This window comes from Streptomyces sp. NPDC051921 (genome assembly GCF_040680975.1).
Taxonomy (GTDB): Bacteria; Actinomycetota; Actinomycetes; order Streptomycetales; family Streptomycetaceae; genus Streptomyces.
Genome location: NZ_JBFAXU010000020.1, coordinates 57672 through 112730 on the forward strand (window position 1 = coordinate 57672; position 55059 = coordinate 112730).

The 55059-nt window shown below is 73.9% G+C and carries 52 protein-coding genes and 1 pseudogene (2 of these 53 running past the window's edge); 21 read left to right on the plus strand and 32 right to left on the minus strand.

The annotated features are described in order from the left end of the window. From AB0M16_RS25160 to AB0M16_RS25175, 4 genes are all read left to right on the plus strand, one after another. Nucleotides 1–430, plus strand: partial view of a DUF1343 domain-containing protein gene (locus AB0M16_RS25160; protein WP_365346576.1) — the final stretch only. The gene continues 824 nt to the left of window position 1, outside the view; only the last 430 of its 1254 coding nucleotides appear in the window; its start codon lies beyond the left edge, outside the window; the stop codon is at nt 428–430. A gap of 449 nt (nt 431–879) precedes the next feature. Further along, on the plus strand, nt 880–2079 hold the full coding sequence (locus tag AB0M16_RS25165; protein ID WP_365346578.1) for a serine-threonine protein kinase: 1200 nt from the start codon (nt 880–882) through the stop codon (nt 2077–2079). Nucleotides 2080–2192: 113 nt separating this feature from the next. Then, nucleotides 2193–2804 (plus strand): hypothetical protein, encoded by a 612-nt coding sequence (locus AB0M16_RS25170; RefSeq protein WP_365346580.1) that lies wholly within the window; start codon nt 2193–2195, stop codon nt 2802–2804. Next, complete coding sequence (locus AB0M16_RS25175; RefSeq protein ID WP_365346582.1) at nt 2804–3517, plus strand: 3-keto-5-aminohexanoate cleavage protein; 714 nt, start codon at nt 2804–2806, stop codon at nt 3515–3517. Before AB0M16_RS25170 ends, AB0M16_RS25175 begins: the two co-directional genes overlap by 1 nt. Here AB0M16_RS25175 and AB0M16_RS25180 read toward each other — a convergent pair. Further along, nucleotides 3463–4200 (minus strand): hypothetical protein, encoded by a 738-nt coding sequence (locus tag AB0M16_RS25180; RefSeq protein ID WP_365346583.1) that lies wholly within the window; start codon nt 4198–4200, stop codon nt 3463–3465. The genes AB0M16_RS25175 and AB0M16_RS25180 overlap by 55 nt on opposite strands. A 153-nt stretch (nt 4201–4353) precedes the next feature. Between AB0M16_RS25180 and AB0M16_RS25185 the strand changes: the two genes are divergently transcribed. Continuing rightward, on the plus strand, nt 4354–5427 hold the full coding sequence (locus tag AB0M16_RS25185; RefSeq protein ID WP_365346585.1) for an RNA ligase (ATP): 1074 nt from the start codon (nt 4354–4356) through the stop codon (nt 5425–5427). Between the two features lie 217 nt (nt 5428–5644). Here AB0M16_RS25185 and soxR read toward each other — a convergent pair whose 3' ends face one another. Continuing rightward, nucleotides 5645–6109, minus strand: coding sequence for a redox-sensitive transcriptional activator SoxR (gene soxR / locus AB0M16_RS25190; protein WP_365346587.1), 465 nt, complete (start codon nt 6107–6109; stop codon nt 5645–5647). A 220-nt stretch (nt 6110–6329) separates the two neighbouring features. On the opposite strand from soxR, the gene AB0M16_RS25195 reads away from it, so the two are divergent. Then, nucleotides 6330–6791: a MaoC family dehydratase gene (locus AB0M16_RS25195; protein ID WP_365346785.1), complete on the plus strand. Its 462-nt coding sequence runs from the start codon at nt 6330–6332 to the stop codon at nt 6789–6791. Here AB0M16_RS25195 and AB0M16_RS25200 read toward each other — a convergent pair. From AB0M16_RS25200 to AB0M16_RS25210, 3 genes are all read right to left on the minus strand, one after another. Next, nucleotides 6782–7408 carry a TetR/AcrR family transcriptional regulator gene (locus AB0M16_RS25200; RefSeq protein ID WP_365346589.1) on the minus strand — a complete coding sequence of 209 codons (627 nt, stop codon included), beginning with the start codon at nt 7406–7408 and terminating at the stop codon, nt 6782–6784. The genes AB0M16_RS25195 and AB0M16_RS25200 overlap by 10 nt on opposite strands. A 144-nt stretch (nt 7409–7552) precedes the next feature. Next, nucleotides 7553–7840, minus strand: a complete 288-nt coding sequence (locus AB0M16_RS25205; protein ID WP_365346591.1) for a YiaA/YiaB family inner membrane protein — start codon at nt 7838–7840, stop codon at nt 7553–7555. A gap of 70 nt (nt 7841–7910) precedes the next feature. Beyond that, the gene (locus AB0M16_RS25210; protein WP_365346593.1) at nt 7911–9062 is read right to left on the minus strand and encodes an acyl-CoA dehydrogenase family protein; all 1152 of its coding nucleotides are present in this window, start codon (nt 9060–9062) and stop codon (nt 7911–7913) included. A 70-nt stretch (nt 9063–9132) separates the two neighbouring features. Between AB0M16_RS25210 and AB0M16_RS25215 the strand changes: the two genes are divergently transcribed. The 3 genes from AB0M16_RS25215 to AB0M16_RS25225 all read left to right on the plus strand — a co-directional run bounded on the left by AB0M16_RS25215 (nt 9133) and on the right by AB0M16_RS25225 (nt 11887). Then, complete coding sequence (locus tag AB0M16_RS25215) at nt 9133–9831, plus strand: TetR/AcrR family transcriptional regulator C-terminal domain-containing protein (RefSeq protein WP_365346595.1); 699 nt, start codon at nt 9133–9135, stop codon at nt 9829–9831. 302 nt (nt 9832–10133) lie between these two features. After that, a complete protein-coding gene (locus tag AB0M16_RS25220) occupies nt 10134–10829 on the plus strand; it encodes a winged helix-turn-helix domain-containing protein (protein WP_365346597.1) in 696 nt (231 codons plus the stop codon). A 65-nt stretch (nt 10830–10894) separates the two neighbouring features. Further along, entirely contained in the window at nt 10895–11887 is a 993-nt protein-coding gene (locus AB0M16_RS25225; RefSeq protein WP_365346599.1) for a DMT family transporter, read from the plus strand. 34 nt (nt 11888–11921) lie between these two features. Here the strand turns inward: AB0M16_RS25225 and AB0M16_RS25230 are convergent, their stop codons facing one another. The 13 genes from AB0M16_RS25230 to AB0M16_RS25290 form a co-directional block, all read right to left on the minus strand. Further along, the gene (locus tag AB0M16_RS25230; RefSeq protein ID WP_365346601.1) at nt 11922–13001 is read right to left on the minus strand and encodes a Zn-dependent alcohol dehydrogenase; all 1080 of its coding nucleotides are present in this window, start codon (nt 12999–13001) and stop codon (nt 11922–11924) included. Nucleotides 13002–13021: 20 nt separating this feature from the next. Further along, nucleotides 13022–14413, minus strand: a complete 1392-nt coding sequence (locus tag AB0M16_RS25235; protein WP_365346603.1) for an aldehyde dehydrogenase family protein — start codon at nt 14411–14413, stop codon at nt 13022–13024. 564 nt (nt 14414–14977) lie between these two features. Beyond that, nucleotides 14978–15460: a hypothetical protein gene (locus AB0M16_RS25240; protein WP_365346605.1), complete on the minus strand. Its 483-nt coding sequence runs from the start codon at nt 15458–15460 to the stop codon at nt 14978–14980. Between the two features lie 293 nt (nt 15461–15753). Further along, entirely contained in the window at nt 15754–16413 is a 660-nt protein-coding gene (locus AB0M16_RS25245; protein ID WP_365346607.1) for a class F sortase, read from the minus strand. 157 nt (nt 16414–16570) lie between these two features. Then, on the minus strand, nt 16571–17269 hold the full coding sequence (locus AB0M16_RS25250; RefSeq protein ID WP_365346609.1) for a hypothetical protein: 699 nt from the start codon (nt 17267–17269) through the stop codon (nt 16571–16573). Between the two features lie 163 nt (nt 17270–17432). Next, nucleotides 17433–18920 (minus strand): citrate:proton symporter, encoded by a 1488-nt coding sequence (locus AB0M16_RS25255; RefSeq protein WP_365346611.1) that lies wholly within the window; start codon nt 18918–18920, stop codon nt 17433–17435. 121 nt (nt 18921–19041) lie between these two features. Beyond that, on the minus strand, nt 19042–21417 hold the full coding sequence (locus AB0M16_RS25260; RefSeq protein ID WP_365346613.1) for a molybdopterin-dependent oxidoreductase: 2376 nt from the start codon (nt 21415–21417) through the stop codon (nt 19042–19044). A 131-nt stretch (nt 21418–21548) separates the two neighbouring features. Continuing rightward, the gene (locus tag AB0M16_RS25265; RefSeq protein ID WP_365346615.1) at nt 21549–22019 is read right to left on the minus strand and encodes a GNAT family N-acetyltransferase; all 471 of its coding nucleotides are present in this window, start codon (nt 22017–22019) and stop codon (nt 21549–21551) included. 135 nt (nt 22020–22154) lie between these two features. Next, a complete protein-coding gene (locus AB0M16_RS25270; protein WP_365346617.1) occupies nt 22155–23411 on the minus strand; it encodes an aminotransferase class V-fold PLP-dependent enzyme in 1257 nt (418 codons plus the stop codon). A gap of 165 nt (nt 23412–23576) precedes the next feature. Beyond that, entirely contained in the window at nt 23577–24311 is a 735-nt protein-coding gene (locus tag AB0M16_RS25275) for a TetR family transcriptional regulator (RefSeq protein ID WP_365346787.1), read from the minus strand. 19 nt (nt 24312–24330) lie between these two features. Continuing rightward, nucleotides 24331–25623: a hypothetical protein gene (locus AB0M16_RS25280; protein WP_365346619.1), complete on the minus strand. Its 1293-nt coding sequence runs from the start codon at nt 25621–25623 to the stop codon at nt 24331–24333. Continuing rightward, nucleotides 25620–26456 carry a hypothetical protein gene (locus AB0M16_RS25285; protein ID WP_365346789.1) on the minus strand — a complete coding sequence of 279 codons (837 nt, stop codon included), beginning with the start codon at nt 26454–26456 and terminating at the stop codon, nt 25620–25622. The genes AB0M16_RS25280 and AB0M16_RS25285 overlap by 4 nt, the downstream gene beginning before the upstream one ends. Nucleotides 26457–26566: 110 nt before the next feature. Next, the gene (locus AB0M16_RS25290) at nt 26567–28678 is read right to left on the minus strand and encodes a right-handed parallel beta-helix repeat-containing protein (protein WP_365346621.1); all 2112 of its coding nucleotides are present in this window, start codon (nt 28676–28678) and stop codon (nt 26567–26569) included. A 183-nt stretch (nt 28679–28861) separates the two neighbouring features. Between AB0M16_RS25290 and hmgA the strand changes: the two genes are divergently transcribed. The 3 genes from hmgA to AB0M16_RS25305 all read left to right on the plus strand — a co-directional run bounded on the left by hmgA (nt 28862) and on the right by AB0M16_RS25305 (nt 32336). Next, nucleotides 28862–30187, plus strand: a complete 1326-nt coding sequence (gene hmgA, locus AB0M16_RS25295) for a homogentisate 1,2-dioxygenase (RefSeq protein ID WP_365346623.1) — start codon at nt 28862–28864, stop codon at nt 30185–30187. A 50-nt stretch (nt 30188–30237) separates the two neighbouring features. After that, nucleotides 30238–30987 carry a GntR family transcriptional regulator gene (locus tag AB0M16_RS25300; protein WP_365346625.1) on the plus strand — a complete coding sequence of 250 codons (750 nt, stop codon included), beginning with the start codon at nt 30238–30240 and terminating at the stop codon, nt 30985–30987. Between the two features lie 128 nt (nt 30988–31115). Continuing rightward, nucleotides 31116–32336: a type ISP restriction/modification enzyme gene (locus AB0M16_RS25305; RefSeq protein WP_365346627.1), complete on the plus strand. Its 1221-nt coding sequence runs from the start codon at nt 31116–31118 to the stop codon at nt 32334–32336. A 24-nt stretch (nt 32337–32360) separates the two neighbouring features. Here AB0M16_RS25305 and AB0M16_RS25310 read toward each other — a convergent pair whose 3' ends face one another. Further along, nucleotides 32361–33080 carry a TetR/AcrR family transcriptional regulator gene (locus tag AB0M16_RS25310; protein ID WP_365346629.1) on the minus strand — a complete coding sequence of 240 codons (720 nt, stop codon included), beginning with the start codon at nt 33078–33080 and terminating at the stop codon, nt 32361–32363. Between the two features lie 85 nt (nt 33081–33165). On the opposite strand from AB0M16_RS25310, the gene AB0M16_RS25315 reads away from it, so the two are divergent. Both AB0M16_RS25315 and AB0M16_RS25320 read left to right on the plus strand, forming a co-directional pair. After that, the gene (locus AB0M16_RS25315) at nt 33166–34122 is read left to right on the plus strand and encodes an ATP-binding cassette domain-containing protein (RefSeq protein ID WP_365346631.1); all 957 of its coding nucleotides are present in this window, start codon (nt 33166–33168) and stop codon (nt 34120–34122) included. After that, on the plus strand, nt 34119–34895 hold the full coding sequence (locus AB0M16_RS25320; protein ID WP_365346633.1) for an ABC transporter permease: 777 nt from the start codon (nt 34119–34121) through the stop codon (nt 34893–34895). Before AB0M16_RS25315 ends, AB0M16_RS25320 begins: the two co-directional genes overlap by 4 nt. Nucleotides 34896–35047: 152 nt before the next feature. Here the strand turns inward: AB0M16_RS25320 and AB0M16_RS25325 are convergent, their stop codons facing one another. Beyond that, nucleotides 35048–35320 (minus strand): hypothetical protein, encoded by a 273-nt coding sequence (locus AB0M16_RS25325; protein ID WP_365346635.1) that lies wholly within the window; start codon nt 35318–35320, stop codon nt 35048–35050. A gap of 275 nt (nt 35321–35595) precedes the next feature. Here AB0M16_RS25325 and AB0M16_RS25330 point away from each other — a divergent pair, with 275 nt between their 5' ends. Then, a complete protein-coding gene (locus AB0M16_RS25330) occupies nt 35596–37182 on the plus strand; it encodes a serine/threonine-protein kinase (RefSeq protein WP_365346637.1) in 1587 nt (528 codons plus the stop codon). Here AB0M16_RS25330 and AB0M16_RS25335 read toward each other — a convergent pair. Continuing rightward, nucleotides 37166–37972: an SGNH/GDSL hydrolase family protein gene (locus AB0M16_RS25335; RefSeq protein WP_365346639.1), complete on the minus strand. Its 807-nt coding sequence runs from the start codon at nt 37970–37972 to the stop codon at nt 37166–37168. The genes AB0M16_RS25330 and AB0M16_RS25335 overlap by 17 nt on opposite strands. 189 nt (nt 37973–38161) lie before the next feature. Here AB0M16_RS25335 and AB0M16_RS25340 point away from each other — a divergent pair, with 189 nt between their 5' ends. After that, the gene (locus tag AB0M16_RS25340) at nt 38162–39280 is read left to right on the plus strand and encodes a DUF5925 domain-containing protein (RefSeq protein WP_365346641.1); all 1119 of its coding nucleotides are present in this window, start codon (nt 38162–38164) and stop codon (nt 39278–39280) included. A gap of 72 nt (nt 39281–39352) precedes the next feature. On the opposite strand, the gene AB0M16_RS25345 is transcribed toward AB0M16_RS25340, so the two are convergent. Beyond that, the gene (locus AB0M16_RS25345; protein ID WP_365346643.1) at nt 39353–39727 is read right to left on the minus strand and encodes a GntR family transcriptional regulator; all 375 of its coding nucleotides are present in this window, start codon (nt 39725–39727) and stop codon (nt 39353–39355) included. A gap of 74 nt (nt 39728–39801) precedes the next feature. Between AB0M16_RS25345 and AB0M16_RS25350 the strand changes: the two genes are divergently transcribed. Both AB0M16_RS25350 and AB0M16_RS25355 read left to right on the plus strand, forming a co-directional pair. After that, the gene (locus AB0M16_RS25350; RefSeq protein WP_365346645.1) at nt 39802–40731 is read left to right on the plus strand and encodes a GNAT family N-acetyltransferase; all 930 of its coding nucleotides are present in this window, start codon (nt 39802–39804) and stop codon (nt 40729–40731) included. Then, nucleotides 40712–41203 (plus strand): annotated as a pseudogene (locus AB0M16_RS25355) (DUF402 domain-containing protein); the annotation flags it as partial. The gene AB0M16_RS25350 and the pseudogene AB0M16_RS25355, both read left to right, overlap by 20 nt. A gap of 39 nt (nt 41204–41242) precedes the next feature. Here the strand turns inward: AB0M16_RS25355 and AB0M16_RS25360 are convergent. From AB0M16_RS25360 to AB0M16_RS25380, 5 genes are all read right to left on the minus strand, one after another. Further along, nucleotides 41243–41665 (minus strand): DUF6299 family protein, encoded by a 423-nt coding sequence (locus tag AB0M16_RS25360; protein ID WP_365346647.1) that lies wholly within the window; start codon nt 41663–41665, stop codon nt 41243–41245. A gap of 78 nt (nt 41666–41743) precedes the next feature. Next, a complete protein-coding gene (locus AB0M16_RS25365; RefSeq protein WP_365346648.1) occupies nt 41744–42205 on the minus strand; it encodes a GNAT family N-acetyltransferase in 462 nt (153 codons plus the stop codon). Then, nucleotides 42202–43698 (minus strand): tripartite tricarboxylate transporter permease, encoded by a 1497-nt coding sequence (locus AB0M16_RS25370; RefSeq protein ID WP_365346650.1) that lies wholly within the window; start codon nt 43696–43698, stop codon nt 42202–42204. Before AB0M16_RS25370 ends, AB0M16_RS25365 begins: the two co-directional genes overlap by 4 nt. 3 nt (nt 43699–43701) lie before the next feature. Next, the gene (locus AB0M16_RS25375; RefSeq protein ID WP_365346652.1) at nt 43702–44241 is read right to left on the minus strand and encodes a tripartite tricarboxylate transporter TctB family protein; all 540 of its coding nucleotides are present in this window, start codon (nt 44239–44241) and stop codon (nt 43702–43704) included. Next, nucleotides 44238–45221 carry a tripartite tricarboxylate transporter substrate binding protein gene (locus AB0M16_RS25380; protein WP_365346654.1) on the minus strand — a complete coding sequence of 328 codons (984 nt, stop codon included), beginning with the start codon at nt 45219–45221 and terminating at the stop codon, nt 44238–44240. The genes AB0M16_RS25375 and AB0M16_RS25380 overlap by 4 nt, the downstream gene beginning before the upstream one ends. Nucleotides 45222–45352: 131 nt before the next feature. Here AB0M16_RS25380 and AB0M16_RS25385 point away from each other — a divergent pair, with 131 nt between their 5' ends. Further along, nucleotides 45353–46030, plus strand: a complete 678-nt coding sequence (locus tag AB0M16_RS25385) for a response regulator (protein WP_365346656.1) — start codon at nt 45353–45355, stop codon at nt 46028–46030. On the opposite strand, the gene AB0M16_RS25390 is transcribed toward AB0M16_RS25385, so the two are convergent. Next, on the minus strand, nt 46012–46578 hold the full coding sequence (locus tag AB0M16_RS25390) for a hypothetical protein (RefSeq protein WP_365346658.1): 567 nt from the start codon (nt 46576–46578) through the stop codon (nt 46012–46014). The two genes, AB0M16_RS25385 and AB0M16_RS25390, sit on opposite strands and share 19 nt — an antisense overlap. Nucleotides 46579–46756: 178 nt before the next feature. On the opposite strand from AB0M16_RS25390, the gene AB0M16_RS25395 reads away from it, so the two are divergent. Then, complete coding sequence (locus AB0M16_RS25395; RefSeq protein WP_365346660.1) at nt 46757–47722, plus strand: lytic polysaccharide monooxygenase; 966 nt, start codon at nt 46757–46759, stop codon at nt 47720–47722. Nucleotides 47723–47736: 14 nt separating this feature from the next. On the opposite strand, the gene AB0M16_RS25400 is transcribed toward AB0M16_RS25395, so the two are convergent. The 3 genes from AB0M16_RS25400 to AB0M16_RS25410 form a co-directional block, all read right to left on the minus strand. Further along, the gene (locus AB0M16_RS25400; protein WP_365346662.1) at nt 47737–48609 is read right to left on the minus strand and encodes an alpha/beta fold hydrolase; all 873 of its coding nucleotides are present in this window, start codon (nt 48607–48609) and stop codon (nt 47737–47739) included. 168 nt (nt 48610–48777) lie between these two features. Next, on the minus strand, nt 48778–49737 hold the full coding sequence (locus AB0M16_RS25405) for a hypothetical protein (protein WP_365346664.1): 960 nt from the start codon (nt 49735–49737) through the stop codon (nt 48778–48780). Continuing rightward, the gene (locus tag AB0M16_RS25410; RefSeq protein WP_365346666.1) at nt 49734–53300 is read right to left on the minus strand and encodes a DNA polymerase III subunit alpha; all 3567 of its coding nucleotides are present in this window, start codon (nt 53298–53300) and stop codon (nt 49734–49736) included. Before AB0M16_RS25410 ends, AB0M16_RS25405 begins: the two co-directional genes overlap by 4 nt. A gap of 155 nt (nt 53301–53455) precedes the next feature. Here AB0M16_RS25410 and AB0M16_RS25415 point away from each other — a divergent pair, with 155 nt between their 5' ends. Beyond that, nucleotides 53456–54496 (plus strand): DUF3533 domain-containing protein, encoded by a 1041-nt coding sequence (locus AB0M16_RS25415; RefSeq protein ID WP_365346668.1) that lies wholly within the window; start codon nt 53456–53458, stop codon nt 54494–54496. Between the two features lie 90 nt (nt 54497–54586). On the opposite strand, the gene AB0M16_RS25420 is transcribed toward AB0M16_RS25415, so the two are convergent. Next, on the minus strand, nt 54587–55059 hold the 3' portion of the coding sequence (locus AB0M16_RS25420; RefSeq protein WP_365346791.1) for a S1 family peptidase. It continues 388 nt past the right edge of the window; 473 of the gene's 861 nt are visible here — the last part of the coding sequence; the start codon falls outside the window, past its right edge; the stop codon is at nt 54587–54589.

Genomic DNA, 55059 nt, shown 5'->3' on the forward strand with positions numbered 1-55059 from the left:
GGGCACCAACCTCTCCGAGGGACGCGGCACCACCCGCCCCTTCGAACTGCTCGGCGCGGAGGGGATCGACGGCCGGTGGGCGGAGGCCGCGAACGCGCTGGACCTGCCGGGCGTCCGCTTCCGGGAGGCGTACTTCACGCCGGCCTTCTCCAAGTTCCAGGGGAAGACCGTGGGCGGGGTGCAGCTGATGGTCCACGACCGCGAGGTCTTCGACCCGGTGCGCACCGGGATCGCGCTCCTGGTCACCGCCCGGCGCGCGTGGAGCGGCTTCGCGTGGCGGACGGACCGGTGGATCGACAAGCTGACCGGCTCGGACCGGGTGCGCACGATGATCGACGCGGGGGCGCCGGCGGACGAGGTGGCGGGCGCCTGGGAGGGTGACCTGACGGCGTTCCGCGCGGTGCGGCGGGAGTACCTGATGTACCACTGAGGGGGCCGGCCCCCGTGTGGACCCCGGGCGGGCGGGATGTCCCCGCCCGCCCCGGGCACGGACGCTGGGATCACGAACGTTTTCCTACGACGACGCCGTCGCTCCCCCGCCGCCCTCCTCGCCGCGCTGTGCGTGGGCCTCGTGGCTCCCGCCGGCGTGGCGGGCGAGGCGGCGAAACCCGGTCCGGCCCGCGATCCCGCCCGTGAACTCGCTCTCACCGCGCGGCCGTTCACCGAAGGCCCGACGCCGGAGCGCATCGCGGGCCGGCCGATCCGGTCGCGGTAAAGCATGGCCTGCGCCGGGCTCGGCACCTCCTACGACGCGGTGGTGCACTTCCCCGTGGTCTCGGCGGCGCGGCTGCGCGGCTGACGACTGGCCGTACCTCCGCGCGGGAAGAACGTCCGGTGACGCCCGGGCAGCGGCGCACCTCGACGCGGAGGGACGGGGCCATGACGGTGACGAGTGTCGAGCCGTACTGCGAGGTCGTGTTCGACAAGGACGGCGACGGCCCGGCCGGCCAGGCGGACGCCCTGGCGGCCCTGGCCCGGCGGGGATGCACGGACCTGGTGCTCTTCACCCACGGCTGGAACAACTCGCCGTCGGTCGCCTCCGGCCTGTTCGACCGCTTCTTCCAGCCCTTCCCCGGGCTGACCGGCCCGGGCGTGCGGCTCGGCTACGCCGGTCTGGTGTGGCCCTCGATGATGTTCTCCGACGAGCCGGTCCCCGACTTCCGGACGCTGGCCGCGGTCGTGCCGGAACGGGCGGCGACGATCGGGCGTCTGGCGGAGCTGGTCGCGGAGGAGCCGGAGGAGGAGGCCGGGCTCGCCGAGTTCGCCTCGCTGCTGCGGGAGTTGACGGAGATGGACCAGGAAGGCCTGGTGGCCGCCGAGGCACCCGGGTTCCTGGTCGAGGACCCGCTGACGGTGTACGGGGCGTTCGCCGACGCGCAGGAGGGCGCCGGGGGCGCGTCGGACGCGGAGTCGCTGTTCGGCGGGGGCGACCGGATGAAGCGCCTGTGGAAGGGCGCGCGGGAGGCGCTGCGGCAGGCCACGTACTACACGATGAAGCGCCGGGCCGGGGCGGTCGGCGAGCGCGGCCTGGGCCCCCTGCTCGGCGACCTCTCCCGCACGGCACCGGCGATGCGCGTGCATCTCGTCGGGCACAGCTTCGGCGGCCGGCTCGTCGCCCACGCCCTGCGCGGACTGCCCGCCGGGGCCCGCAACGTGAAGTCGGTCACCCTCTTCCAAGGGGCGTTCTCCCACTACGCCTTCGCCGCCCGCCTGCCGCACGACCAGGGCCACGGCGGCTCGCTCCGGGACCTCCAGGCCCGGGTCGACGGCCCCCTGGTGGCCTGTCACTCGCACCACGACACGGCGCTGCGCGTCTTCTACCCGCTGGCCTCGCGCCTGTCCCGGGACGACCGGTCCCTCCTCGGTCAGGAGGACCGCCGCTGGTGGGCGATCGGCTACGACGGCATACAGGCCGTCCCCGGCACGACCGCCCGCACCCTGGCAGCGGCCCTGCGCGACGGCGTCCCGCCGTCGGGATGCGTGAGCGTGGACGCGGCCCAGGTGGTGTCCGAGCACAGCGACATATGCCACGAGGAGCTCGCCCTCCTGGTGGCCCGCGCGGGCCGCTTCGGCCGGTGAACCCGAGCCCCCCGGACACCGCTGATGGCTTCCATCGCCCATTCGATGGAACACGGCGGGCGGCTCGTTCGTCCATCTCATATCGCCGGTGCTAGCGACGGAGGTGGCAGACGATGGCCGGGTTCCGGAGTCTTGCGAGACAGGTCCGCGATCCTGGGAGCGACACGGCGCTGCGGCGCTACTCGCTGCGCAAGTGCCTGGAACGGTTCGCGCCGTACGGGCATCGCGCGACCTGGGATCATCTGTGCCGAAGGCACGGGTTCGGGCCGGAGGACCGTGAGGCCGATCCGGGGCGTCTGGTGGCGGCGCTCGACGAGCTGGAGGCGGCGCGGGCGGTGTGGCTCGCGTACGAGAGCGAGTTCGCCGAGCGGCGACGGCGCGAGAAACAGGACGGTCTGCGCCGGCCGGGCGCCCTCGACGAGTGGCACCGCAGAATCTGGGGCGGCAACGGGGTGGCCCGCTGCGACGACCCCGCCCACCACCCGACGGCGCCGCTGCCCGAGGTCGTGGGCCGGCTGGTGGACGCGCTGCGCAGCGGCCCGGGCGAGCAGTGCCCGGCGTGCGCGGGGCCGCGCATCGAGTGGCGGGCCGAGCTGCGGGACGAGCCGTGGTTCGGGCCGGTGTGCGCGGACTGCGGGGTGCTGATACCCCGGGCCGTGCTGACGCCCCGGGCGCTCGCCCGGACACGCGGCGAGGACGCACCGCGGCTGGCGTCGGTGGCCTGATGCTCCAGGTCTGTCTCAACGGGGGCCGTGGCCCCGGGGACGCGGCGGCGGTGCCGATGTCCCCGGTCGCGATGGCCGAGGCGGCCTCGGCGGCCGTGGCCGCCGGTGCGGACGAGGTGCACGTCCACCCCAAGACCCCCTGCGGAGGCGACACGCTCTCGCCGCGGGTGCTCGCCGACACGCTCGCCGCGATCCGCGCGGCCGTGACCGTGCCGGTCGGCGTGACGACCGGCACGTCGGCGGAGCCCGACCCGGTCCGCCGGCTGGCCCGGGTCCGTTCCTGGACGGTGTCGCCGGACCGCGCGACGGTCGCCTGGCACGAGCCGGGCGCGGAGGCCCTCGCGGCGGCCCTGCTCGACCGGGGCGTCGCCGTCGACGCGGTCCTGCGCCAGGGCACCGACGGCCCCGCCCGCTTCCTGCGCTCCTCCCTGGCACCGCGGGTGCCGCGCGTGCTCGCCGAGGCCGCGTCGGAGGAGGCGGCCCTCGCCCTGCTCTCAGCCCTCACCCGCTCGCCGCACACCCGCCCGGTCCTGCTGTACGGCCGCGAGTCCGCGGCCTGGCCGCTCTTCCGGCTCGCCCGCCGGCTCGGGCTCGCCGCCCGTACCGGCCTGGAGGACACGGTCCTGCTCCCGGACGGCACGCCGGCCGGCTCCAACGCTCAGCTGGTGTCGGCGGCCCTGGAGGAGAAGCCGTCCGCGACCCTCTCCGCATAGACCACCCATCGCTCCTCGGGCGGCAGGGCGAGCAGCGGGACCCGGGCGTCGAGGTGGGCGGCGTGGCGCACGAGCCAGGCCTGGAGCTCTTGCGTGGGGTCGGGGGCCCACCAGGCGAGCGACGAGCCGTCGTCCCTGAGCAGATCCTCGATCCACCGCTCCACCCACGCGGCCAGATGCCGGTCCGCGACGCCTCCCGGCTCGCGGTCGGCCCAGGCGGCGAGCAGCGGCGTCACGGACTGGTGCATGTCGTGGCAGAGTTCGAAGACCGCCTGCACGCCGGGGACGGGATCGGGCACGGCCAGCGTCTCCGCCCACCAGGTGGAGAGGAACCCGTCGATCGCCTCGGCCTGCTCGCGCGGCCACTCCCGCCAGGCGGTACGGCCGAGGCCCGTCGGCGCGTACCCCGCTCCACCGAAGCGCCCGCTCGCCGCGTACCCGAGGAACTGCGGCAACAGGCGTCGCACCACGGCCGGATGGTCTTCGAAGTGGTCGGGGACCTTGTGGAAGAACCTCGCGAGCAGGTCGTCATCGAGCCGTGCCCCCGGCACGGCCAGCAGGGCCGACTCCTCGGCGTCGAAGCAGTGGAGACAGCCCCGGGAGCTCGCGGTCATGCCGCCGAAGACCTCTTCGACGCGGCGAAGGGCGGCGGCGACGGCGGGCGGGAGCGACGTGTCGGTCACGGTCACGGTCCTGACGGGACTCCGCCGGCCGGTGGCCCGCGAAGAGGCCGACGCTACCAGCCAACAATCCGTTCGCCCACCGGAATTCGTCCTCGGCAGAGTGTGCGGCGATGACCACACACGGGAAACCCGCCGAGCAACCGGAGTACTGACATGTCGACCCTGCGCGTCACCGCCGAGACCCTGACCGTCCACGACCACCCCGACGCCGACGCGCTCGAACTCGCGCAGGTCGGCCTGTATCGGGCAGTGGTCGCCAAGGGGTCCTACCGGACGGGCGACGTCGCGCTCTACATCCCGGAGCAGGCGGTGCTGCCGGCCGCGCTCATCGACGAGCTGGGCCTCACCGGACGGCTCGCCGGGAAGGCGAGCGACCGGGTCAAGGCGGTACGGCTGCGAGGGGAGTTGTCGCAGGGACTGGTGTGCCTGCCGAAGGCGGTCGACGGGGTCGATCTGCGGCAGGCGGCGGAGGACGGCACGGATTTCGCGGAGCTGCTGGGGATCACCAAGTGGGCGCCGCCGATCCCGCCGACGATGAGCGGGGACGTGGAGGCCGCGCCGGACCTGCTGCCGTGGGTGGAGATCGAGAACCTGCACCGTTTCCCCGACGTCTTCGAGCCGGGCGAGCCGGTGGTCCTGACCGAGAAGCTGCACGGGACGGCCTGCCTCGTCACGTATCTCGCCGAGGCCGACCGGACCCTCGTCTCCTCCAAGGGCTTCGGCGCCAAGGGCCTCGCCCTGAAGGAGGACCCGCGCAACCTGTACTGGCGCGCCGTGCACGGGCACGGCGTGCCCGACGTCGCGGCCCGGGTCGCCGAGCGGCTCGGGGCGACCCGCGTCGGCCTGTTCGGCGAGGTGTACGGGGCGGGGGTGCAGGACCTGGCCTACGGGGCGAACGCCCGGGCCGAGGACGGGCTCGGCTTCGCCGTGTTCGACGTGTCCGCCGAGATCGACGGGCAGGTGCGCTGGCTGGACCCGGCCGAGGTACTGGAGCCGGGCGAACTGCCGCTCGTACCGCGCCTGCACACCGGCCCGTTCGACCTGGACACCGTCCTCGCGCTGGCGAGCGGCCGGGAGACGGTCTCCGGCCGTGCACTGCATCTGCGCGAGGGGGTCGTGATCCGCCCGGTGACCGAGCGCTACAGCCCCGTCGTCGGCGGGCGGGCGATGGCCAAGGCGGTCAGCCCGGCGTACCTGACCCGCAAGGGCGGCACCGAGTACGAGTGACGCCCGCGTCCTGAACCGAGCAGGGGCCCACCCACGGGGGTGGTGGGCCCCTGCTCCGCTTCCCCGGTGCCGGACGGCGTCACCCCGGCCACGCCTCCGCCCTGCCCGCGCCCGTGCCCCTGCCCGTGCCGGTCCTGCCGGTTGAGCCCTGCCGGCGTCAGTCCTGCCGGCTTGAGCCCTGCCGACGTGAGTCCTGCCGGCTTGAGCCCTGCCGGCGTCAGTCCTGCTTGTGCTCGGGCAGCAGGCGCGAGCCCGTCAGGCGCTCGCCGAAGACGTCGTCGGGGTTGGAGAGGACGCAGTTCTCCAGGGACAGACAGCCGCAGCCGATGCAGTCACTCAGGTGGTCCCGCAGCCGGCCGAGCTGCTTGATCCGCTCGTCGAGCTCCGTCCGCCAGGCCGCCGAGAGCCGGGCCCAGTCCTCGTGCGTGGGCGTGCGCTCCTCGGGGAGCTGGGCGAGGGCGGCGCGAACGGTGGCGAGGGGGATGCCGACCCGCTGCGCGGCGCGGATGAAGGCGACCCGGCGCAGGATGTCGCGGCCGTACCGGCGCTGATTGCCGCTGGTGCGGCGGCTGCTGATCAGGCCCTTCGCCTCGTAGAAGTGCAGGGCCGAGACGGCCGCCCCGCTGCGCGCGGAGAGCTGTCCGACGGTGAGCTCGTGGATCTTCTCGGGAATCTGCGGCACTCGGCCGAGCCTACGTCAGGACCCTTGCCTCCCGGCGCCCCCTCCGGTGCCCTTCCGTCGCCCCTCCGGTGCCCTTCCGTCGCCCTTCCAGCGCCCTTCCGTTCGCCTTTCCGACGTCCCTTCCGATGCCCCCTCCGTTGACAAGGCGAGCCCTCCCCACACATCCTGAGCAAGCGCTTAGACATTGCCTGTGGGACTGCCGAGAGACGGGACGAGGAACATGGCCGAGCCGAGGATCTTCACCTCCGCCGAGGAGCTGCGCGCCGGGGTCGGCGAGCAACTGGGGCCCAGCGAGTGGCTGGAGATCGAGCAGAAGCGGATCGACCAGTTCGCCGAGGCCACGGGCGACCACCAGTGGATCCACGTCGACCCGGAGCGCGCCGCGGCCGGCCCGTTCGGGAGGACCATCGCGCACGGCTACCTCACCCTCTCCCTGCTGCCGACCTTCGTCCCGCAGGTCATGCGGGTCGAGGGCATGAAGATGGGCATCAACTACGGCACCGAGAAGGTCCGCTTCCCCGCCCCGGTGCCGGTCGGTTCGCGACTGCGCGCCACCGCCGTCCTCACGGACGTGACGGAGGCCGGTGGCGGTGTGCAGGTCACCGCGACGGTGACCGTGGAGCGCGAGGGCGGCGACAAGCCGGTGTGCGTCGCCGAGTCGGTGTCCCGCTACTACTTCTGAACGCCCACCATCCGCAGCACGAGGTCGGCGTACAGGGCGCCGACCTCGTCGGCCGTGTGTCGGCCCTGGGTGTTGAACCAGCGCGAGACGTCGATGCAGAGGGAGAGCACCGCGACCGTGGTACCGGCCACGTCGGTGACGTCGAACTCCCCTGACGCCACACCCTCGTTGATGATCCGCCGCACGGTGGCCTCCGACTCGCGGCGCAGCGCCACGATCTCGGTGCGGTGCTCGGGGCCGAGGGCGTCGAGCTCGTACTGCACGACCCGGGCGGTGGTGTGCCGCTCGGCGTGCCAGCGGACGAAGGAGCGCACGGCGTCGGCGAGGCGCTCGGCCGGCAGGCCTTCGCCGTCGGCGGCGGCCTGCAGGATCTCCAGGGCCCTGTCGTGGCCGATCCGGCTGATCCGGTGGAGCAGCTCTTCCTTGGTCTTGTAGTGGATGTACAGCGCGGCCGGGCTCATACCGGCCCGGCCCGCGATGTCACGGGTCGTGGTGGCGTGGTAGCCGCGCTCGGCGAACGCCTCGACGGCCGCGACCAGCAGGCGCCGGGCGGCCTCGGGCGTGACCTCGCCCCACGGCATGTCCTCGCCGCCGGGCGTCTCCTCCGCCGTGCTCATCGCACACTCCTTCTCGGGCCGTCCAAGGACGAACACCATACAACGAAGGTGAGCAAGCGCTTAGCCCTCACGGCACCGGAGGTTCCGGTATCGATGCTTCCGGATCAGCGTGCCCCGGCCCCGCTCGGCGCCCCCGGTCCCGGATCAGAGCTTCTGGAACGGGTCGTGCTCGGCGAGGAGCTTCTCCAGGCGGGCCTGGTCGACCCGGCTGACGATCTGCCCCGCCTCCTGCCGGTCGCGGACGACCTTGGCGAGGGTGAAGGCCGAGGTGGTGAGGTAGAGGACGGAGATGGCGAGGAAGGCCCGCACCCAGGCGCTCGCGTCCAGCTTGTAGACGCCGATGCCGACGGCGAGCAGCGCGAGGCCGAAGGAGATGACGGCCTGCGCGTAATAGGCGGCGGTGTTCTGCTGCTTGACCGTTGTGTCGCTCATGACCGACAGCATCGGGCGGATGTGGCCCCGGCCACATCCGCCCGGATACTCAGCGACGCGACGGGGGTACTCAGAAAGCCGACACGCCCGTCAGCGCGCGCCCGATGATGAGCTTCTGGATCTGGCTGGTGCCCTCGTAGAGGGTCATCACCCGGGCGTCCCGGAGCAGCTTGCCGACCGGGTACTCGTCGATGTAGCCGTAGCCGCCGAAGACCTGGAGGGCGTTGTTCGCCGAGCGGACGGCGGCCTCGGAGGCGTACAGCTTGGCCTTCGACGCGGCCGTGGCGAACTCCTCGCCGCGGTCGATCAGATCGGCGACCCGCCAGGTCAGCAGCCGGGCCGCGTCCACGTCGACGGCGATGTCGCTGATCAGCTCCTGGACCAGCTGGTACGAGGCGATGGGCTTCCCGAACTGCTCGCGCTCCCCCGCGTACCTCACCGCCGCGTCGAGGGCGGCCTGGGCGATGCCGACGCAGCCGGCCGCGACCGACATGCGCCCCTTGGCGAGGGCCGACATCGCGAGGGAGAAGCCCTTGCCCTCCGGGCCGATCATCGCGCTCGCCGGGACGCGGACGTCCTGCAGGGCGAGCTCGGCGGTGGCCTGGCCGCGCAGGCCGAGCTTGCCGTGGATGGTGCGGCGGGTGAGGCCCGGGGTGTCGGTGGGAACGAGAAAGGCGGAGACGCCCCTGTGACCGGGGGTGTCGTTGGTGCGGGCGAAGAGCAGCACGACATCGGCCCAGGTGCCGTTGGTGATGAACATCTTGCTGCCGTCGATCACGTACGTGTAGCCGTCGCGGACCGCCCGGGTGGACAGGTTCCCGGCGTCGGAACCGGTGCCCGGCTCGGTGAGGCCGAAGCAGCCGAGGGCGTCGCCGGCGGTGAGCCGGGGCAGCCAGGTCCGCTTCTGGTCCTCGCTCCCCCAGGAGGCGATGGTCTTGGCGACCAGGCCGAGCGAGACCGAGACGATGCCGCGGACCGAGGAGTCGCCGCGGCCCAGTTCCTCGGTGACGAGGCAGTAGGAGAGGTGGTCGCCGCCGGAACCGCCGTACTCCTCGGGGATCGTCAGGCCGAGGAAGCCGACGGCGCCGAGCTTCTTCACGATCGCGCGGTCGACGTCCTCGGCCCGGTCCCACGCGACGACGTGCGGGGCGACCTCGCGGGCGACGAAGTCCTCGGCGAGCTCCCGTACGGCCTCCTGCTCCTCGCTGAGCTCCAGATTCACCGCTCCACCTCGTCCCGGTCCCCTTTAATTACCACTGCTAGTTTTCTTGGCCACGCCTACTATGTGCGCCATGGCCCGACCGCGCAAGCCCCTCCTGAGCCGAGACCGCATCGTCGAGACGGCGGGAGCGCTCGTGGACGCCGAGGGGCTCGGCGCACTGTCGACCCGGAGGCTCGCGGCCGAGCTGGGCGTGAGCGGTCCTTCCCTCTACAACCACTTCCGCACCAAGGACGAGATCCTGGACGCCGTCGCGGACACGGTCAGCGGGAAGATCGACCTGTCGATGTTCGCGCCGGACGACCCCCGGGACTGGCGCACGGCGCTGCACGACTGGGCGGTCTCCTACCGCGCCGCGCTCGCCGACCACCCGAACGTCGTCCCGGTCCTCGCGCAGGGCCCGGGCCGCCGGCCCGCGGGCCTCAAGGTCGCCGACGCGGTCTTCGGCGCGATGGTCCGCGCGGGCTGGCCGCCGGCCCAGGCCACGTACATCGGCGCCCTGATGCGGTACTTCGTCACCGGCTCCGCGCTCGGCTCCTTCGCCCGTGGCTTCGTCGACGACGAGAACGCCTACGACCCCGCCGACTACCCGCACCTCGGGCAGGCCCACCTGCTCGCCGAGCATCGCGAGAAGGTCGACGAGGGCGCCTTCACGACGGGCCTGCGCGCGCTGCTCGACGGGCTGCAGGCCCAGTACGCGGCGTTCGGGCCCGTGCGGAACGCCGGGCGGCCCGACCGGGCGGACGGCACGCAGCGGCCGGACGGCGTGTAGTCGCCGCCGGCGGGACGGGGCGTACGCGTACGGCCGGACGGGGTCGCGCGCGACGGCGGGACGGGCGGCGGGGTGTGCCCTCGTCGCGGCCCGACCGGGCGGTCTCCTCGCGGCGGTTGCGGCCCCGTCTCGGCGGGGCCCGGAGCCCGGAGCGTGGGCCCGGAGCCGGAGTGGCGAGCGTGGGCCCCGGAGCCGGAGTGGCGAGCGTGGGGCCCGGAGCCGGAGTGGGGAGCGCGGGGCCCGGAGGGTGGGCCCGGGAAAGTTCGGTCGGTGCCGAACTGTGGCTGCGGCATCCTGAGGGCATGGCCCCCAAAGACCTCGCCTCCCTCGCCGCCCTCTTCGCCGACGAGACCCGCGCCGCCTTCCTGCTCGCCCTGCTCGACGGGCGGGCGTGGACGGCCGGGGAGCTCGCCCGGCACGCGCGGGTGGCGCCGTCGACCGCCAGCGAACACCTGGGGAAGCTCGTCGCGGGCGGGGTGCTCGCCGAGGAGCGGCAGGGCAGGCACCGCTACGTGCGGCTCGCCGACCCCGGGGTCGCCCACCTCGTGGAGGACCTCGCCGCCCGCTCCGAGCCGGCCGTGCCCGAGCCGCCGCGCACGCTGCGGGCCGCCGGCGCCGGGCAGGCGATGGCACGCGGACGGACCTGCTACGACCATCTCGCCGGGCGCCTCGGGATCACCGTCACGGAAGCCATGACCGTACGCGGACTGCTGCGCCAGGACACCGGGTTCGCGCTCACCGACGGGGGCCTGGCCTGGTTCGAGGAGCAGGGCATCCCCCTCGTGGCCGAGGGCCGGCGGCCCCTCGCGCGCGGCTGCCTGGACTGGACCGAGCGCAAGCCGCACCTCGCCGGGCTCGCCGGCGCGGCGCTGTGCCGGCACGCGATGGACGCCGGGTGGTGCGTACGGATCGGGTCCGAGCGCGCGGTGAAGGTGACCGCGGAAGGGGAACGCGCGCTGCACGCGGCCCTCGGCATCGAGCCGGCGGCGCTCCGATGACCCGGCCGGCGCCCGCGCGCGATATTGCGGTGCCGGCCGAACGGTCCGCGCCCTACGGTCGTCCCATGCCGAACCGAACCTCCCGTCTCGCGCTCGCCGCCGCCGGTGTCACCGTCGTCCTGTGGGCCTCCGCCTTCGTCTCCATCCGCAGCGCGGGCGCCGCCTACTCGCCCGGCGCGCTCGCCCTCGGGCGGCTCCTCGCCGGCTCCCTCGTCCTCGGGGTCGTCCTCCTGATACGGCGCGAGGGGCTGCCGCCACGCGCCGCCTGGAAGGGCATCGCCGTGTCCGGACTCCTGTGGTTCGGCGCCTACATGGTGGTGCTCAACTGGGGCGAACAGGAGGTCGACGCGGGCACCGCCGCGATGGTCGTGAACATCGGCCCGATCCTGATCGCCCTGCTCGGTGCGAAGGTGCTCGGCGAGACCCTGCCGCCGCGGCTGCTCGCCGGGATGGGCGTGTCCTTCGCCGGCGCGGTGGCCGTCGGACTGTCGATGTCGGGCGGCTCCGGCGAGAGCCACGCCTCGGTCCTCGGCGTGGTGCTCTGTCTGCTCGCAGCGATGGCGTACGCCGGCGGCGTCGTCGCCCAGAAGCCCGCGCTCGCGCACGGCAGCGCGCTGCAGGTGACCACCTTCGGGTGCCTGGTCGGCACGGTGGCCTGCCTGCCGTTCGCCGGGCAGCTCGTCGAGGAGGCGGCCGAGGCCCCGCTGTCGGCGACCCTCAACATGGTCTACCTCGGCGTCTTCCCGACCGCCCTCGCCTTCACCACCTGGGCCTACGCCCTTGCCCGGACGACGGCGGGACGGATGGGCGCGACGACGTACGCCGTGCCCGCGCTGGTGGTGCTGATGGCCTGGGTGCTGCTCGGCGAACTGCCGGCGCTGCTCACGCTCGGCGGCGGCGCGCTGTGCCTGGCGGGCGTGGCGGTGTCGCGGTCCCGGCCGAAGGCCGCCGTGGCGGCCCCGGCCGGATCCGCGGAGTCGGCGGCCCGGCAGGAGCCGACGGCCCGGCAGGGGTCGTCCGCTCAGCAGGAGCCGGCCGCCCCGCAGGAGTCGGCCTGACGTCCCGCGGGGCGGCGGACCGCCCGGACCCGTCCTAGAAGACGACGAGCGCACGGCCGCCCTTGCCCGCCAGCATGTTGTCGAAGGCGCCCGGGATGCCCTCCAGGGTGATGCGCTCGGTGACCAGGGCGCCCAGGTCGAGGCGGCGGGCGCGGATGTGCTCGGCGAGGACCGGCAGGTCCTTCGCCGGGTCGGAGTTGCCGTAGACGCAGCCGGACAGCGTGCGGCCCCAGTGGAAGAGCTCCAGGGCGTGGAAGGTGACCTGCTGCTCCTTGCCGCCGATGCCGACGACCGTGGTCCGGCCGCCGCGGCGGGTGGCGTCCCAGGCGGCGCGGATGGTGACGGCGCGGCCGACGCACTCGACCGAGACGTCGACGCCGTGGCCGCCCGTCAGCTTCCGGACGTCCTTGGCCGTGGTCTCGGAGGCGACCACGTAGTCGGTGGCGCCGGCGGCCCGCGCCAGTGCCTCCTTCTCGGGCGAGACGTCGACGGCGACGATCGTCGAGGCCCCGGCGATCCGGGCGGCCTGGAGGGTCGCGAGACCCACACCGCCGACCCCGAAGACCGCGACGGTCTCCCCCTCCCGCACCCGGGCGGAGTGGTGCACGGCGCCCCAGCCGGTGAGCACCGCACAGCCGAGCAGGGCGGCGTCGGTGAGGGGGACTCCGTCGGGCACGGGCAGCACGCAGTTCGCCGCGACGACGGTCTCCTCGGCGAAGGCGGCCACGTTGAGCCCGGGGTGGAGCTCGGTGCCGTCCTCGGTGCGGGCGTGGACGCTCGCCGCGCCGCTCATCGCCTGGGCGCAGAGCCAGACCTCGCCGAGCGTGCACGGGTGGCAGGTGCCGCAGGACGGCGCCCAGTTGAGGACGACGCCGTCGCCGGGGGCGACGTGGGAGACGCCCTCCCCGACGGAGACGACCGTGCCGGCGCCCTCGTGCCCGAGGACTGCGGGGACGGGCACCCGCATCGTGCCGTTGGACAACGACAGGTCGGAGTGGCAGACGCCGGCGGCGGCGAGCCGGACCCGCACCTGGCCGGGGCCGGGCTCGGGCAGTTCGATGCCGATGATCTCCAGGGGAGAGCCGACGGCAGGCAGGACGGCGGCGCGGATCACGCTCGTGTCTCCTCGGTTGCTCAGAACTGCAGGGACTTGGTCTGGAGGTACTCGGCGAGGCCGTGGGCCCCGAGCTCGCGGCCGACGCCGGACTGCTTCCAGCCGCCGAACGGGGCGAGCGGGTTGAAGCGGCCTCCGTTGATGTCGACCTGGCCGGTCTCCATGCGGCGGGCGAAGGCGACGGCCTCCTCCTGCTCGCCCCAGACGGCGCCGGCCAGCCCGTAGACGGTGCCGTTGGCGATGGACAGGGCGTCGGCCTCGTCCTCGTACCGGATGATCGACACGACCGGGCCGAAGATCTCCTCCTGGGCGATGGTCATGTCGGGGGTGACGTCGGCGAAGACGGTGGGGGCGACGTAGTAGCCGGTCTCGCGCGGGGCCTCGGGGCCGCCCGCGACGATCCGGGCGCCCTCGGCGACGCCCCGCTCGATGTAGCCGCGGACCCGGTCGCGCTGCTTCGCGTTGACCAGCGGGCCGACGCGCTCGCCGGGGACGTACTTGGCGACGGCCGCGGCGGCCAGTCCGACCGCCTCCTCGTACCGGTCGGCGGGGACCAGCATCCGGGTCCAGGCGCTGCAGGTCTGACCGGAGTTGGACATCACGTTGGCGATGCCGACGGCGACGGCCTTGCCGAGGTCGGCGCTCGGCAGGATGACGTTGGCGGACTTGCCGCCGAGCTCGAGGGCGACCCGCTTGACGGCACCGCCGGCGAGCGCGCCGATCTTCCTGCCGACGGCCGTGGAGCCGGTGAACGAGACGAGGTCGACGTCGGGGTGCTCGGCGAGGGCCTGTCCGGCGACCGCGCCGTGGCCGGTGACGAGGTTGAAGACTCCGGCCGGGACGCCCGCCTCGTGCACGGCCTCGGCGAACAGCTGGGCGGTGAGCGGGGTGTCCTCGGCGGGCTTGAGGACGATCGCGCAGCCGGCGGCGAGGGCGGGGGCGACCTTGGCGACGATCTGGTGCAGCGGGTAGTTCCAGGGGGTGATCGCGGCGACGACGCCGACCGGCTCGGAGTAGACGGTCGAGTTGCCGACCTTCTCCTCGAAGGGGTGGGTCGCGGCGAGCTCGGCGTACGAGCCGGCCACGGCGATCGGGAGCCCGGTGTGCACCGCGGCGGCGAGCTGCGGCGGGGCGCCGAGCTCGGTCGTCACGGTCGCGGCGATCTCCTCCGCCCGCGCGGCGAGCGCGTCGCGCAGCGCGGCCAGCCGGGCGGCCCGCTCGGCCGGCGGCGTGGCGGCCCAGCCCGGGAAGGCGGCGCGGGCGGCGCGCACGGCGGCGTCGACGTCCTCGGCGGTACCGGCCGGAACGTGGGCGACGACCTCTTCGGTGGCCGGGTCCAGCACGGCGATGGTCTCCGTGGAGGCGGCGGCGCGCCACTCCCCGCCGATGTACATCGCGTCGTGGGCCTTCATCCGCTGTCTCTCCTCGCTGGTCGGGGCGGTCGGGCGTCCGCGCACACGGCTACGGCCGGGGCCGGGCCCGCGTGCGCGGGTGGCCGGGGCCGGGCGCGCGGAGGCGTACGGCCGGGGCCGGGTCGTGCGGTCGGCCGGCAGCCGTGGGCCGGTGCCGGGTCGTGCGCCCGGCCGGCTGCCGGGCCGGGGCGGTCGGTGGCCGGCCGGCGGTGCCTGCGGCGGCCGGGTCCGCGTGTGGTCCGAGCGGCGTGCGGGCCGGACCGGGCTACTCGCGGGTACCCCAAACTAGCGCTGTTAGTTTTCTGGCGCCAGGCCCTCTGCCCCGGTACGGACCGATCGTCGCCTCCCGCCGCCCGCCCTGTCCACGGCCCGCCCGGACAGCCCTGGCCCCCGCGAACTGGGGGGTTCCGCCTTGCCGGCCCCGCGGAGTCGGCCGTTCCCCGGTGACAGTCCTCCCCGGCCTCCGAGTCGAGCCCTCCCCCGCCCCGTCGGGCGGGGCGCCGGCCTCCCCCGTCACCGCCGTCGGAGGCGCCGACCCCGTACACCTGTCCCGTTCCCCCTCGGTCAGCCCCTCAGGTCGCCCCTCGAGCGCGGAGCCACCGCCGCCGCCGCGACGGTCACCGCGGGGCGGAGCGCTCGGGCGATCCGACCGCGTCGGTCCTCGAGCGGGCCGATCCCGCCGAGCCGCACCTTCTGACGGAGGAGTCGGCCGAGGCCCGGGAGCCGGCCCGGACGGCCGTACAGGAACGCGGAGTCGAAGGTCGCCCGGTGCCGCCCGTATGCGCTGAAGCCACCCGTACGCGCTGTGCCGCCCGTACGCGCGTGCCGCCCGTACGCGCTCGTGGCGCCGACGCGCGTGCGGGTGGGGGCGTCGGAGCCGGGTGCGGGGGCGCTGCTCGATCCGATGGACCGCTCCGGCCGGCCCAGGGCGACCACCGGGCGCAGTACGAGGTGCGGGCGCCGCGGGCGTGGCCGGCGGTGCGCGAGGGGCGCCCCGAGGAGGCGCTCGCGCCGTTCGCGGGGCAGCGGGAGACGGGTACGGCGCATGTCGCGGCCCGGGCACAAGTGGCGTGCGGACGCCCAAAGGAGGCCGCCGAGGTGGGGCGGACCCGGCGGGTCGGTGCGCGGCCGGCGGAGACGGAGGCCAGGACGGGGCACGCGGCGGCGCTCGACGCGCTCGGCCACGCGCGGGTGGCCGCCGAGGAGTTGGCGCGGGCGACCGGGCTCGCGGCGGAGCTGCCGTATCCGGCGGGCCCGCGCCGGCCGGCGTGGGCCCGCCGGGGCGGGGACGTCACTTCCCGGTCCGGTTCCGGTGCGCCCGGCCGGAGGGACCCACCGGGTCAGATCTCCCGGTCGACGTCGGTGAGGTGGGCGAAGACCACGATGTTCGAGGCGTAGCCCTCCTTGCGGTCGAAGGTTCCGCCGCAGGTGAGCAGGCGGAGTTCGGGCCGGCTCGTGGCGCCGTACACCTCCTCGTCGGGGAAGGCCGACTTGGCGTACGTGCGGACCCGGTCGACCGTGAAGACGGCGACGCGGCCGTCGGCGCGGGCGATCCGGACGGTGTTGCCGGGGGCGAGCGAGTCGAGGTTGAGGAAGATCGCCGGGCCGGTACGGGTGTCCCGGTGGCCGACGACGACGGCGGTGCCCCGTTCTCCGGGCGTCACGCCGTTGGAGTACCAGCCGACGACGCCGGGGTTGTCGGCGGGTGGCGTGGCGAGCCGTCCGGCCTTGTCGAGGCCGAGCCCGAGGACGGGGGCCTCGATGGTGATCGCGGGGACGGCGAGGACGGTGGGTCGGGAGCGGGCCAGCGGCGGGGGCGCGGGCCGGGGTTGGGGCCGCGGCCGGGCCCGGGGGGTGGCCGCGGCCTTCCGCGGACTCGCCTTCGGGGTGCCGGCGGGGACCGTCACGCCGTGCGTGGCGGGTCCGGCGGCGAGCGCGGGACCCGCCGGTTCCTCGTCCTGGGCCCACCAGACGCCGCCGACGACCAGGGACAGGGTCACGGCGACGGTTCGGGTGAGCCGGAGGAACCGGCGTTGCCTGCGGGTGGTGCGTCCGCGCCGGCCGGGCCCGCGCGGGTGGGGCCGGCGCGGGCACCGCTCGTACGGGGACGAGATCGGGGCCCGGCCGGCGGGGTCCGTCCCGCGCGGGATGAGCGACCTACGCGGCGCCATCGTTGCGGCGGCGCGACCGGCGGATGAGGATCAGACCGGCGGTTCCCGCGAGGCCCGCGGCGACGGCCGATCCGATGCCGAAGGCGGAGCTGTCGTCGGTGGGGACGGTGGGGTCGGCGGCTCCGCCGCCACCGGCGCCGACGGGGCCGTGGGGCGGCTTGTGGTGGCCGTGACCGGGACCGCCGTTGGCGTTGCCGCCGTTGACGGGCGGACTGGTCGGCGGGTTGGTCGGCGGGTTGGTCGGCGGCTGCGTGGGTCCGTTCGGGCAGTCGACCTGGAAGACCTTCTGTTTGGCGGCGCCTTGTTGGCCCTCGAAGGTCCACGCGAGCTTGTACATGCCGTCGGGCAGGGTCAGGAACTCGGCGGGGTTGACCGGCGTACGGCCGGAGCCGGCGTTCAGGACGATGTGACCGCTGAGCGTCGGGGAGTCGGCCTTGGGCGGCTGCGGCGTGATCTCCCAGTCGACTTCCTGGAGGGTGTCGAAGTTGAAGGCGGCCAGGGAGAACCTGCAGACCTTGGGGTCGTTGTTCTGGGAGGTGTCGTCCGTGCTCGAGTCGTGGACCTTGATGTCGCCGTTGTCCCCAGGGGCGGCGACCGCCGTCGGCGCGCCCGCCAGGGCGACGGAACCGAGGGCGAGCGCGGTGACGGTGGCGGAGAGCAGGGGGCGGAGCGCCGGAACGGTCATGCGGGAGTTCCTCCAGTCATGCAGGCGTACGACAGTCAACAGATAATCTGACTATCTGACATCGCATGACCACGGAGGGTGTTGGCGCCGCCGTGCCGTCCCCGACTCCACCCGTCCGGCCCCGAGCCGGACCGTCCGCCGGCCCGGCCGAGCCGCTCCGCGCCTAGACGATCCCGAACACGATCCCGGCGGCCAGGACCACCAGCGAGGTCAGCGCGGCCCACTTGACCGTGAACCTGGTGTGGTCGCCGAACTCCACCTTCGCCATGCCGACGAGCACGTACACCGCCGGGACCAGCGGGCTCGACATGTGGAGCGCCTGGCCGACCAGGGAGGCCCGGGCGATCTCCAGCGGGGACACGCCGTGGGCCGCGCCCGCCTCGGCGAGCACCGGCAGGACGCCGAAGTAGAAGCCGTCGTTGGACATGAAGTAGGTGAGCGGCAGGCTCAGCACACCGGTGACGAGGGCCATGTGGGGGCCCATACCCGCGGGGATGGCGCCGACCAGCCAGTCCGCCATGTGCTTGACCATGCCGGTGCCGGTGAGAACGCCGGTGAAGACGGCGGCGGCGAAGACCATGCCCGCGACGTTCAGCACGTTGTCCGCATGGGCGGCGATCCGGGCCTTCTGGTCGGCCATCTTGGGGTAGTTCACGGTGAGCGCGAGCGCGGCGCCGAGCAGGAAGAGCACCGGGATCGGCAGCAGCTCCGTGATCATCGCGGCGAGCAGGGCGACGGTGAGCCCGGCGTTGAACCAGTACAAGGTGGGTCGCAGCGTGTCGCGCTTCGGGTCGAGCCCCTGGAAGCCGCCCTCGCCGGTACCCGCACCACCCTCGGCCGCTCCTGCGCCCGAGCCGGAGCCGGTCGCGCCCGCCCCGTCGACACGGACGCCCCCGGCGGCCTCGCCGTTGCCGTTGCCGTTGCCGTGGCCGTGGCCGTGGCCGTTGCCGGTGCCGTGGCCGTTGTCGTTGCCGTTGCCGCCGGCGGCGACCAGGACCGTCTCGGCCTCGGGCACCAGCGCGTCGTCGAGGCTGAGGTAGCCGATGCGCTTGCGCTCGCGGCGGCCGAGGACGTAGGCGAGGACGAAGACGAAGAGCAGGCCGACGCCGAGCGCCGGGATCATCGGAACGAAGATGTCGGCGGCGTCCAGCTTGAGCGCCGTGGCCGCGCGGGCCGTGGGCCCGCCCCACGGGAGGGTGTTCATGACGCCGTTGGCGGTGGCCGCGACACCCGTCATGACGACGAGGCTCATCCCGAGGCGCTTGTAGAGCGGGTACATCGCCGAAACGGTGATCATGAAGGTGGTCGAGCCGTCGCCGTCGAGCGAGACGACGGCGGCGAGCACCGCCGTACCGACCACCACGCGCACCGGGTCGGCCTTGCAGAAGCGCAGGATGCCGCGGACGATCGGGTCGAAGAGACCGACGTCGATCATGACGCCGAAGTAGACGATCGCGAACATCAGCATCGCGGCCGTGGGCGCCAGCTTGCCGACGCCCTCGATGACGTAGTCGCCCAGCTGGGCGCCTTGTCCGACGGCGACGCAGAACAGCGCGGGGACGAGCACGAGCGCCGCGATCGGCGACATCTTCTTCATCATGATCAGGACCAGGAAGGTCGCGATCATGGCGAAGCCGAGGATGGTCAGCATGGGAGGACACCTCACGTTCACCCTTGAACTCCCGCCAGAGCGGCGGTGCGGATGACGGTAGGTGCCCCCTTCCGGCGTTAACAAGATGTTGACGCGTGAGCAATACGAGCAAAACCCCAGGTCACGGCAGGGGTGATGCGCCAGCGCTGACATGGACGGGAAATCCGTTGAGCACTGCGGTGCCCGACAGCGGGTCCAGCCGGGAGCCGTCGAGCAGCTGGTTCACGTTGACTCCGGGGCGCCCCGCGGCGACCCCGAGCCGGACGCCGGGACGGTCGTGGCCCCAGCCGTGCGGAAGGCTCACGACGCCCGGGCGGACGGTGTCGGTGACCTCCACCTCCGCCTCGATCTCCCCGCCCTCGCCCTTGATCCGGGCGGGCGCACCGGCCGCCAGGCCGAGCCGGGCCGCGTCCACCGGGTGGACCTGGAGCGTGCAGCGGTTCGAGCCGCCGGTGAGGGCGGGGATGTTGTGCAGCCAGCTGTTGTTGGAGCGCAGATGGCGCCGTCCGACCAGCTGGAGCGTGCCCGGGTCGGGTACGGCGTCGAGGGCCGCGCGCAGCCGGGGCAGATCGGCGGCGATCGGTGCGGGCAGCAGCTCGATCCGCCCGCTGCGGGTCTTGAGGATCCCCGGCAGTCGCGGTGCCAGTGGGCCGAGGTCGATGCCGTGCGGCGCGGCGCGCAGGGCGTCCAGGCCGAGCCCGTGCGAGCGGGCGTACGGGCCGAGGCGCAGCATCAGGTCGAGGCGTCGCTCGGGTCCGGTGGTGCCGGCGAGGCCGGCGGCCACGGCCTTGGGGTCCGCCCCGTACACCGGCGAGTGCTCGTGCGCGACGGCCTTGGCGAGCGTCGTGTCGATGGCGAGCTCGTCGACGGCCGAGGGCGGGGCACCGTGACTGCCGGACACCGCGAGGATCAGGCGGGCGTGGATCTCGCACTCGTCCATCCGGCCGGGGGCGAGGGGGACGGCGGCAGGGGTGTGGCGCACCTGGTTACGGACGGCGAACTGGTTGAAGGCGAAGTCGAAGTGCGCGCTCTGCGAGGGCGGCGGCGGGGGCAGGACGACATCCGCGTGCCGGGAGGTCTCGTTGAGGTACGGGTCGACGGCGACCATGAAGTCGAGGGACTCCAGGGCCGCGTCGAGGCGCCGCCCGTCGGGGGCGGACAGGACGGGATTGGCGGCGACGGTGACCACGGCCCGGATGCGCCCCTCGCCCGGGGTGTCGATCTCCTCGGCGAGGGCGGCGAGCGGAAGTTCGCCCTTGGCCTCGGGGTGGCCGGAGACCCGGCTGGCCCAGCGCCCCAGCGCGAAGCCCTTGCCGGGGCCCGCGGGACGCGGTGCGGGGGCGGTGGCGGAGAGCGGGAAGAGGACGCCTCCCGGCCGGTCGAGGTTGCCGGTCAGGATGTTGAGCACGTCGACGAGCCAGTTGCCGAGGGTGCCGTACGCGACGGTGGACGAGCCCATGCGTCCGTAGACGGCGGCGGTGGGCGCGGCGGCGAGCTCGCGGGCGACGGTACGGATGACCTCGGCGTCCAGGTCGCAGGCGGGGGCGACGGCCTCGGGGCTGAACTCCCGTATCGCCTCGCGTACTTCCTCGACCCCTCCTTCGATCGTGTGGACTTCGAGGGCACCGGGGTCGGTGAGCTCCTCGGCGAAGAGCGTGTGCACGAGGGCCGCGAGGAAGAGGGCGTCGGCGCCGGGGCGGATGGCGAGGTGACGGTCGGCCAGCCGGGCGGTGCGGGTGCGGCGGGGGTCGACGACGGTCAGCGTGCCGCCGCGGCGGCGCAGGGCCTTGAGCCGGCCGGGGAAGTCGGGGGCGGTGCACAGGCTGCCGTTGGAGTCGAGCGGGTTGGCGCCGAGCATCAGCAGGTGGTCGGTGCGGTCGAGGTCGGGCACCGGGATGGCGAAGGCGTCACCGAAGAGCAGTCCGCTGGAGACGTGCTTGGGCATCTGGTCGAGCGTGGAGGCGGTGAAGAGGTTGCGGGTGCGCAGGGCGCCGATGAGAAGGGGCGGGTAGAGGGCGCCGGCCACGGTGTGCACGTTCGGGTTGCCGAGGACGATGCCCACGGCGTCGGGCCCGTGCTCGTCGATCAGCGGGCGGACGCGGGCGGCTACGAGGTCGAAGGCCTCGTCCCACGTGGCCTCGCGCAGGACGCCGTCCGCGCGCACGAGGGGGCCGGTCAGGCGGTCGGGGTCGGCGTCCACCTCGGGGAAGGCGGCGCCCTTGGGGCAGATGAAGCCGCGGCTGAAGACGTCGTCGCGGTCGCCGCGCGCGGCGGTGACGCGTCCGTCGGCGAGGGTGAGGGTGAGACCGCAGGTCGCCTCGCACAGGGGGCAGATGCGCGGGGCGGTGGTCGGCGCGACGGCGTCGACCTTCGGGGCGACGGGATCCGGGGTGAGGGGCTCCGGGGCGAGCGAATCCGGCACGACGGGATCCGGGGTGAGGGGTTCCGGGGCGACGGGCTCCGGCGCGAGGGGCTCCGGCACGGACGTCTCCGACATGGCGGTCTCCCTGGGGCGGCGGCGGTGGCGCACGGGCAGGCGCGAGCATACCGACCGGTAGGGAGGTGCGACAGGGCCCGGGCCGGTTCCGATCACGGCGATCGGCCCGACCCGGGCCCTCCCCGTACGGCTCAGGCGCCGGGCGTCATGTCGTACGTCACCCACATCGTGCGCGTGGCCACCTGGTCGTACTTGGCGCGGGCGCGGTGGTTGTCGTCGGCCGTGATCCAGCGGACCACGGTCCAGCCGCGCTCCTCCGCGATGCCGCGCAGCGCGGCGAGCAGCAGGTCGGCGGCGCCGGAGCCGCGGCTCTCCGGGGCGACGAAGAGGTCGTCCAGGAACCCGCCGGTGGTGGCGGAGAGGGGGCGGGCGAAGGGGCGGTAGTGCGCCAGGCCGACGAGCCGGCCGTCGCCGTCCTCGGCGACGAGGGCGTTCACCTCGTGACCGGGGTCGTTCACCCAGGACCAGACGCGCTCCGCCATCTCCTCGGTCTGCTCGACGCGGTAGAAGTCGGCGTAGCCGCGGTAGAGGGCGCGCCACTGCGCGTGGTCCTCGGCGCGCACCGCGCGGACCGTGACACCAGTGGGGTTGTCGCTGCTCATGGGCACACCTTCTCGCTCGGGGGTTCCGGGCGATCATGATGCAGGAGGAGGCACGCCGCCCTCGCCGCGGTGTCGAAACGGACGGCCGCGGCGCGCCTTCCCGGACAGTTCACGGAACGGACCTCCCGGTCGGGCTCAGCGGCCGTCGAGGAGCGGGCGCAGTCCCGCGACGAGCCGTTCGTAAGCGGCGGGCTCGTTGTAGACCTGCCCGCTGACCCGGATGCCGCCGCCGTCCTGCCACGGCCAGATCAGCACCCGGCAGCGCAGCCTGGCCGCGATCTCCTCGCGCAGGGCGGCCGCCTCGGCCGGAGTGCGCGCGAAGCGGGCCGGCAGCCGCAGGGACCGCATGGCGAGCCGGTCGTCGGCCGGGAGCGGGGCCACGCCCGGGAGGCCGGCCAGCAGCTCGGCGCCGTACGCCGCCAGGGCACTGTTGTGCGTCCGCACCCGGTCCGCGTCCAGGGCGGCGAGCAGGTCGAGACCCTCGGGCGCGGCGAGCAGACCGGTGTAGTCGGCCGTCGCCCGGTACTCCAGCGCGCGCGGGAAGCCCTGGTGGTCCTCCCAGGAGGGGACGGGAGCGGGCACCCGCTCGCGGTGGGCCGCGGCCACCACGAGCAGGGCGCTGCCCGGCGGGGCGTACCCCCACTTGTGCAGATTGCCGAACCAGAAGTCGGGTGCGCCGGCGAGCGGTCGGGCGAGCATGCCGGGCGCGTGGGCGCCGTCGACGACGGTGACGACCCCGCGCTCGGCGAGCTCGGCCAGGAGCCGGGGCCCGGCGACGACGCGGGCGGTGGGAGAGCTGATCTGGTCCAGCAGGGCGACCCGGGTCCGGGGCGTCACGCCGGTGAGGACCGCCTCGCAGACCGCGTCCTCGTCGGGCAGCGCGGGGTCGAGCGCGACGGTGACGACGCGGGCGCGGCGGGCCGCCGCGGCGACGACGGTGCCATAGCCGTGGTCGGTGACCAGGACCTCGTCGTCGGGCGCGAGGCCCAGGGCGTCGAGGGCGAGGTTCGCGGCCTCGGTGGCGTTGGTGACGAGGGCGGCGCCGTCGCGGTCCGCGCCCAGGTGGTCCGCCACCCGGGCCCGGGCCTGCGCGAGGCGGTCCGGGACGCCGAGGAAGAAGGCGTCGGGATCGCCGGCGGCCTCCTCCGCGATCCGCCGGTGCGCGTCCGCGACCGGGACGGGGACGGCGCCGAAGGACCCGTGGTTGAGGTGATCGACGGCGGGGTCGAGCCGGAACAGGCCGGCGCCGCCGGGGAAGACGCCGGGCACGACGGACGCCGGGGGCACGGGGCCGGCTAGGCCCACGGGGCCGTTGGGGCCGGTGGGGCCCGCAGGGCTGGTGGGGCCGGTGGCGGGCGGCGGGGGCACGGGGCTCGCCGGGGGTGTGGGCATCGGACCTCCACCGTGACCGTGCGGCCGGGACGCACGGGGACGGAACGCTGGTGTGGGGACTCGGTCGATCACCACCGTACGGGCCGCCCGTGGCCGCGGTCCGCCGGACCGCCCCAGGGCCTGCCCCCTCGGATCAGGCCGGTCAGGGAGACCCGCCCGGCTCGATCATCGAGACGCCTCCTGGCCCAAAGAGGGTGCGAGGTAGGCGTGGAGGAGGGCGCGGGTCTCCGCGATGAGGGCGGGATCGCCGGCCGGGTCGCCGCGGAAGGCCAGGCGCAGGAGGGCGTCCGTGGCCTCGACGCCGACCAGGACCTTGCGCAGCAGGGTCGCGTCCGCGGGCCTGCCGAGCGGGGCCGCGAGCAGGCCGCAGATGCGGTCGGCCACCAGGAGGTTGGGGTTCTCTTCGGTCGGGTCCTCCCCGGTCGGACCCTCGCCGGCCGGTCCCTCGTCGCCCCGGGCGGCGGGGGCGCCCGGGTCGTTGGGCGCGGCGGCGGGGACACCGAAGTCGACGAGGCCGAATCCCGGCACGGTCCGCTTCATGGCGATGTACGCGTCGAGCACGGTGTCGATGACGCTCAGGGCATCGACGACGGGCAGCGCGGCGAGGCCGGCGCCGATCCGGTCGGCGTAGCTGTCGAGGTTGCGGTGGGCGAGGGCGGCGACCATGGCCCGCTTGTTGCCGAAGAAGCGGTAGACGGAGCCGATGGGGACGCCCGCGCGGGCGGCGACGGCGCGGGTGCTCAGCTGCTCGTAGCCGGTCTCGTCCAGGAGTTCGGCGCAGGCGTCGAGGATCCGGGCGAGGCGTTCCGCGCTTCGCTGCTGGACCGGGGCTCGGCGGAGCGCGGGGGCCTGGCCCTGGGCGGGCGGTGACTTGCGGGTGGGCTGGGGCACGGGGACCATCATGCCGCTCCGGTGGACGTCAGGCGATCAGCAGGCCGATCCCGCCGAGGGTGTAGGCGATCATCAGGGCGAACAGCGGGAGTTGACCCGCGACCGCCCGCGCGGGCGGGAAGAGGCGGACGGAGCGGTCGTGGCCGGCGACGACCCCGAGGACGTGGCCCGTGACGATCGCGGCGACCTGGAGGACGGCGAGGCCGCCCGGACCCAGGGGTGGAGCGGGCGCGGGGGCGTTGTCAGTGCCCGCTGCCATGATGACGGTGCGTGGCCCCTCGGTGACGAAGAGTGTGAAGTAGTGGGCGACGAGGTAGCCGAGGGCGATGGGCAGGAGCGAGTGGGCGAAGGAGGTGAGCGGGGTGGTGAGTTCGCGGTTGAGCAGGCGCAGCGCGCCCGCGCACAGCCCGTAGAGGGCGGCGACGAGGGCGACGGCGGCGAGCAGTCCGAGGGTGGCGGTGGGCGTGCGGCCGAGGACCGACGTCTGGAGGGTGGTGATCCAGCGGGGGTTGTCGGAGAGGCCGTCGTAGGCGGTGGAGCCGAGGAGGACGCAGACCGCGGCGACGAGGCCGGGCACGGGCGGCGTGGCGTCCAGACCGTTGAAGGGGGAGCGAAGGACCAGGCGCCCGTCGGCGCGGCGGCCGAGCGGGGAGAGCCGGGCGAGGAGTGAGGAGTAGACCTCGAAGGGGTCGGCGTGGGCGAACCAGTCGGGGCCGTGCCGGGCGGCGCCGAGGAGCTGGACGGCGGCGTGGACGGCGAGGGCCGCGAGGAGGACGGGGGTGGCCGTGTTGTCGGGGGCGACGAGTTCGAGCCAGGTGAAGAGGAGGAGGCCGGCGGCCGCGGGCCGGATGCCGAGCCGGGCGGGGATCGGACGGGGCGGGCGCCGCGCGGGGAGGAGCGCGTGCAGGGTACGCAGCGGGTTGAGGAGCCGCCAGGCGGGTCCGAGGAGGAGGGAGGCGGGGACGAGGCCGACCCAGAGCAGGACGTACACGGCGCCGGGGGCGGGGTTGCGGTCCGGGTCGTCGGGGCCGAGGAGGAGGTGCAGGAGGAGAGCGAGGGCGGCGGCGGCGCCGAGGGCGCGGAGGGCGGTGCGGGTGGCCGGGGCGTCCGCGAGGCGCTGGACGGCGGCGGGGACCGGCCGACCCGCGTCGGCCCCGCGGAAGCGGGAGGAGGGCCAGAGGAGGCCGAGCGAGAGGAAGGAGACGAAGAGCGCGGCGAAGGCCCCCGCGTACGCGTAGAAGGGCGAGAGGGGCAGGTCGTGCTGGGCGCCCACGCCGTGGGCGAGCGGCAGCGGGACCGGGGTGCCCGTGGGTGCCGTCATCGGACGACGAGTTGGGTCAGCAGGAGTCCGGACTCGTGGGTCTCGACCTCGAAGAGGCCGGTGCGGTCGGCGGTGAGCGTGAGCGTGCCCTGCCGGCCGGCGGGCAGGTCGATCTCGCGGTCGTAGCCGTGGACGTGGAGGGTGTCGGCGCGGTCACTGGTCACCCGGAGGGTGAGGCGTTCACCCTTCTTCAGCTCGACGCGGGAAGGGGGTGGTTGTACGGAGTTCCCGGTGACGGTGACGGTGAGGGTACGACCGGCCGGCGCGGCGGTCGCGGTGGTGGGGGTGGCGCCCGTGCCGGGGGCGGCGCCCGCGCCGGGGGCGGCGCCCGTGGCGGAGGGGGCGCCGGTGGGTGCGCCGGCCGAGGGCGCGGCGTCCAGGCGGACGGTGGCCTCGACGGGGCGGCCGGCGACGGCCCAGGTGGTGTGGTCGTCGGCGAGGAGCCGGGCGGTGAGGGTGCGGGCGCCGGCTGCGGCGGGGACGTGCGCCCAGGGGCCGTAGGCGCGGGCGGTCTCGCGGCCGTCGACGAGGAGGCGGGCGTGGCCGCGGCCGAGGAGGGCGGCGCCGCCGGTGCTCTCGGGGGTGAAGCGGAACCCCACCACGAGGAGGTGGACGTTCCAGCCGCCCTCGCTGTCGGACCGGGCCTCGATCCGTACGGCCGGCGCCCCGGCGGCGGGCACCTCGCGGAGGCGGTGCCCGGTGCCGTCCTGGGCCGTGAGGAGGGTGCCGTTGCCGCCGGTCGCCTCCTGGTGGCTGGTACCAGGCTTGTGGTGGGTGGTGGGGCGCCCGCCGCAGGCGGTGACCGATGCCGCGCCCAGGGCCAGGGCGAGCAGCGCCGTCGCCGCGCGCACGACCGCGCGGCGGGCGCCCCGGCGACCGCCGGTCGCGCGCCGGCCGGTCACACCCCGGCCGGTCACACCCCGGCCCCGCGCCCTGCGGCCGGTCACGAGGCACCGCCAGCGGGCGCGGCACCGCCGGCGGGCGCGGGGGTGGGATCGGGGTCCGGGCTCGGGTCGGGGTCCGGGCCCACGGCGGGGTGCGCGTCCGGGCCGGGGCGACGGGCGCCGGCCACGATCACGGCCCAGAGCACCCAGACGACGGCGAGCAGTCCGCGCAGCCAGGCCGGACTCAGCGGGATCCAGGGGATCATCAGGACCGCCTTGTCGAAGGCGTCGAGGAGGGTGAGGGCACCGAGGGCGACCGTGGTCCACGCGAAGACCGGCCGGTGCGGCCGCAGGGCGAGGCCGAGCACCGTCCACCACAGGCCGGTCAGGAGGAGGGCGAGGGCGGGGAGGAGGGTGGGGGTCAGGGCGAGGGTCGAGCCGGCGACGTCGAGGGCCAGGCCGAGCAGGCCGAGGGCGGTGGCCACGCCGGCCGGCCGGTGGCCGCGGAGCCGGCGCCACCACAGGAGGGTTCCGACGAGGGCGAGGACGGCGGCGGTGCCGAGGGCGAGCTGGGTCTCGACGCGCTGGACGCCGCGCGCGCCGTACCAGTCGCAGCCCGCGGGCAGGCGGCGGGCCTGGACGTTGTAGTCGGCGCAGACGAGGAGTTGGGCGAGCTTGACGGGTTCGCCGACGAGGCGGCGGGTGTTGCCGGAGACCTCGCCCCAGCGGGGGCCGCAGGCGGGCACGGCGTACGGGGTGGCCGCGCCGGCGTCGGACTGCCAGCAGTTGCCGCTGCCCTGGCCGTCCCACCACACGTCGCTGCGGTTGGGGCGGGCGGTGCCGTCGCGGTCGACGCCGAGGTGGTTGCCGGCGTAGCGGTTGTGGTGGGACGTGTCGGTCTGCTTGCCCCACTCCGATTCGCCGCGGATGAAGGCCGGGACGGCGCTCAGGAAGAAGGCGGAGCGCTGGTGGCCGTAGATCCAGTTGTTCTCGTACAGGTTCCAGTTGCCTCCGGCGGTGATGATGCCGGTGCCGGGCGGCATGGAGATCTGGGGGCAGACCACACCCTGCTCGTAGCCGCGTTCGACGGGCGGCTTGGCGCAGGTGCCGTCGGCGACGTACGGGTAGTAGTTCTGGTTGTTGTCGTGGATCAGGTTCCGCTCGAAGCGGGCGTGGTTCTGCGGGAGTCCGGGGTGGCCGGGGAAGGCGGAGTCCATGGAGGCGCCGCCCATGTTGTGGTCGAACTCGTTGTCGTGCACGTGGACGGAGTCTCCGGCGGTGCCGCTGTAGCCGACCATGTTGTGGTGGCTGCGGCAGCCGGTGATCTCGATGGAGTGCCGGGGGACGTCGTAGCCGCGCCCGTCGTTGATGTTCGAGGCCGAGCCGGGGTAGATGCCGGAGTCGCCGTTGCCGTAGGACTCGCAGTTCTTGTAGAGGCCGTGGTCGGAGGCGAAGGTGAGGAAGCCGTACTCGTCGTTCCAGCGGGTGAGGACGTCGTCGATGACGAAGCCGTCGCCGGCGAGGACGTAGAGCGAGTTGAAGGTGGTGCGCTGGGCGGTGAAGTTGCGGAAGTAGACGCCGTCGGACCTGTCGGCGCGGATCGCGTTGAGTTTGGCGTACTTGGCGTCGATGACGACGTCGAGCCGGGAGGCCCCGGTGCCCTCGATCTGGAGGTCCTTCTTGCCGAGGATCGCGACCAGGTTCTGGTTGTGCGGGCACTGCCGCTGCTGTTCGTAGCTGAGGATCTGGTAGCCGAGCGCCGAGTTCGGGGCCTCGAGCGATGCGCACGCGCCGGTGGGCGCGGGCAGGGAGGGCTCCTCCTCGTAGAGGCCGGGCAGGATCGCGATGGTCATGCCGGGCCGGTCCACGGCGTCGACGGCCTGCTGGAGGTGGCGGTAGCCCTGCCGTCGGCAGCGCTCGTGGAGGGCGAGGTTGCGCGTCTTGAGGTCCGCGGGGTAGCCGGCGATCCGCCGCGCGAAGTCGTCGCGGTCGGTCTTGCACACGAGCAGGTCGGGCTCTCCCGTGCGCAGGACGGGCACGCTGCCGGAGCCGTCGGGGAAGGTGACGGGCCGCTCCTCGTGCGCCTGTGCGGCGGGGGCGGTGAACAGGGCGGCGGCGAGTGCCGCCAGCACGACCGAGAGCGCGAGAACGAACCGGCGGGTCCATGACATGCGCGTGAGAGTAGAGCAATGTTCATCTTTTGGAACCCCCCGTGCACGCACCACGTCCAAGACGCCCCCGGAAGGGCCCGGGAAAGGCCGGGTAGGGCCCGGAAAGTCACCGTTGACGCGAGCGGGAGCGGAATCCTACGGTCATGCATAGGATTGTTGTGAGCGTCAGGACAGGAGCACGCGATGAACGCGGAGATCAACGCGGAACGGGCGAGAAAGACGGCCGAAGCGCTGACCTACAGCACGGGTTTCGGCAACGAGCACAGTTCCGAGGCCGTGCCCGGCGCCCTCCCCGAGGGCCGGAACTCGCCGCAGCGGGCCCCGCTCGGCCTGTACGCGGAGCAGCTGAGCGGCAGCGCCTTCACCGAGCCCCGGGCGCACAACCGGCGCTCGTGGCTGTACCGGATCCGGCCCTCGGCGGCGCATCCGCCGTTCACCCGGATCGACAACGGCGCCGTGCGCTCCGCGCCCTTCACCGAGACCGTGCCCGACCCCAACCGGCTGCGCTGGAACCCGCTGCCGGACCCGGCGCCCGGCACCGACTGGCTGGCGGGCCTGTGGACCCTCGGCGGCAACGGTGACGCGACCCAGCGCGCCGGCATGGCCGTGCACCTCTACCACGCGAACGCGTCCATGGAGCGGGTCTTCAGCGACGCCGACGGCGAGCTGCTCATCGTGCCCGAGCGCGGCGGGCTGCTGCTGCGCACCGAGCTCGGCAACCTCGCGGCGGGCCCCGGAGAGGTCGCGCTGATCCCGCGCGGCGTCCGCTTCCGCGTCGAGCTGCTCGACGACACCGCCCGCGGCTACGTGTGCGAGAACTACGGCGCCCCGTTCCAGCTGCCCGACCTGGGCCCGATCGGCGCGAACGGCCTGGCCAACTCGCGCGACTTCCGGGCGCCGGTCGCCGCGTACGAGGACGTCGAGGGTCCGGTCGAGGTGGTGAACAAGTACTGCGGCAACCTGTGGTCCGCGACGTACGCCCACTCTCCGCTCGACGTCGTCGCCTGGCACGGCAACCACACCCCGTACGTCTACGACCTGCGCCGCTTCAACGTCATCGGGACGATCTCCTACGACCACCCCGACCCGTCGATCTTCACGGTGCTCACCTCGCCCTCCGACACCCCCGGCCTCGCCGGCGTCGACTTCGTCGTCTTCGCCCCGCGCTGGCTGGTCGGCGAGGACACCTTCCGGCCCCCGTACTTCCACCGCAACGTGATGAGCGAGTACATGGGCCTCATCGAGGGTGCGTACGACGCCAAGGCGGAGGGCTTCGTGCCGGGTGGCGGTTCGCTGCACAACATGATGTCGGCGCACGGTCCCGACCGGGAGACCTTCGACAAGGCCAGCGCCGCCGAGCTCAAGCCGCAGAAGATCGACGACGGCCTGGCCTTCATGTTCGAGACCCGCTGGCCGGTCACCGCCACCGCCCAGGCGGCCGGTGCCGACCACCTGCAGCGCGCCTACGACGACGTATGGCAGGGTCTTGAGCGCCACTTCCGGCCGTGAACAGCCGTAACATCCGGCCGGGTGTCTCGTAGTCGTCGTTGGAGAGAGCCGTGACCGCCTTCGCTCCCGACTCGCTGGTCCTGAACCGGAAGCTGCCGCTCTGGTACCAGGTCTCGCAGTCGCTGCGCGCCTCCATACTGGGCCGCACCCCCGACGCCTCGCTGCGGCTGCCCACCGAGGAGCAGCTCGCCGCGCATTACGGCGTCAGCGTGCTGACCATGCGCCAGGCCCTCAAGGAACTGGAGGAGGAGGGCCTGATCAGCAGGCACCGGCGGCGCGGCACCTTCATCGAACCGGGCGCCCGGCGCTCCACCCCGCGCCGGCTGCTCGGCTCGATCGACGCGATCGTGGCCCAGCAGTCCGGCGAGCGCACCACCGTGCTCGGCCACGGCACCGAGCCGGTCCCCGGCGAGCTCGCCGAGTACTTCCCGGGCGCGTCCGAGGTCGGCGTCTTCCGCCGCCTCCGCGCGGACGGCGAGAGCGGCGAGCCCACCAACTGGGCGGAGAACGCGGTGCTGCCCGAGGTCGCCGCGGGCATCGACCCGGCCGACCTGGAGCGCTGGCCGATGACGAAGGTGCTCCGCGACGTCGTGGGCGTCAGGATCAGCCGGATCACCGACACCGTCGAGGCCCGGCTCGCCGACCCGGAGACGGCCAACCTCCTCCAGGTGCCGCTGCTCTCCCCGATCCTCCACTACACGGGCGTCACCTACGACGCCGACGGCCGGGTCGTCGACGTGGCCCGCATCCGCTACCGCGGCGACCGCTTCTCCTTCACGGTGACGGTGGAAGCGCAGTGAACACCCCGTCCCGCCCGTGACCGGACCGCGGCCCCCGCACGGGAGGGGCCGCGTCACCCCCTGCCGCCGCTCCGGCGACCGGGCGCCTTCCCGGTGGCGGTGGATGTCTGCCGATCGCGCTCACTAGCATGCGGGGCGTGACGGAAGACGCGGCGCCGGAGGACCTGCCCCTGCTCGACGAGCTGATGCCCTGGGCCGTGGCACCGTTGCGGCTCGGGCGCGCGTGGATCGTCGCGCCGGACGTGCGCACCCTGCGGGCGCGCTGGGAACGGCTCGTCGCGGCGGAGGGGGCGGAGCGGGAGGCCCTCTTCCGGTCCAGTCGTGCGCGGACGCCGGGGAGTTCGGTGGCCGCGCTGCCGGGGCAGCGGACCGGGACCGTGCGACTCGCTCGGGAGCCGGGGCCCTGCCCGGAGCCGGTCCGGCTCGCGCACGGGCCGTTCGACGAGCAGTGGCTGCTGCCCGACCACCGCCTGATCGACGCCGCGCGGCCGGAGCTGTGGCGCGTGGCGGACGACCGCCAGCTCTTCGCCGTCGAGCAGGGGTACGTGCCGGGGGCCTCCGGCCCCGCGCTGCTGGTGACGGCCGCGCTGCCCGACGGGCGCTCCCCCGCGGGGCGACCGGGCCGGATCCGCCCGTTGTACCGCCGGCCCGGTGGTCTGGAGCCGAACCTGGCGCCCGGCCTGCTGCCGCTGTTGAGCGCGCGGTACGGGCACGAGGTCGACGCGGCGGACGTGCCGGCCTGGGCGGTGGCGGTGGCGCTGCCCTCCCCCGCCGGCTGCCGGGTGCCGCTGCCCGCGGACCCGGAGGTGTGGGCGGCGGGCGTGGCGCTCGGCCGGGAGCTCGTCGAGGTGCAGCTGCGCGGGGCCCGGGGCGGCGCACGCCCCCGGCTGCCGGGCGGTCGCCGGCCCTACGTGCGGGCCGCGATCCCGACCCGGCCCACGACGCTCGGGTACGACCCGGACGAGGAGACGCTGAGCCTGGACGAGGGCCGCGTCTCGCCCGTGCCGGCCCGGGCGTGGCAGTTCGAGGTGGGCGGGGTGCGGATGATCGAGCAGTGGTTCGCGCACCGGACCGCGCCCGCCGAGCAGGGCAGTCTGGAGGCGATCGGTCCGGCCGGCTGGCCGCAGGAGTGGACCTCGGAGCTGCTCGAACTGATCACGGTCCTCGCCCTCCTCGCGGAGCGCGAGGAGGAGCGCACGGCGCTGACGGCACGCGCGACGGCGGACGGGGTGACCCGGGGCGCCCTGCGGGAGGCCGGGGTGCTGCCGGTGCCGGACGGGGCCCGTCGGCCCGCGTCCGTGCTCGACCATCAGGAGGAGGGGCCGGAGGGGCAGTTCCTGCTGCTCTGATCAGGGCGGCCCGGTCCCCGCCGGTCACGGGCCGGGCGGGGCGAAGGAGTCCAGCAGGCGGGCGATGGTCAGCTCGAAGATCTCCTCGGTGTCGGCGGGTGCCGGGGACGCGGCGATCAGCGCGGCGAGGTGCGGGTAGGCGCCGGTCGCCAACTGCTCCATGAGGTAGGCGCCGCGCACCGCCTGCTCCTCCTCCTCGCTCCAGGGCAGCCCGCGGGCCCGCTCGGCGATGGCCTGCTCGTTGCGGACGGTGGCCATCACGGTGCCGTTGACCATCGCGATGAGCTGCATCCTCTGGCCTGGTTCCACGTCCAGCGGTGCCAGGGCGCCCAGGCACCACTCCAGGTAGCGCAGGGCGTTCGGGCTGAAGCCGTAGGCGGTGGTCATGACCCGGGTCAGCCAGGGGTGCCGGTACATGATGGCGCGGGTCTGCCGGGCCAGGTCGGTCATGTCGGCCCGCCAGTCGCCGCTGGGCGCCTCGGGCAGCTCGTACTCCTCGCCGGCCGCGTCGACCATCAGCTCGTACAGGTCCTCCTTGCGCGGCACGTAGTTGTACAGCGACATGGTGCCGCAGCCGAGGTCGGCGGCGATGCGGCGCATGGAGACCGCGTCGATGCCCTCGGCGTCGGCGATGCGGACGGCCGCGGCCACGACGTCCCGTCGGCTGTAGGCCGGTTTCGGGCCTCGGCCGGTGCGCTCGGGGCGCGCCCAGATCACTTCGGGTTCGGCCGCTCGGCCCGCCATCGGTCATCACCCTTCCTCGCCCCGCCGCCCATCGTAGTGACCGGCGCGGTTACGTACACCGTACGTAGTGCGCTAGGGTCACCCCATGACAACTACGTACGCTGTACTTAGTGAGGGGCTGCAGAAGCGGTACGGGGAGGTCCAGGCGCTGCGCGGACTCGACCTCGCCGTCCCCGAGGGCACGGTCTGCGGCGTCCTCGGCCCCAACGGGGCCGGCAAGACCACCGCCGTGCGGGTGCTCACCACGCTCGCGAGGCCCGACTCGGGCAGTGCCCGGGTCGCCGGGTGCGACGTGGTCCGCGACCCGGCCGGGGTGCGCGAGCGGATCGCGGTCGCCGGGCAGTACGCCTCCGTCGACGGCGACCTCACGGGCGCCGAGAACCTGCGCCTCTTCGCCCGCCTGCTGCGCGCGCCGCGCTCCCGCGCCGACGAGCTCCTGGAGCGCTTCGGGCTCGCCGGGGCCGCCGACCGGCCGGCCCGCACCTACTCCGGCGGCATGCGCCGCCGCCTGGACCTGGCGGCGAGTCTCGTCACGCGGCCGCGCGTGCTCTTCCTGGACGAGCCGACCACCGGCCTCGACCCGCGCAGCCGCAACGAGATCTGGGACGCCGTACGGGGGTTGGCGTCCCAGGGCACGACGGTGCTGCTGACCACGCAGTACCTGGAGGAGGCCGACCAGCTCGCCGACGAGATCGTCCTCGTCGACGAGGGCCGTGCCGCCCAGCGGGGCACGCCGGCCGAACTCAAGGCACTGATCGGGCACTACGCGGAGGTCGTGGTCGCCGACGCCTCGTTCCTGGACGCCGCCGCCGCGGTGCTCGACCGGCTCACCGGCTCCGCCCCCCTGCTCGACGCCGGGCGCCGCACGGTCGGCGCGGTGACCACCGACACCACGCTCACCCTGCCGCGGATCGTGCGGGAGGCCGACGCGGCCGGGGTCCACCTGGTCGACGCCTCCCTGCGCCCGCCCACCCTCGACGAGGTGTTCCTGCGCCTGACCGGCCGCGCGCCCCGTCCCGAGCCCCAGGAGGCCGCCGCATGAGCGCCCTCGTCCACGACGGCACCGCGATCCTCGGCCGCCATCTGCAGCGGATCCGGCACGCCCCGGCGATCACGGTCATGACGCAGACCATGCCGATCGTCTTCCTGCTGTTCTTCGGGTACGTGTTCGGCAGCGCGCTCGCCATGCCGGGCGCCGACTACCGGGCGTTCCTGGTGCCGGGCATGCTCGTGGCGACGGCCGCGAACGGCGTGATGACCGGCATGTTCCAGGCCGCACAGGACACCCACCGCGGGGTGACGGACCGGCTGCGGACGATGCCGGTCAGCCGGGCCGCGGTCCCGCTCGGCCAGGCGCTCGCCGATCTGGTGACCAGCGCCGCGGGGATGGTCCCGCTGCTGCTCGTCGGGCTCGCGATGGGCTGGCGCGTCGAGGGAACGGCCCTGGACGCGCTCGGCGCCCTCGGACTGCTCCTGCTGTTCCGCTTCGCGACGACCTGGGTGGGCATCCTGCTCGGCCTGGCCTCGCGGAGCGAGGAGGCGGCCGGGCAGCTGGGCAGCGCCACCTTCATGCTGCCGCTGCTGTCCAACGCGTACATCCCGACCGAAGGAATGCCGGGCTGGCTGCGCACGGTCGCGGAGTGGAACCCGATCTCGGCGGTGACGACCGCCGTGCGGGAGCTGTTCGGGAACGCGTCCGTGCCGGCGGACGCGGCCTGGCCGGTGGCGCACCCGGTGGCCGGGGCGCTGCTCTGGTCGCTGGCGCTGATCGCGCTGTGCGCTCCGGCGGCGGTCGGGCGCTACGCCCGCACCTGACGCCGCTTCGGGCGGTACGCCGGGGGCCGTGGACAGGAGGAAGCGCCGGACGGGCGGGGACACGTCCGGCGGGCGGTCAGGAGTTCAGGGGCCGAGCGGGTGCGGGCGGGGTGGTGCGTCGGGGTACGCGGGTGCCCGGCCCGGACGACCTGTCAGCCGTGGCTGCCGAAGAGCGAGCGGCGCAGTCGGCGCAACGGGGCGAAGAGCGAGACCCGCGCGCTGCGGCTGCGGTGACCGTGCATCGGCACCTCGCGCGTACGCGATGTCAGTTCCCGCATGAGCAGCGTCGCCTCGGCCGCCTCACGCTGGGGCACGGCGGGACCGCCGAGCACCGCGAGATGGCGGTCGAGTCGCGAACTCGTCGCGCTGCTCCCGCAGGTGATGGCAGGCACTCGCGGCCTGCTGCGCATTGCTATCTGTTCCATGTCACTCCCCACCCGTACGAGGGCACCCGGCCCGGGCAGGTTAACCCTATCGCCCCGCTACGACACCCGTGTATTCCGGCCGCAGGATTCACCGTCTGTGTACGGGGGTTGACGATCACTGTCCGAATCCATCTGATTCCAGGGTGAGTTGGACAGCGATCGAACACCTGTCGAACCGTCACGAACCATCCTGCACGCGCGGCCCCCACCAGGAGGCCCTTCACCGGGTGTGATCTCCGCCACCAAAATCGGCGGGGCTCGGCTACCGTGGAGTGATGACGCTCATCGCGGGTCGTTACCGACTGCTCGACGTGCTCGGCGAGGGCGGGATGGGGACCGTCTGGCGGGCCCGGGACGAGGTCCTCGGACGCGAGGTGGCCGTCAAGGAGGTCCGGGCGCCGGCCGGGCTGCCCACCGAGGACCGCGAGCGGCTGTACGCCCGCCTGGAGCGTGAGGCGAGGTCCGCCGCGCGGATCGCGAACCGCAATGTCGTCACCGTCTACGACGTGGCCCTGGACGACGGGCGCCCCTGGATCGTGATGGAGCTGGTCCGCGGGCTCACCCTGGCCGAGACGCTGGAGGCCGAGGGCCCCATGCCGCCGCAGCGGGCCGCGCACATCGGCGCCGACGTGCTCGCCGCGCTGCGGGCAGCGCACGCGGCCGGGGTGCTGCACCGGGACGTGAAGCCGGCCAACGTCCTGCTGGCCAACGACGGCCGGGCGGTGCTCACCGACTTCGGCATCGCGGCCGTGGCGGGGACCTCCCCGCTCACCATGACCGGCGAGCTCATCGGCTCCCCCGAGTACCTCGCGCCGGAGCGCGCGCTGGGGCACACGCCGGGGCCCGCGGCCGACCTGTGGTCGCTCGGCGTGCTCCTGTACGCCGCCGTCGAGGGCGTCTCGCCCTTCCGTCGGGAGACCGCGCTCGACACCCTGCGGACGGTCGTGGACGAGGAACCCGCGCCTCCGGTGCACGCCGGGCCGCTGGCCCCGGTGATCGAGGCCCTGTTGCGCAAGGATCCGGAGCAGCGCCTCCCGGCGGACGCGACCGAGGAGCAGCTGCGGCTGATCGGCGCGGGCGGCACCCCGCGCACCGAACGGCTGCAGGTGACGGCGCCGTACGCGCCGCTCCGGACGGGCGGTTCGGACGCCGAGGGCGCGGGGCCGGCCGGGCCGGTGGGCCCCGGGCCGACGGCTCCGATGCCGGCGCCCCGGCCGGAGGAGCCGCGTCGGCGGCGCCGTGGCGCGCTGCTCGCCGGGATCGCGGCGCTGCTTCTGGTGGCGGGCGGTCTGACGTACGCGGCGCTGCGGGACACCGGTTCGGGCGAGTCGCCCACGGTGCCGCCGGTCACGACGAGCGCGCCCACGACGGCGCCCACCACTCCCCCGCCGACGACGCAGACCACGAGCCCCTCGCCCAGCGCGACGACGACTCCGCCGGTCGCGGTGCTGCTGTTCGTACGGGCGGTGCGGGACACGTACCAGGGGACGTGTCCGCCCGCGGAGGCCGCGGCCCCGGCGTTCACGGCGACGGTCACGGTGGACCGGACGCCGGCGACCGTGTCGTACCGCTGGGCGACGGAGAGCGGCGAGGCCCAGGACGCGCAGTGGCAGACGCTGGACTTCCCCGAGGGCGGGCCGACCGAGCAGCAGCTGGACCGCACGCAGGCGGCGTACGCGCCGGGCGCGGCGGTCATCGACCGGATCCGCCTGGAGGTCCGCACCCCGGTCGTGCGGCAGTCCAACTGGGTGGCGTTCACGGTGGAATGCGAGGAGACGACCCCGCCGTCGACGCCGCCGACGACGGCGACGCCTTCGGGCGGGACCGCCTCCCCGGGCGGGAACGCTACGCCGCCCCGTTGAAGCTCGGCAGGTAGCCGCCGGACTGTCCGGAGGCGGTGGGGTGGTACGACTCCCCGATGTTGAGCCAGTTGACGCTGTGCAGCCAGGCCGAGCCCGAGCAGATCTCGTGTCCCGTGAAGGCGGGGACCACGCTCGCGAAGGTGTAGCCGTGGTTGGCGGCACGCTTGGCGGTGGCCGCGTTGAGGTAGTCGGAGGCGTCGTTGATGGCTCTGCGCTCGTTCTCGCTCAGGCCGGCGACGCAGGTGCCGTTGAGCTGGTAGAAGCGCGGGTAGCCGAGGACGACCACATGGGCGTTGGGGGCCTTGTTCCTGATGGCCGTGTAGACCGCGTCGAGCTTGCCGGGCAGGGTCGTGTCGACGTAGCTCTTGGCTTGATTCACGCGATTGATACAGGTCGCCTCGGACTGCAGGACGCAGGTGGTCATGACGTCCGCGAATCCGGCGTCGTTGCCGCCGATCGTGACGGAGACCAGGTCGGTGGCGGTGGAGAGCGGTCCGAGCTGATTGGCCGTGACATCACCCGTTCGGGCGCCCGAGCAAGCGGTGAACGCGAAGGACGAGGGGGCGTTGGCGTTCTTCCAGAGGACGGGATACGCCTTGGTGGAGCGCTTGCAGTCGCCGCTCGCACTGTCGTAGCTCCCGGCCCCGACACCTGAGGAGTACGAGTCTCCGAGGGCGACGTAGTCGAGTGCGGCGCTCTCGGCGGCCTGAGCGGCTCCTGCCCCGGTGAGGGCGAGGACGGCGCCGAGGAGGAGCGAGGACGTGAATGCCGTGAATCGGGACAGTCTCATGGAACCTCCCTGTAGCAGGATCTCTGCGTTACCAGGTAGTAGCAGCGGATCTGCCGCACCGGAAGTGTCCATGTCAAAAGTAGGGGTGAACAGCTGCCGACACCTCCTCAGAAACCGTCGACTTCAAGCCAAGGGACGAACCGTCAAAAGTCGATGCGCCGGAGCACCGCCGTGGCCGATCATGGCGCCATGTCTGCCACCCACGGCGCACCGCGAGACCCGTCCCTGCCCGAGCGAGCCGTCCCCCTCCGCCTCCACCTCACCGGCGACGACGCACCCTCCGACGTCGTCGACGCCCTCTTCCTCGGCCGCTTCGCGACCGGGGAGCAACCCCACGTGCACAGCACCAGCCTGGAGCGCGTGAGGCCCGCCGCGACCCTGCTGCCCGCGGGCGCGCGGCTGTTGCGCGCGACCAAGGGCGACGACCGCAGCTCCGTGCTCGCCGAGGGCGAGGGCTGGACCGTACTCGTCTCCCGCTGGAGCCGGGGCGCCGACGTCACCGTCACGGCGACCGACGCGGAGCTCGCCGAACGGATCCTCAAGGAGGCCGTCGACGGGGCGAAGGACGAGCCCGAACCGCAGCCGGAGAACGTCACCATGGGCTTCTGGTACGTGTCGCCCCGACGCGGCCCGCACCGGACCACCCGTCAGATCGGCGCCGGCACCTGGCAGGAGGTCCGGCCCAACTACACGGCGCCCGTGGCCGAGGCCATGGACCGGCTGATGACCGTCACCCCCGAGGACATCACGGGCCGGCTGCTGCTGCTCCACGGCCCGCCCGGCACCGGCAAGACCTCCGCACTGCGCACCCTCGCCCGGTCCTGGCGCGACTGGTGCCAGGTCGACTGCGTCCTCGACCCCGAGCGTCTCTTCAGCGACGTCGGCTATCTCATGGACATCGCGATCGGCGAGGACGAGGGCAGCGCGAAAGGCCGCTGGCGCCTGCTGCTCCTGGAGGACTGCGACGAGCTGATCCGCGGCGAGGCCAAGAACGCGGCGGGCCAGGCGCTGTCGCGGCTGCTCAACCTGACGGACGGTCTGCTCGGACAGGGCCGCAACGTCCTCGTCGCCGTCACCACCAACGAGGACCTGGAACGGCTCCACCCCGCCGTCGTCCGCCCCGGCCGCTGCCTGGCCCGGATCGAGGTCGGGCGACTCACCCGGGCCGAGGCGGTGACGTGGCTCGGGCGCGAGGAGGGAGTGGGCCGGGACGGAGCCACGCTGGCCGAACTGTTCGCGTTGCGGCGCGGCACGTCGGCGGTGGGCCTGCCCGAGCCCCGCACGACGGACGCGGGGCTCTACCTGTAGGAGTCGGCTCGCCGCTCGGACCGGGGCGCCCCGCGGGGGCCCGGCACGACCGGCGAGCCGCCGCACGGGGCGTCAGGCGTCGTACGCCGCCCTGAGGGCGTCCCGTACCGCCGCCTCCGCCGCGTCCCTCGTCAGGCCCAGGCGGTGGGCCTCCGTCGCATAGCCGGCGGCCGCGGTGGCGGCGAGGCGGGAGGCCGCGTCGGAGGCGGAGGCGACGAAGGTGCCGTTGCGGCCGCGGGTCTCGATCACGCCGTCCGCCTCCAGGGCCTTGTACGCCTTGGCGACCGTGTTCGCCGCGAGGCCCAGGTCCTCCGCGAGCCCCCGCACGGTCGGGAGCTTGTAGCCGACGGGCAGTTCGCCCGAGCGGGCGCTCTCCGAGATCTGGGCGCGCAGTTGTTCGTACGGAGCGGTGGTGGAAAGGGCATCCACGCTGATTCGAAGCGTCACCCGCCCGATTGTGCACCCGGCCCGCGGGAAAATGGGAGGCGCCCGGGCATGCCCGCCGCATAGCGTGCGGCACCATGACTGTGATCGTCCGCGATATGCGGCCCGGGGTCCCGGAGGACGCCGAAGGCTACGCCCGGGTGCGGCGCGTCGCCCTTCCCTTCATGCTCGCCACCGGCCCTCAGGTCGCCCACGACTGGACCCACGTCCATCCTGATGCCCAGGGCAGACCGCTGGTCGCCGAGATCGACGGGCAGATCGTGGGTACCGCTCAGGTGTCACTCGCGTACGAGTCCCCCGAGCCGGGCCTCGGCGACGTCAACGTCTACGTCCATCCGGACCACCGCGGCACCGGCGCAGGCGGTCTGCTGCTGCGCGCCGCCGAGGAGCACCTGGCCCGGGCCGGGGCGACCACGCTCTACAGCTGGGTGCTCGACGAGCCGGCGTACCGCTCCTTCGCCGAGCGGCGCGGGTACGCCCCGAGCCGGTCCGCCTACTTCCTGCGGCTCGACCTGAGCACGGCCGAGCTGCCCCGGCTCCAGGCGGCGCCCGCCGGCGTCGAGCTGCGCACGGCGGCCGACTTCGCCGCCGATCCGCGCCCGCTGTTCGAGCTGGACGCGCTCACCACGGCCGACGAGCCGGGTGACGTGGCGGCCGAGCTGACCGACTACGAGTACTGGCTGGCGACCACCTGGAACCATCCGCTGCTCGACCGGGCGCTCACCACCGTGGCCGTGGTCGACGGCCGTCCCATCGCGTTCAGCGCGGCGCGCACGGACGGCCTCGGCCGCTACTCGTCCGGGATGACGGGCACGGCCCCGGACTTCCGTGGCCGGGGGCTGGCCAAGCTGGTGAAGAACGACTCGCTGCACCGGGCCCGCGCGGCCGGCTGCACGGAGGCGTTCACCGGCAACGACACCGGGAACGACCCGATGCTCGCCGTCAACCGGTGGTTCGGCTACGAAATCTGCGCGACGGAGGTCCGCCATGTCCGCACCATCGGCTGAGGCCGCGAGCCGGATGGAGATCGCGCTCGTCAAGGCGGGCCGGACGAAGATCCGCTACCCCGCGGAGCTGCTCGCCGACGACGGCGTCCGGCTGACCGTCCGCGCGCCCTGGGCCGCCGAGGGCGTACGGGACTTCGGCTTCGTACGCTTCGAGCCGGGCGACGTGTTCACCGAGCACTACTGGCGCGACCGCTGGTACGCGGTGAAGGAGGTCCGCTCCGGCGACGGCACGCTCAAGGGCTGGTACTGCGACGTGACCCGGCCCGCCGCCGTCGACGGGAGCACCGTCGTGGTCGAGGACCTGGACCTCGACCTGTGGGTGTCGGCGGACGGCGCCGAGGTGCTGCGGCTGGACGAGGACGAGTTCGCGGCGAGCGGCCTGGCCGCCTCCGACCCGGAGGCGGCCGAGTGCGCCGTGACGGCCCTCGACGAGCTCGCGGCGCTGGGCCGGGACGGGCTGCTCGCCCTGCTCGTCCAGGGGGGGCGTCCTGCCGACCGGGCCGGACGGCGCCTAGGAGTCCAGCGTGACCTCCTGGCTCTCCTGGGCCAGGAAGCCGGGGAGCGGCAGGCCCATCGGCCCGGTGGGGGTGAGCTGCATCAGGGTGGCCTCCACCCGCGCCTCGCCGGCGCGGTAGCCGGGCTCCTTCACGACGGCGCTGTTGGTCCACTCGTGGACCAGTCCGTCGCAGACGGCCCGGGTGCCGCCGATCCCGGCTGAGCGGTCCTCCTGGATGAGCGTGGAGCTGACGAAGACCGGGCCCGCGCCGTCGTCGACGCAGCGGTAGGAGCCGGAGAGGGTGATCGAACCGTCCTCGGCGAGCGTCCCGTTCGGGTCGACGGAGAGTCCGTCGGCGGGTCCGGCGTGGGCGGTCGAGACCGTCGCGGCGGTGACGGCCAGCAGGGCTCCTGCGGCGAGGGCGAGGCGAGCGCGCATGGGTGGGGGTCCCTTCGGGGGTGGGGGGATGACGCTGCCCGCCAGGGATACCGGATCCGGCCTCCACTCCCCCGAAACTCACTCGATCGGGGGCGAGTTGAGGACGTCCTTACGGTAGTGAATACGGTCGTACGGTCCGTCCACGCGCCGCTCGGAGACCGCGTAGCCGTAGCGCTCGTACAGCTTCTGGTTCTCCCACATCATCGCGTTGGTGAGCAGCCGCACCTCGGGCAGGCCGAGCTCCCGGGCCCGCTCCTCGACCCAGGCCATCAGGGTCCGGCCGAGGCCGGTCCCCTGGGCGTCCGGGTGGACGGCGACGGTGTCGAGGTAGAGGTGGCCGGTCTCGGGGATCACGACCACGAGGCCGGCCACGGGCTCGCCCGCGACGAACACCCGCCCCGCCGCCACGTTCGCCGCGTGGTCCTCCTCCATCGGGGCCGGCACGACGCCGATCCGCTCGATGTAGTGGTGGAAGGCGGCGTCGATCACGGCCTTCACGGCGGGCACGTCGGCGGCGACGGCGGGGCGTATGCGTGTCATACCGTCACGGTACGACGGCGCGTGATCAGTTTCCGCAGCAGCGGCCAGGCCAGGAGGACCAGGACCACCGCGTAGACGGTCACCGAGAACGGGGTGTTCACGAGTCCCGCCGCCGAGCCGTCGCTGATCTGCAGGGCGCGGCGCAGCTGCTGCTCGGCGGCCGGGCCGAGGATGACACCGATCACGGCGGGCAGGACGGGCAGTCCGTAGCGCCGCATGCCGAATCCGATGAGGCCGATGACCAGCAGGATCACCAGGTCGAGGGCCTCGCCGCCAACCGCGTACGCGCCGACGGCGGCGAAGAACAGGATGCCGGCGTAGAGGTACGGACGCGGGATGCGGAGCAGCTTCGCCCAGACGGGCGCGAGCGGCAGGTTGAGCGCGAGCAGCAGCACCATGCCGACGAAGAGCGAGGCGATCAGGCCCCAGACCAGGTCGGGTTCGCGTTCGAAGAGCAGCGGGCCCGGCTGGATGCCGTACTGCTGGAAGGCGGCGAGCATCACGGCGGCGACCGCGGTGGTCGGCAGGCCGAGCGTGAGCATGGAGACGAGGGTGCCGGCGGCGGAGGCGGAGGCGGCGGACTCGGGGCCCGCGACGCCCTCGATGGCGCCCTTGCCGAACTCGTCCCGGTGCTTCGAGAGGCGCTTCTCGGTGACGTACGACAGGAAGGTGGGGATCTCGGCGCCGCCGGCCGGGATCGCGCCGAAGGGGAAGCCGATGAGCGGTCCGCGCAGCCAGGCCTTCCAGGTGCGCCGCACGTCCCCCCTGGCGAGCCACGGACGGCCCACGGGGATGGCCTCGCCCGCGGTGCGGCGCAGATGGGCGGCGACCCACAGGGCCTCGCCGATCGCGAACAGTCCGACCGCGACGATCACGACGTCGATGCCGTCGGCGAGCTGGAGCGAGCCGAAGGTGAGGCGCTGCTGGCCGGTCATCTGGTCGAGGCCGACCAGACCGAGGGTGAGGCCGATGAGCAGCGAGGCGAGGCCGCGGATCCGGGAGGAGCCGAGGACGGAGGTCACCGCGATGAAGGCGAGGACCATGATGGCGAAGTAGTCGGGGGCGCCGATGTCGACGGCGAGCGCGGCGACCGTCGGGGCGAGCGCGACGAGCAGGATCGTGCCGGCCAGGCCGCCGGTGAAGTGGCCCACGGCCGCGGCGGCGAGCGCCTGGGCGCCTCGGCCCGCCTTGGCCATGGGATTGCCCTCGATGGCCGCGACCACGGCCGCGCTCTCGCCGGGGGTGTTGAGCAGGATCGACGTGGTGGAGCCGCCGAACATCGCGCCGTAGTAGATGCCGGCGAACATGATGAAGGCGCCGGTCGGTTCGAGCCCGTACGTCACGGGGAGCAGCAGCGCGACGGCCATGGCGGGGCCGATGCCGGGCAGCACGCCGATGGCGGTGCCGAGGAGGACGCCGACGGCGGCCCACAGCAGGTTCATGGGGGTCAGGGCGGTGCCGAACCCGTCGATCAGCGAGGTCAGAGAGTCCATGGGTCAGAGCACTCCCATCAGCGGGCCGCCGGGCAGCGGGACCCCGAGGAGGTTGTCGAAGAGGACGTAGGTGAGGAGGGAGAGCACGGCGGCGATCAGCGGGTCGCGGTGGGGGTGGCGACTGCCGAGGGCGTGGGCCGCGCCCCAGAAGAGCAGGGCACCGGCGACGGGGAAGCCCACCGGGCCGATGAGGACGGCGAAGCCGAGGAAGACGCCGGCCAGCAGCAGCACGGTGCGCCGGTCGCTCGGCTCGGTCAGGTCGACGTCCTCACCGCCCTCGGCCTCGCCGCGGCCGCCGCGCAGGACGTCGATCGCGAGGAGGACGGCGACGGCGAGCAGACCGGCGCCGACGACGAGGGGGACGGTGCGGGGGCCGACGGGGCCACGCCGGCCGATGTCGACGTTCATGCCGAGGGCGTCGGTGAGGACGAGGGCACCGAGGAGCAGGAGGACGAGGCTCACGCCGAGCTCGGAGTGCTCGCGCAGCCAGGACTTCCGCACCGCATCCGGGGTGCGGGTGTCGCGGTCGGTCGTCGTGGTCACAGTCCCAGCTCCTTCAGGACGGATCCGACGCGACGGTCCTGTTCGGTGAGGAAGGTGCCGAACTCGTCGCCGGGCAGGAAGGCGTCGTTCCAGCCGTGGGTCTTGAGCGACTCGCGCCACTGGGGGGAGTCGTGCAGCTCGGTGACGAGGCCGACGAGCTTGTCGCGCTCGGCGTCGGACAGGCCGGGCGGGGCGACGACGCCGCGCCAGTTGATGAACTCGGTGTCGAGCCCGGCCTCGCGCAGGGTCGGCGCGTCGAGCCCGGGTACCCGCTCGGCGCCGGTGACGGCGAGCAGCCGCAGCTCACCGGACTTGATCTGGTCGAGGTACTCGCCGACGCCCGAGACGCCGAAGGCGACCTTGTCGCCGAGGATGGAGGCGAGCAGCTCGCCGCCGCCGTCGAAGGGCACGTAGTTGACGCTCTTCGGCGGGATGCCTGCGGCCTGGGCCATCAGCATCGGGGCCAGGTGGTCGGGCCCGCCGGGCGAGGAGCCGCCGCCGACGGGCAGCTTGCCGGGGTCCTCCTTCCAGGCGGCCAGCAGCTCCTGGACGGTCTTGTACGGGGAGTTCCTGCCGACCACGACGATGTCCTGCTCCATGGTGAGCCGGGCGATGGGGGTGGTGTCGGCGAGGGTCTTCGGGGTCTTGTTGGTGTGGACGGCGCCGACGACGCCGAGGCCCATGGACATGGCGAGCCTGCCGTTGCCGCGTTCGCCGACGAGCCGGGTGAGGCCGACGGTGCCGCCGGCGCCGGGCAGGTTGAAGACCTCGATGCCGGAGGTGAGTCCGGCGTCCTCGGCGTTCTTGGCCGCCGTACGCGCGGTGATGTCGTAGCCGCCGCCGGGGGTGTTCGGGACCATGAAGCGCAGGCCGGGGATCTGTGTGCCGGTGTCGGCGCCGCTGCCGGGCTTGAGCAGCGGCGGCCCCACGAGCACGAGCAGAGCCGCCCCGAGCAGGGCGAGGGGGGTGCGCAGACGCACGTGTGCCGCCTCTCGGAAGGTAGGGGTGGAGGTGTGAGGTGGCCCACATGTTGCCTGCGCGTTAAGAAGCTGTCTCGCTTCCGCAATCAACGGACGTTGTGGTCGTTGCGGTCGCGTCCTACCTTGTCGGCGTGACGAAGGTGCTGGTGGTCGACGACGACTTCATGGTGGCGAAGCTGCACTGCCGCTACGTGTCGGCGGTGCCCGGCTTCTCCGTCGTCGGTGTCGCGCACACCGGCGCGGAGGCGCTGCGCGCCGCGCACCGGCTCCGGCCCGATCTGGTGCTGCTCGACATCTTCCTGCCGGACACGGACGGGATCGCGGTGCTGCGCGAGCTGCGGGCGACGGGCCTGGCGGTGGACGCGCTGTTCATCACGGCGGCGCGGGACGTGGAGACGATCCGCTCGGCGCTGCGCGCCGGGGCCCTGCACTATCTGATCAAGCCCTTCAACCAGGCGGCGCTGCAGGAGCAGCTGCGCCACGTGGCCTCCCTGCAGGGCCGGCTCGACGGGCTGGCGCAGGCGGAGGCCCGCCAGGAGGACGTCGACCAGATCTTCGGCGCCCGCCCCCGCGGCTCCCGCGAACTGCCCAAGGGTCTCGCCGCCCCCACCGCGGAACTGGTCGACTCGGTGCTCCGCGCCCACCCGGAGGGCCTGTCGGCCACGGAGTGCGCGGAGCGGGCGGGCACCCTGTCCCGGGTGAGCGCCCGTCGCTACCTGGAGTACTTCGCGGAGACGGGCCGCGCGGAGGTCACCCTGCGGTACGGGGGAACGGGACGGCCGGAGCGGCGCTACCGGCGGCTGGGCTGACGACGACGCCGCCGGCCGATCAGGGCCCGCTGTTCGGCCTGGAGCCGGGTGAAGCCCTCCTCGGCGTACCGGTGTATGTCCCTGGCGGGGAAGGTCACCACCGACAGGTGCTCGCTGTAGTCGCCCTGCTCCCAGCGGGCGAAGATGATGTCGTAGCCGGCCACGTGTGCGTACAGCTCCAGGAGCACGGGGGGCATCCCCGGCTCGTCCAGCAGGTCCGCGTGCTCGACCACCACGTCGCGCATGGCGCGGATGTTGGGCAGGAAGACCGTGGTGACCCACAGCCGCCACTCGGCCAGCTCCGCCTCGGTGGGCGGGGTCTCGTCCCGGAAGGCCGACTTCCCGTTCGGCCGGGCGTGGTGGGTGAGGAACTCCTCGAACATGCGCGAGTTCGTGCTCGTCAGCGCGTACAACGGGCCGTAGAAGTCGCCGAGTTGCCGGTTGACCCGGGCCAGTCGCTCCTGCCGCTGGGACAGCCGGAGGCTGTTCAGGTAGGTCACGAGGTAGCCGACGAAGGCCAGGACGATGGTGACGACCACTGCGCTCATGAACGCGGATGCTAGTTCGGGTCGGGCGGACGGCGCTGTCTGTGGCCCCGCTTAGAGGCCCCTTAACGCGACCATAAGGATCGTCTTCTTCCGTTCCTCGGGCCGTTTTTCGTGGATCCCGCGGGCTAGCTTGCTGGACAACCCCCCACACCCACCCTCGTGAAGGAGTTGTCCCCCCATGACCTCACGCCGTACGGCCGCGGCCCTCACCACCACCGCGGCGCTCGCGTTCACCGGACTGGCCGCGGCGCCCGCGCTCGCGCACGGGTCGATGACCGATCCGGTGAGCCGGGTCGCGACCTGTTACGCGGAGGGGCCGGAGAGCCCGAAGTCGGCGGCGTGCAAGGCGGCGGTGGCCGCGAGCGGGACGCAGGCGTTCTACGACTGGAACGGGGTGAACATCGCGAACGCGGCCGGCAAGCACCGCGAGCTGATCCCGGACGGGAAGCTGTGCAGCGCCGGCAACGACAAGTACCGCGGCCTCGACCTCGCCCGCGCGGACTGGCCGGCCAGCCGGATGAACTCCGGTGCGCACACCTTCCGTTACAAGGGGACCGCGCCGCACAGGGGCAGCTTCGCGCTCTACGTCACGAAGGACGGCTACGACCCGTCGAAGCCGCTGAAGTGGTCGGACCTGGAGGAGAAGCCGTTCGCGACGGTGGCGGACCCGGGGATGCAGAACGGCGACTACGTGTTCTCGGGCACCGTGCCGAAGAAGTCGGGGCGCCACCTCATCTACTCGATCTGGCAGCGCTCCGACTCCCCCGAGGCCTTCTACACCTGCTCGGACGTGGTGTTCGGGGCGGACACCGCGCCGTCGTCGGCGCCGACGGCGTCCGTTCCCACCGCGGCCCCGACGGCGGCTCACGGGGGGCACGGCGGGCACACGGCCCCGAGTGGCACCCCGGCCCCGGCGTCCGCGGCCCCGGGCACCGAGGCTTCGGACACCGCGGTTCCCGGCACCGCGGCTCCGGGCACCGCCGCTCCCGCGCCCGCTCCGCAGGGTTCCGGTGAGGAGCTCGCCGAGACCGGCGGCGACGCCGCCACGCCGTATCTCGCGACGGGCGGCGCCGCCGTGCTCGCGCTGGGGGCGGCGGTGCTGTTCGCCACGGCCCGGCGCCGGTCGGCCGGGTCCCGGCGCTAGAGGCGCTGGAGGCGCTAGCCGACGACCGACAGGCAGGTGGTCGGGGTCGCGTGGGCCGGGTCGAGGGCGTTGTTCACCTCGTGGAAGACGATCCGGTCCACCGTCCCGATCGCCACGTGCTCGGACAGGTCGAGCGCGCACCGGTCCTGGAGCAGGACGTTGTCGACGTTCGGGCCGGAGAGCCAGCCCGACTGGTAGGGCGTGACGACCTCGTCGTAGCGGGTGGCGATCACCGTGTACCGCACGCCGGGCACGGTGTCGCCGCCCGCGTTCAGCTTGGTGAGGAACGCGGAGCCGGCGATCTGGTCGGCGAGCCCCGGGGTCGAGGCCTTCAGCAGGTCCTCGGCGCCCGGGAAGTAGGGCAGGAGCTTGGTGAGGCCGCTGAGGGTGGTGCCGTGGTTGTCGGGGGCGATGCCGACGAGGGCGTTCACCTTCTCGCCGCCGCCGAGGAACTTCAGGTAGTAGCGGGGCATCATGCCGCCCTGCGAGTGCCCGACGAGGTCCGCCTTCCGGGCGCCGGTGGCGGCGAGGACCCGGTCGACGTAGGCGTCGAGCTGTTCGGCGGACTTGTCGATCGGGCCGAGCCCGTGGAAGAACGGCACGTTCGGCAGCTGGCCGTAGTCGAGCGAGAAGACGCAGTAGCCCCGGTTGACGAGGTACGGCGCGAGTCCCAGCCAGTTGTCGACGGAGTTGCCGAGGGTGCCGTGGACGAGGACGACCGGGCGGGGGTGCTCGGCGGACGGCTTGCAGGAGAAGTCGTTCCAGCCGCGGCTCGTGGCGGACTCGGTCTGGGCGGTGTCCGCCTGGGCGGCGGTGGGGGTGAGGCTTGCGGCGGCGGTCAGCAGCAGGACGGACAGCGCTCTGACGGCGTGCTTCCAGGGCAGCATCGGGCGATCTCCTTGCGGCTCAAGGGGAAAGAGGGGTGCCTTACGCCCTGCGGTCCGGACCACAAGTGGGGATGCGCTTCCAGCCAAGCTACGCACCAGTAGGTTCGAGGGGAAGTTACGCGTCGGTAAAAAGTGCCGTGTCGACGCGGCTCCGTCCGACGCGCCGGTTCAGGCCGCCAGCGAGCCCGGCAGCACCGCCCTGGGGCCGTACTTCGCGCGGGCGCGGTCCGCCACCGCCTCGATACGGCGGGCCTTGTCGTCCGCCGGGTCGAAGGTCAGCTGGTGGGCGGCGCCCTCGGCAGGGGCCAGGCCCTCGGCGCGCAGGGCGACGCCCCGGACGCGGGCCCGCTGGAGACCGAACGAGGCGAGGATCGCGTACGCGAGCGTGGTGAGGTCGGTCGAGTGGGCTGTGGGTTCGCGCAGGGTGCGGGTGCGGCTCGACGTGGTGCGGTCCGCATAGCGCACGGTGACCGTCAGCGAGCGGCACACCTGGCCCTCGGCCCGCATCCGTGCACCCAGCTCCCCGGTCAGCGAGAGCAGCGCCCTGCGGTGCTCGCCGGGGTTCAACTCGTCCTGGGGGAAGGCGCGTTCGGCCGCCAGGGAGCGGGAGAGCTCGCCGGGGACGACGGGGGTGCGGTCGATGCCGCGGGCGCGTTCCCACAGCTCGCGGCCGACCTTGGCGCCGACGAGCCGCTGGAGGACGGCGAGCGGTGCGTCGGCGACCCGGCCGACGGAGTCGAGACCGTAGCCGCAGAGGGTACGGGCGGTGGCGCGGCCGACCCCGTCGAGGGCGACGACCGGCCGGTCCCGCAGGAAGGCCGCCGGGTCCTCGACGACCAGGGTGACGCCGGGCCGGGCCTCACGGGCCGCCATGCGGGCCAGCAAGGGGTTGGGTCCGGCGCCGATCACGCAGTCGACCCCGTACAGGGCGAGCGCCCTGACCCGGATCACCGAGGCCAGTTCGGCCGGGCTCCAGCCGAAGTAGCGCAGCGCGCCGCGCACGTCGGCGAGCGCCTCGCCGGGCGGGGCCGCCTCGACGACCGGGGTGAACTCGCCCAGGAGGTCGATCAGCTGGGGGAGCATCACCTCCCCCGCGCGCTCCAGTCGGAACCGTACGCAAAGGATCATCCCGCGCTCCCCGGACTGCTGTGCCACAGTTTCCGCGCCGGTGTGGCGGCGCCTTCCCCGGCCGGCTGGAGGTCGGCCCAGGGGTTCATCGTGTAGCCGGTGGACATCGTGATCCGGCGGCCGGTGCCGGCCTCTCCGGGAGACTCGGCGGCCGGCTCGGTCGCGGGCTCGGAGAGGCGCTCCCCCACCGCCTGCAGGCCACCGGCGGCCCGCAGTTCGGCCAGTTCGGCGAGGTTCCAGGCGGCGGAGCCGACCACGCTGAGGCTGCGCGGTCCGCGCCGCTGCACCACGCCCCGGACGAGCAGCAGCCAGGAGTGGAAGACGGTGTGGGCGCAGCGCTCGTGGGAGTCGTCGAAGAAGGCGAGGTCGATCAGGCCGGTGCCGTCGTCGAGGGTGGTGAAGATGACCCGCTTGCCCGAGCGGATCGGCGGGGTCTGGGTGGCCGCCTTGGCGCCGGCGACCAGGACGGTCCGGCCGTGCCGGGCCGAGCGCAGCTGCTGGGCGGACACGACGCCGAGTTCGCGCAGGAAGGCCCGGTGGTCGCCCATGAGGTGGCGGGAGGCGTCCATGCCGAGGATGCCGAGTTCGGCGCTGAGCCGTTCGGTCTCGTCGAGGTCGGGCAGGCCGACGGGGGCGGTCTTGCGGCCCTGGGCGAGCGGGAGCTGTCCGCCGTAGGAGGCGGTGCCGCGCTGGACGCGGTGCAGTTCGGTCAGGTGCAGGAGCAGGTCGCGGCGGTTGGCGCCGAAGGCGTCCAGCGCGCCCACCTGGGCGAGGCGTTCGGCGACGGGTTTGCGCGGACGGGCCCGCTCCCAGAAGTCGAGCAGGGAGGCGTAGGGCTGTCCGGCCTCGATGCGGGCGCCCTCGGCCTCGCTGATGCCGTGGACGTCGGTGAGGCCGAGCCGGAGGCCCCAGGCCTCCGTGCCGCCGCCGGCCACCCGCTCGATGCGATGGGCGACCGCCGACCGGTTCACGTCGAGCGGCAGCACGGGCACCCCGCGCCGCCGGGCGTCCGCGAGCAGCAGCCGCTTCGGGTACATGCCGGGGTCGTGGGTGAGCAGCCCCGCGTAGAAGGCGGCCGGGTGGTGCGCCTTGAGCCAGGCCGACTGGTAGGTCGGCACGGCGAAGGCCACCGCGTGCGCCTTGCAGAAGCCGTACGAGCCGAAGGCCTCGACGATCTCCCAGGTGCGGGCGACGACCTCGTCGGCGTACCCCTTGCGCCGTGCCTGCTCGGCGAACCAGGTCCTGATCCTCCCCTGCGACTCGGGGTGGGAGAGCCCGCGGCGGACCTGGTCGGCCTCGTCGCGGCCGCAGCCGGTCATGATGCTGACGATCTCGATGATCTGCTCGTGGAAGACGACGACGCCGTACGTCTCCTTCAGGGCGTCCGTCAGGTCGGGGTGGGGGTAGCGGACGGGGGCGCGGCCGTGCCGGGCCTCGATGAACGGGCGGACCATGTCGGCGGCGACCGGGCCGGGCCGGAAGAGGGAGATGTCGACGACGAGGTCGTGGAAGTTCTCGGGCTGGAGCCGGCCCACCAGGTCGCGCTGGCCGGGCGACTCGATCTGGAAGCAGCCCAGGGTCTCGGTGGAGCGGATCAGCCGGTAGGTGTCGGGGTCGCCGGGCGGGACGGCGTCGACGTCCGGGCGCGTGCCGGTGGCCCGCTCGACCTCGGCGACGGCGTGCGCCATCGCGGACTGCATCCGGACCCCGAGGACGTCGAGCTTGAGCAGGCCGAGGTCCTCCACGTCCTCCTTGTCGAACTGCGACATGGGCAGTCCCTCGCCGCTGGTGGGCACGACGGGGGTACGGCCGAGCAACGAGGCGTCCGAGAGGAGCACGCCGCAGGGGTGCATGGCGATGCCGCGGGGCAGCGCGTCGAGGGCCTCGACCAGCTCCCAGAAGCGGGTGTTCCCCGCCCGTTCGGCCTTGAGCTCGCGCAGTTCGGGCAGTTCGTCGAGGGCGGCGCGGGCGTCCCGGGCGCGGATGTGCGGGAAGGCCTTGGCGATCCGGTCGGTCTCGGCCGGGTCCATGGACAGGGCGGCGCCGACGTCCCGTACCGCGTGGCGGACCCGGTAGGTCTCGGGCATGGCGACGGTGACGACCCGCTCGGCGCCGAAGCGGTCGAGGATCGCCCGGTAGACCTCGATGCGGCGGGCGGACTCCACGTCGACGTCGATGTCGGGCAGGGCGGTGCGGCGCTTGGACAGGAAGCGTTCCATCAGCAGGCCGTGCTCGACCGGGTCGGCGTGGGCGATGCCGAGGAGGTGGTTGACGAGGGAGCCGGCGCCGGAGCCGCGTGCGGCCACCCGGATGCCCATCTCCCGTACGTCGTCGACGACCTGGGCGACCGTCAGGAAGTAACTGGCGAAGCCGTGGTGGGCGATGATGTCGAGCTCGTGGTGCATCCGGTCCCAGTAGGCGCGCCGGTCGGGGCGGCGGTCGTAGCCCTTGAGGACCATGCCGGCGGCGGCCCGGGAGGCGAGCACGCGCTGGGCGGTGCGGTGGGCGGCGCCGACGAGGTACGGCTCGGGGAAGTGCGCGGAGCCCATGCCGAGGTCGTCCTCGGGGTCGACCAGGCAGGCGGCGGCGACGGCCTCGGTGCGCTCCAGGAGCCGGTGCGCGGCGTCCTGGCGGAAGCCCGCGGCCTCGACGATCCGCTCGGCGCAGGCCAGCATGTCGTCGGCACCCTTGAGCCAGGCCTCGCCGCTGTCGAGCCCGGCGCGCGGGTCGACGGGGACGAGCCGGCGGGCGGAGTCGAGCACGTCGGCGACCGGGCCCTGACCGGGGTCGGCGTACCGGACCTCGTTGCCGAGCACGGGCCGGACGCCCTGCTCTGCGGCGAAGCCGACGGTACGGGCGGCGAGCCGCAGCGAGCCGGGCCCGGTGCCGGAGCGCCCGTGGTGCACGACCTCCAGGCACAGGGCGTCGCCGTACCGCTCGCGCCAGGGGACGAGCAGGCGCGCGGCCCGGTCGGGCCGGCCGGCGGCGAGGGCGCGACCGACGTCGGAGCCGGAGCCGAGCAGGACGAAGAGTCCGTCGCCGTGGTGGGCGGCCCGGGGCAGGACGGGCCGCCCTTCCCCCGCGTGGGCGTGGGCGGCGGTGACGAGCGCGCAGAGAGCGGCCCAGCCGGCCCGGGAGCGGGCGAGGAAGACGGCCCGCGGCGCGGACTCGTCCACGAAGGCCCCGCCCCGTACGGGCAGCCGCCGCGCGGAGGTCCGCCCGCCGCGGCCGCCACCGGGTGCCGGGCGCCCGTCCGGTCCCGCGCCGTCCGGTCCCGCGCCGTCCGGTCCCGCGCGGTCCGGTCCAGCGCCGCGCGGTCCCGCGCCGGGCGGGACGGGGGCCAGGAACGGCTCGTACGCGAGGTCGACGCCGAAGAGCGGGCGGACCCCCTCCTTCTCACAGGCCTTGGCGAAGCGGACCACGCCCGCGACGGTGTCGCGGTCGGTCAGGGCGAGGGCGTCCATGCCGCGCTCGGCGGCGCGCTCGGCCAGCCGGGCCGGGTGGGAGGCGCCGTAGCGCAGGGAGAAGCCCGACGCGGTGTGCAGATGCGTGAACCCCGGCATGCGCCACACCTCCCACACTCGAATTCGTACATACGTTCCCACCCCCTCGAACCCAGCGTAGCTCATTTTCGAACGTCCGTACGATAACCGTGCGACGTCAGCCGTTCAGACCCGCCCCACCTGCGCGAACACCCCCTTGCCCGGAGCGTGGGGGCATGAGTTTCGTCGACGAACTGAAGAGCGCCGTCACCCCCCGGGCAGCCCTGCTGGTCGTGGGCGTCTTCGCCCTCCAGCTCCTGTTCATCACCTCGTACGTCGGGGCCCTGCACGATCCGAAGCCCACGGACGTGCCCTTCGGTGTGGTCGCCCCGCAGCAGGCGTCCACCGTCCTCGTGAACCGGCTGGAGAAGCTGCCCGGCGATCCGCTCGACCCGCGCACGGTCGCGACCGCCGACGAGGCGCGGGACCAGATCCTGAACCGGGAGATCGACGGAGCCCTGATCGTCGACCCACGGGGCCGCACCGACACCCTGCTCGTCGCCTCCGGTGGTGGCACCGTGCTCTCCACCACCCTGGAGCAGATGTTCACCCAGCTGGAGGCGGCCAACCAGCGCGCCGTGCGGACCGTCGACGTGGCCCCGGCCTCCCCGCAGGACTTCGACGGACTCTCCGCCTTCTACCTCGTCGTCGGCTGGTGCGTCGGCGGCTACATCTGCGCCGCGATCCTGGCGATCAGCGCCGGTTCACGGCCGGCCAACCGGGAGCGGGCGATCATCCGGCTCGGGGCGCTCGCGCTCTACGCGGCCCTCGGCGGCCTCGGCGGCGCGATCATCGTCGGCCCGATCCTCGGCGCCCTGCCCGGCAGCGTCGCCGCGCTGTGGGGCCTGGGCACCCTGGTGGTCTTCGCGGCGGGTGCCGCCACCCTCGCCCTGCAGTCGGTGTTCGGGATCGTCGGCATCGGGCTGGCGATCCTGCTCATCGTGGTCGCGGGCAACCCCAGCGCGGGCGGCGCCTTCCCGCTGCCGATGCTGCCGCCGTTCTGGAAGGCGATCGGCCCGTACCTCCCGCCGGGCGCGGGCACCTGGGCGGCGCGCTCGATCGCGTACTTCAAGGGCAACGACATGACCGCCTCGATGCTGGTCCTGTCGGCCTGGGCGGTCGTCGGCACGGTCGTCACCCTGGTGATGTCCTCGTTGAAGCGGAAGCCGGAGCCGGAGCCGATCGCCTCGGAGGTGGGCGGGCCCGCACCGGCCTGAGACGGCCCGACGGAGACGAGGGGTGCCCCCGGCGCGTCCGCCGGGGGCACCCGTCGTGCTGTCGCTGCGCGTCGCCGGGGGCGACTCGACTCAGTAGACGCTCACGCCGTACGCGCTGAGCGCCTCCGTGACCGGCTGGAAGAAGGTGGTGCCGCCGGAGGAGCAGTTGCCGCTGCCGCCCGAGGTGAGGCCGATGGCGCGGCTCCCGGAGTAGAGCGGGCCGCCGGAGTCGCCGGGCTCCGCGCACACGTTGGTGCGGATCATGCCGTAGACGATGTCGCCGCCGCCGTAGTTCACGGTGGCGTTGAGACCGGTGACCGAGCCGCTGTGGGTGCCGGTGGTGGAGCCGCGGCGGGTGACCGACATGCCGACCGTGGCGTTGGCGGCGCTGGTGATGTCGACGCTGCCGACCGTGCCGGACTTGGTCACCGTGGTGTTGGTGTAGCGCACGATGCCGTAGTCGTTGGTCGGGAAGCTGGAGCCGGAGGTGGAGCCGAGCACCGTGGTCCGGCCGGAGTTGGACCACCAGGTGCCCGCGCCGTCGGTGCAGTGACCGGCGGTGA

Coding starts and splice junctions, on each gene's coding strand:
- AB0M16_RS25370 (WP_365346650.1), bottom strand. CDS start 43,698: ATGGACTCTCTGACCTCGCTGATCGACGGGTTCGGCACCGCCCTGACC.
- AB0M16_RS25170 (WP_365346580.1), top strand. CDS start 2,193: ATGGCCGGGTTCCGGAGTCTTGCGAGACAGGTCCGCGATCCTGGGAGC.
- AB0M16_RS25205 (WP_365346591.1), bottom strand. CDS start 7,840: ATGAGCGACACAACGGTCAAGCAGCAGAACACCGCCGCCTATTACGCG.
- AB0M16_RS25220 (WP_365346597.1), top strand. CDS start 10,134: ATGGCCCCCAAAGACCTCGCCTCCCTCGCCGCCCTCTTCGCCGACGAG.
- AB0M16_RS25360 (WP_365346647.1), bottom strand. CDS start 41,665: ATGCGCGCTCGCCTCGCCCTCGCCGCAGGAGCCCTGCTGGCCGTCACC.
- AB0M16_RS25350 (WP_365346645.1), top strand. CDS start 39,802: ATGACTGTGATCGTCCGCGATATGCGGCCCGGGGTCCCGGAGGACGCC.
- AB0M16_RS25400 (WP_365346662.1), bottom strand. CDS start 48,609: ATGCTGCCCTGGAAGCACGCCGTCAGAGCGCTGTCCGTCCTGCTGCTG.
- AB0M16_RS25165 (WP_365346578.1), top strand. CDS start 880: ATGACGGTGACGAGTGTCGAGCCGTACTGCGAGGTCGTGTTCGACAAG.
- AB0M16_RS25315 (WP_365346631.1), top strand. CDS start 33,166: ATGACAACTACGTACGCTGTACTTAGTGAGGGGCTGCAGAAGCGGTAC.
- AB0M16_RS25390 (WP_365346658.1), bottom strand. CDS start 46,578: ATGAGCGCAGTGGTCGTCACCATCGTCCTGGCCTTCGTCGGCTACCTC.
- AB0M16_RS25280 (WP_365346619.1), bottom strand. CDS start 25,623: ATGACGGCACCCACGGGCACCCCGGTCCCGCTGCCGCTCGCCCACGGC.
- AB0M16_RS25215 (WP_365346595.1), top strand. CDS start 9,133: ATGGCCCGACCGCGCAAGCCCCTCCTGAGCCGAGACCGCATCGTCGAG.
- AB0M16_RS25225 (WP_365346599.1), top strand. CDS start 10,895: ATGCCGAACCGAACCTCCCGTCTCGCGCTCGCCGCCGCCGGTGTCACC.
- AB0M16_RS25275 (WP_365346787.1), bottom strand. CDS start 24,311: ATGGTCCCCGTGCCCCAGCCCACCCGCAAGTCACCGCCCGCCCAGGGC.
- AB0M16_RS25250 (WP_365346609.1), bottom strand. CDS start 17,269: ATGACCGTTCCGGCGCTCCGCCCCCTGCTCTCCGCCACCGTCACCGCG.
- AB0M16_RS25340 (WP_365346641.1), top strand. CDS start 38,162: ATGTCTGCCACCCACGGCGCACCGCGAGACCCGTCCCTGCCCGAGCGA.
- AB0M16_RS25330 (WP_365346637.1), top strand. CDS start 35,596: ATGACGCTCATCGCGGGTCGTTACCGACTGCTCGACGTGCTCGGCGAG.
- AB0M16_RS25175 (WP_365346582.1), top strand. CDS start 2,804: ATGCTCCAGGTCTGTCTCAACGGGGGCCGTGGCCCCGGGGACGCGGCG.
- AB0M16_RS25310 (WP_365346629.1), bottom strand. CDS start 33,080: ATGGCGGGCCGAGCGGCCGAACCCGAAGTGATCTGGGCGCGCCCCGAG.
- AB0M16_RS25260 (WP_365346613.1), bottom strand. CDS start 21,417: ATGTCGGAGACGTCCGTGCCGGAGCCCCTCGCGCCGGAGCCCGTCGCC.
- AB0M16_RS25290 (WP_365346621.1), bottom strand. CDS start 28,678: ATGTCATGGACCCGCCGGTTCGTTCTCGCGCTCTCGGTCGTGCTGGCG.
- AB0M16_RS25325 (WP_365346635.1), bottom strand. CDS start 35,320: ATGGAACAGATAGCAATGCGCAGCAGGCCGCGAGTGCCTGCCATCACC.
- AB0M16_RS25235 (WP_365346603.1), bottom strand. CDS start 14,413: ATGAAGGCCCACGACGCGATGTACATCGGCGGGGAGTGGCGCGCCGCC.
- AB0M16_RS25240 (WP_365346605.1), bottom strand. CDS start 15,460: ATGCGCCGTACCCGTCTCCCGCTGCCCCGCGAACGGCGCGAGCGCCTC.
- AB0M16_RS25335 (WP_365346639.1), bottom strand. CDS start 37,972: ATGAGACTGTCCCGATTCACGGCATTCACGTCCTCGCTCCTCCTCGGC.
- AB0M16_RS25195 (WP_365346785.1), top strand. CDS start 6,330: ATGGCCGAGCCGAGGATCTTCACCTCCGCCGAGGAGCTGCGCGCCGGG.
- AB0M16_RS25185 (WP_365346585.1), top strand. CDS start 4,354: ATGTCGACCCTGCGCGTCACCGCCGAGACCCTGACCGTCCACGACCAC.
- AB0M16_RS25305 (WP_365346627.1), top strand. CDS start 31,116: ATGCGGGGCGTGACGGAAGACGCGGCGCCGGAGGACCTGCCCCTGCTC.
- AB0M16_RS25200 (WP_365346589.1), bottom strand. CDS start 7,408: ATGAGCACGGCGGAGGAGACGCCCGGCGGCGAGGACATGCCGTGGGGC.
- hmgA (WP_365346623.1), top strand. CDS start 28,862: ATGAACGCGGAGATCAACGCGGAACGGGCGAGAAAGACGGCCGAAGCG.
- AB0M16_RS25265 (WP_365346615.1), bottom strand. CDS start 22,019: ATGAGCAGCGACAACCCCACTGGTGTCACGGTCCGCGCGGTGCGCGCC.
- AB0M16_RS25255 (WP_365346611.1), bottom strand. CDS start 18,920: ATGCTGACCATCCTCGGCTTCGCCATGATCGCGACCTTCCTGGTCCTG.
- AB0M16_RS25320 (WP_365346633.1), top strand. CDS start 34,119: ATGAGCGCCCTCGTCCACGACGGCACCGCGATCCTCGGCCGCCATCTG.
- AB0M16_RS25270 (WP_365346617.1), bottom strand. CDS start 23,411: ATGCCCACACCCCCGGCGAGCCCCGTGCCCCCGCCGCCCGCCACCGGC.
- AB0M16_RS25405 (WP_365346664.1), bottom strand. CDS start 49,737: ATGATCCTTTGCGTACGGTTCCGACTGGAGCGCGCGGGGGAGGTGATG.
- AB0M16_RS25395 (WP_365346660.1), top strand. CDS start 46,757: ATGACCTCACGCCGTACGGCCGCGGCCCTCACCACCACCGCGGCGCTC.
- AB0M16_RS25365 (WP_365346648.1), bottom strand. CDS start 42,205: ATGACACGCATACGCCCCGCCGTCGCCGCCGACGTGCCCGCCGTGAAG.
- AB0M16_RS25410 (WP_365346666.1), bottom strand. CDS start 53,300: ATGCCGGGGTTCACGCATCTGCACACCGCGTCGGGCTTCTCCCTGCGC.
- AB0M16_RS25415 (WP_365346668.1), top strand. CDS start 53,456: ATGAGTTTCGTCGACGAACTGAAGAGCGCCGTCACCCCCCGGGCAGCC.